Annotated in this window: 58 protein-coding genes and 1 riboswitch (1 of these 59 only partly in view); of the genes, 45 read left to right on the forward strand and 13 right to left on the reverse strand. The window is 48.5% G+C overall.

All coding sequences use genetic code 11. The annotated features are described in order from the left end of the window. From B5066_RS07275 to B5066_RS07305, 7 genes are all read left to right on the forward strand, one after another. On the forward strand, positions 1-959 hold the 3' portion of the coding sequence (locus tag B5066_RS07275) for a (Fe-S)-binding protein (protein ID WP_079475283.1). The gene continues 349 nt to the left of window position 1, outside the view; the window shows 959 of its 1,308 coding nt (coding positions 350-1,308); the start codon falls outside the window, past its left edge; the stop codon is at positions 957-959. A gap of 105 nt (positions 960-1,064) precedes the next feature. Then, entirely contained in the window at positions 1,065-1,625 is a 561-nt protein-coding gene (locus B5066_RS07280; protein ID WP_079475284.1) for a methyltransferase family protein, read from the forward strand. A gap of 18 nt (positions 1,626-1,643) precedes the next feature. Then, a complete protein-coding gene (locus B5066_RS07285) occupies positions 1,644-3,146 on the forward strand; it encodes a phytoene desaturase family protein (RefSeq protein WP_079475285.1) in 1,503 nt (500 codons plus the stop codon). A gap of 173 nt (positions 3,147-3,319) precedes the next feature. Continuing rightward, positions 3,320-4,306: a ketoacyl-ACP synthase III gene (locus tag B5066_RS07290; protein ID WP_079475286.1), complete on the forward strand. Its 987-nt coding sequence runs from the start codon at positions 3,320-3,322 to the stop codon at positions 4,304-4,306. Positions 4,307-4,427: 121 nt separating this feature from the next. Further along, positions 4,428-5,168 (forward strand): SDR family oxidoreductase, encoded by a 741-nt coding sequence (locus B5066_RS07295; RefSeq protein ID WP_079475287.1) that lies wholly within the window; start codon positions 4,428-4,430, stop codon positions 5,166-5,168. Between the two features lie 117 nt (positions 5,169-5,285). Then, positions 5,286-6,149 carry an alpha/beta fold hydrolase gene (locus tag B5066_RS07300; protein ID WP_079475288.1) on the forward strand — a complete coding sequence of 288 codons (864 nt, stop codon included), beginning with the start codon at positions 5,286-5,288 and terminating at the stop codon, positions 6,147-6,149. Between the two features lie 16 nt (positions 6,150-6,165). Further along, complete coding sequence (locus tag B5066_RS07305; protein WP_079475289.1) at positions 6,166-7,029, forward strand: alpha/beta fold hydrolase; 864 nt, start codon at positions 6,166-6,168, stop codon at positions 7,027-7,029. Between the two features lie 8 nt (positions 7,030-7,037). Here B5066_RS07305 and B5066_RS07310 read toward each other — a convergent pair whose 3' ends face one another. Together B5066_RS07310 and B5066_RS07315 are read right to left on the reverse strand one after the other, a co-directional pair. Next, on the reverse strand, positions 7,038-7,862 hold the full coding sequence (locus tag B5066_RS07310) for an ABC transporter permease (RefSeq protein ID WP_079475290.1): 825 nt from the start codon (positions 7,860-7,862) through the stop codon (positions 7,038-7,040). 17 nt (positions 7,863-7,879) lie between these two features. Then, a complete protein-coding gene (locus B5066_RS07315; protein WP_079475291.1) occupies positions 7,880-8,812 on the reverse strand; it encodes an ATP-binding cassette domain-containing protein in 933 nt (310 codons plus the stop codon). 155 nt (positions 8,813-8,967) lie between these two features. Between B5066_RS07315 and B5066_RS07320 the strand changes: the two genes are divergently transcribed. Beyond that, entirely contained in the window at positions 8,968-9,906 is a 939-nt protein-coding gene (locus tag B5066_RS07320) for an alpha/beta hydrolase (protein WP_079475292.1), read from the forward strand. A gap of 51 nt (positions 9,907-9,957) precedes the next feature. Here B5066_RS07320 and B5066_RS07325 read toward each other — a convergent pair whose 3' ends face one another. The 3 genes from B5066_RS07325 to B5066_RS07335 all read right to left on the reverse strand — a co-directional run bounded on the left by B5066_RS07325 (position 9,958) and on the right by B5066_RS07335 (position 12,636). Beyond that, on the reverse strand, positions 9,958-11,025 hold the full coding sequence (locus tag B5066_RS07325; RefSeq protein WP_079475293.1) for an SDR family oxidoreductase: 1,068 nt from the start codon (positions 11,023-11,025) through the stop codon (positions 9,958-9,960). Positions 11,026-11,140: 115 nt separating this feature from the next. Continuing rightward, complete coding sequence (locus B5066_RS07330; protein WP_244897359.1) at positions 11,141-11,683, reverse strand: M15 family metallopeptidase; 543 nt, start codon at positions 11,681-11,683, stop codon at positions 11,141-11,143. A gap of 71 nt (positions 11,684-11,754) precedes the next feature. Beyond that, complete coding sequence (locus B5066_RS07335) at positions 11,755-12,636, reverse strand: ROK family protein (RefSeq protein WP_079475294.1); 882 nt, start codon at positions 12,634-12,636, stop codon at positions 11,755-11,757. A 162-nt stretch (positions 12,637-12,798) separates the two neighbouring features. Here B5066_RS07335 and B5066_RS07340 point away from each other — a divergent pair, with 162 nt between their 5' ends. The 5 genes from B5066_RS07340 to B5066_RS07360 all read left to right on the forward strand — a co-directional run bounded on the left by B5066_RS07340 (position 12,799) and on the right by B5066_RS07360 (position 18,345). Then, positions 12,799-13,482, forward strand: coding sequence for a spermine/spermidine synthase domain-containing protein (locus tag B5066_RS07340; protein WP_079475295.1), 684 nt, complete (start codon positions 12,799-12,801; stop codon positions 13,480-13,482). 103 nt (positions 13,483-13,585) lie between these two features. Then, positions 13,586-14,521: a glycosyltransferase family 2 protein gene (locus tag B5066_RS07345; RefSeq protein WP_079475296.1), complete on the forward strand. Its 936-nt coding sequence runs from the start codon at positions 13,586-13,588 to the stop codon at positions 14,519-14,521. Then, on the forward strand, positions 14,518-14,892 hold the full coding sequence (locus B5066_RS07350; protein WP_079475297.1) for a GtrA family protein: 375 nt from the start codon (positions 14,518-14,520) through the stop codon (positions 14,890-14,892). The genes B5066_RS07345 and B5066_RS07350 overlap by 4 nt, the downstream gene beginning before the upstream one ends. Positions 14,893-14,907: 15 nt before the next feature. Then, entirely contained in the window at positions 14,908-17,496 is a 2,589-nt protein-coding gene (locus B5066_RS07355; protein ID WP_179124055.1) for a YfhO family protein, read from the forward strand. Between the two features lie 237 nt (positions 17,497-17,733). Beyond that, a complete protein-coding gene (locus B5066_RS07360; RefSeq protein ID WP_179124056.1) occupies positions 17,734-18,345 on the forward strand; it encodes a hypothetical protein in 612 nt (203 codons plus the stop codon). Positions 18,346-18,397: 52 nt separating this feature from the next. Here B5066_RS07360 and B5066_RS07365 read toward each other — a convergent pair whose 3' ends face one another. Beyond that, positions 18,398-18,691: a hypothetical protein gene (locus tag B5066_RS07365; protein ID WP_079475300.1), complete on the reverse strand. Its 294-nt coding sequence runs from the start codon at positions 18,689-18,691 to the stop codon at positions 18,398-18,400. 171 nt (positions 18,692-18,862) lie between these two features. On the opposite strand from B5066_RS07365, the gene B5066_RS07370 reads away from it, so the two are divergent. Beyond that, positions 18,863-19,549, forward strand: coding sequence for a YqjF family protein (locus B5066_RS07370; protein WP_079475301.1), 687 nt, complete (start codon positions 18,863-18,865; stop codon positions 19,547-19,549). A 46-nt stretch (positions 19,550-19,595) separates the two neighbouring features. Here B5066_RS07370 and B5066_RS07375 read toward each other — a convergent pair whose 3' ends face one another. Both B5066_RS07375 and B5066_RS07380 read right to left on the reverse strand, forming a co-directional pair. Then, the gene (locus B5066_RS07375) at positions 19,596-20,336 is read right to left on the reverse strand and encodes an SDR family oxidoreductase (RefSeq protein WP_079475302.1); all 741 of its coding nucleotides are present in this window, start codon (positions 20,334-20,336) and stop codon (positions 19,596-19,598) included. Positions 20,337-20,576: 240 nt separating this feature from the next. Continuing rightward, positions 20,577-20,960 carry a hypothetical protein gene (locus B5066_RS07380; protein ID WP_079475303.1) on the reverse strand — a complete coding sequence of 128 codons (384 nt, stop codon included), beginning with the start codon at positions 20,958-20,960 and terminating at the stop codon, positions 20,577-20,579. A 115-nt stretch (positions 20,961-21,075) separates the two neighbouring features. Here B5066_RS07380 and B5066_RS07385 point away from each other — a divergent pair, with 115 nt between their 5' ends. Both B5066_RS07385 and B5066_RS07390 read left to right on the forward strand, forming a co-directional pair. Next, positions 21,076-21,405 carry a tRNA-binding protein gene (locus B5066_RS07385; RefSeq protein ID WP_079475304.1) on the forward strand — a complete coding sequence of 110 codons (330 nt, stop codon included), beginning with the start codon at positions 21,076-21,078 and terminating at the stop codon, positions 21,403-21,405. A 12-nt stretch (positions 21,406-21,417) separates the two neighbouring features. Further along, a complete protein-coding gene (locus B5066_RS07390) occupies positions 21,418-22,272 on the forward strand; it encodes an NmrA family NAD(P)-binding protein (protein WP_079475305.1) in 855 nt (284 codons plus the stop codon). A 47-nt stretch (positions 22,273-22,319) separates the two neighbouring features. Here the strand turns inward: B5066_RS07390 and B5066_RS07395 are convergent, their stop codons facing one another. Continuing rightward, entirely contained in the window at positions 22,320-23,129 is an 810-nt protein-coding gene (locus tag B5066_RS07395) for an alpha/beta fold hydrolase (protein ID WP_079475306.1), read from the reverse strand. 189 nt (positions 23,130-23,318) lie between these two features. Between B5066_RS07395 and B5066_RS07400 the strand changes: the two genes are divergently transcribed. The 4 genes from B5066_RS07400 to B5066_RS07420 all read left to right on the forward strand — a co-directional run bounded on the left by B5066_RS07400 (position 23,319) and on the right by B5066_RS07420 (position 27,503). After that, complete coding sequence (locus B5066_RS07400; RefSeq protein ID WP_079475307.1) at positions 23,319-24,059, forward strand: alpha/beta hydrolase; 741 nt, start codon at positions 23,319-23,321, stop codon at positions 24,057-24,059. A gap of 339 nt (positions 24,060-24,398) precedes the next feature. Further along, the gene (locus tag B5066_RS07410; RefSeq protein WP_079475309.1) at positions 24,399-24,719 is read left to right on the forward strand and encodes a YrhK family protein; all 321 of its coding nucleotides are present in this window, start codon (positions 24,399-24,401) and stop codon (positions 24,717-24,719) included. Between the two features lie 68 nt (positions 24,720-24,787). After that, positions 24,788-26,773, forward strand: coding sequence for a penicillin-binding transpeptidase domain-containing protein (locus B5066_RS07415; protein ID WP_079475310.1), 1,986 nt, complete (start codon positions 24,788-24,790; stop codon positions 26,771-26,773). 121 nt (positions 26,774-26,894) lie between these two features. Then, entirely contained in the window at positions 26,895-27,503 is a 609-nt protein-coding gene (locus B5066_RS07420) for a VanZ family protein (protein WP_079475311.1), read from the forward strand. A 46-nt stretch (positions 27,504-27,549) separates the two neighbouring features. Here B5066_RS07420 and B5066_RS07425 read toward each other — a convergent pair whose 3' ends face one another. Further along, on the reverse strand, positions 27,550-27,921 hold the full coding sequence (locus B5066_RS07425; RefSeq protein ID WP_079475312.1) for a DoxX family protein: 372 nt from the start codon (positions 27,919-27,921) through the stop codon (positions 27,550-27,552). A gap of 19 nt (positions 27,922-27,940) precedes the next feature. Then, a complete protein-coding gene (locus B5066_RS07430; RefSeq protein ID WP_079475313.1) occupies positions 27,941-28,231 on the reverse strand; it encodes a hypothetical protein in 291 nt (96 codons plus the stop codon). A 71-nt stretch (positions 28,232-28,302) separates the two neighbouring features. Next, a riboswitch (Fluoride riboswitch) is annotated at positions 28,303-28,366 on the forward strand. 50 nt (positions 28,367-28,416) lie between these two features. Between B5066_RS07430 and crcB the strand changes: the two genes are divergently transcribed. Then, positions 28,417-28,791, forward strand: coding sequence for a fluoride efflux transporter CrcB (crcB, locus tag B5066_RS07435; protein ID WP_079475314.1), 375 nt, complete (start codon positions 28,417-28,419; stop codon positions 28,789-28,791). Then, on the forward strand, positions 28,791-29,141 hold the full coding sequence (locus B5066_RS07440; RefSeq protein WP_079475315.1) for a fluoride efflux transporter FluC: 351 nt from the start codon (positions 28,791-28,793) through the stop codon (positions 29,139-29,141). The genes crcB and B5066_RS07440 overlap by 1 nt, the downstream gene beginning before the upstream one ends. A 36-nt stretch (positions 29,142-29,177) precedes the next feature. On the opposite strand, the gene B5066_RS07445 is transcribed toward B5066_RS07440, so the two are convergent. Then, on the reverse strand, positions 29,178-30,365 hold the full coding sequence (locus tag B5066_RS07445) for an MFS transporter (RefSeq protein ID WP_179124057.1): 1,188 nt from the start codon (positions 30,363-30,365) through the stop codon (positions 29,178-29,180). A 249-nt stretch (positions 30,366-30,614) separates the two neighbouring features. On the opposite strand from B5066_RS07445, the gene B5066_RS07450 reads away from it, so the two are divergent. From B5066_RS07450 to B5066_RS07560, 23 genes are all read left to right on the forward strand, one after another. Continuing rightward, a complete protein-coding gene (locus tag B5066_RS07450) occupies positions 30,615-31,511 on the forward strand; it encodes an ABC transporter ATP-binding protein (protein WP_079475317.1) in 897 nt (298 codons plus the stop codon). Then, positions 31,504-32,730 carry an ABC transporter permease gene (locus B5066_RS07455; protein WP_079475318.1) on the forward strand — a complete coding sequence of 409 codons (1,227 nt, stop codon included), beginning with the start codon at positions 31,504-31,506 and terminating at the stop codon, positions 32,728-32,730. Before B5066_RS07450 ends, B5066_RS07455 begins: the two co-directional genes overlap by 8 nt. Before the next feature lie 61 nt (positions 32,731-32,791). Then, positions 32,792-33,166, forward strand: coding sequence for a PH domain-containing protein (locus B5066_RS07460; protein WP_079475319.1), 375 nt, complete (start codon positions 32,792-32,794; stop codon positions 33,164-33,166). Between the two features lie 132 nt (positions 33,167-33,298). Then, positions 33,299-34,120, forward strand: a complete 822-nt coding sequence (locus tag B5066_RS07465; protein WP_079475320.1) for an AraC family transcriptional regulator — start codon at positions 33,299-33,301, stop codon at positions 34,118-34,120. Positions 34,121-34,229: 109 nt separating this feature from the next. Continuing rightward, positions 34,230-35,381 carry a Gfo/Idh/MocA family protein gene (locus B5066_RS07470; RefSeq protein WP_079475321.1) on the forward strand — a complete coding sequence of 384 codons (1,152 nt, stop codon included), beginning with the start codon at positions 34,230-34,232 and terminating at the stop codon, positions 35,379-35,381. Positions 35,382-35,395: 14 nt separating this feature from the next. Further along, positions 35,396-36,580, forward strand: coding sequence for a dihydrodipicolinate synthase family protein (locus tag B5066_RS07475; protein WP_079475322.1), 1,185 nt, complete (start codon positions 35,396-35,398; stop codon positions 36,578-36,580). Continuing rightward, positions 36,580-37,398, forward strand: a complete 819-nt coding sequence (locus B5066_RS07480; RefSeq protein WP_079475323.1) for a sugar phosphate isomerase/epimerase family protein — start codon at positions 36,580-36,582, stop codon at positions 37,396-37,398. The genes B5066_RS07475 and B5066_RS07480 overlap by 1 nt, the downstream gene beginning before the upstream one ends. A 71-nt stretch (positions 37,399-37,469) precedes the next feature. Beyond that, positions 37,470-38,549 carry a Gfo/Idh/MocA family protein gene (locus tag B5066_RS07485; protein ID WP_079475324.1) on the forward strand — a complete coding sequence of 360 codons (1,080 nt, stop codon included), beginning with the start codon at positions 37,470-37,472 and terminating at the stop codon, positions 38,547-38,549. Positions 38,550-38,565: 16 nt separating this feature from the next. Continuing rightward, the gene (locus B5066_RS07490; protein WP_079475325.1) at positions 38,566-39,756 is read left to right on the forward strand and encodes a Gfo/Idh/MocA family protein; all 1,191 of its coding nucleotides are present in this window, start codon (positions 38,566-38,568) and stop codon (positions 39,754-39,756) included. 26 nt (positions 39,757-39,782) lie between these two features. Further along, positions 39,783-40,814 (forward strand): aldose epimerase family protein, encoded by a 1,032-nt coding sequence (locus B5066_RS07495; RefSeq protein WP_079475326.1) that lies wholly within the window; start codon positions 39,783-39,785, stop codon positions 40,812-40,814. A 188-nt stretch (positions 40,815-41,002) separates the two neighbouring features. Further along, a complete protein-coding gene (locus B5066_RS07500; protein WP_079475327.1) occupies positions 41,003-42,043 on the forward strand; it encodes a TRAP transporter substrate-binding protein in 1,041 nt (346 codons plus the stop codon). Between the two features lie 23 nt (positions 42,044-42,066). Continuing rightward, positions 42,067-42,573 carry a TRAP transporter small permease gene (locus B5066_RS07505; protein WP_079475328.1) on the forward strand — a complete coding sequence of 169 codons (507 nt, stop codon included), beginning with the start codon at positions 42,067-42,069 and terminating at the stop codon, positions 42,571-42,573. Beyond that, entirely contained in the window at positions 42,564-43,871 is a 1,308-nt protein-coding gene (locus B5066_RS07510; RefSeq protein ID WP_079475329.1) for a TRAP transporter large permease, read from the forward strand. Before B5066_RS07505 ends, B5066_RS07510 begins: the two co-directional genes overlap by 10 nt. Positions 43,872-44,084: 213 nt before the next feature. Then, positions 44,085-44,741, forward strand: coding sequence for a YesL family protein (locus B5066_RS07515; RefSeq protein ID WP_079475330.1), 657 nt, complete (start codon positions 44,085-44,087; stop codon positions 44,739-44,741). Then, positions 44,725-46,062, forward strand: a complete 1,338-nt coding sequence (locus B5066_RS07520) for an ABC transporter substrate-binding protein (RefSeq protein WP_079475331.1) — start codon at positions 44,725-44,727, stop codon at positions 46,060-46,062. Before B5066_RS07515 ends, B5066_RS07520 begins: the two co-directional genes overlap by 17 nt. Positions 46,063-46,080: 18 nt before the next feature. Continuing rightward, positions 46,081-47,031: a carbohydrate ABC transporter permease gene (locus B5066_RS07525; RefSeq protein WP_079475332.1), complete on the forward strand. Its 951-nt coding sequence runs from the start codon at positions 46,081-46,083 to the stop codon at positions 47,029-47,031. Further along, positions 47,028-47,852 carry a carbohydrate ABC transporter permease gene (locus B5066_RS07530; protein WP_179124058.1) on the forward strand — a complete coding sequence of 275 codons (825 nt, stop codon included), beginning with the start codon at positions 47,028-47,030 and terminating at the stop codon, positions 47,850-47,852. The genes B5066_RS07525 and B5066_RS07530 overlap by 4 nt, the downstream gene beginning before the upstream one ends. A gap of 18 nt (positions 47,853-47,870) precedes the next feature. Then, positions 47,871-49,907, forward strand: coding sequence for a beta-galactosidase (locus B5066_RS07535; RefSeq protein ID WP_079475333.1), 2,037 nt, complete (start codon positions 47,871-47,873; stop codon positions 49,905-49,907). Positions 49,908-50,037: 130 nt separating this feature from the next. After that, entirely contained in the window at positions 50,038-52,125 is a 2,088-nt protein-coding gene (locus tag B5066_RS07540; RefSeq protein WP_079475334.1) for a bifunctional aldolase/short-chain dehydrogenase, read from the forward strand. A 124-nt stretch (positions 52,126-52,249) separates the two neighbouring features. Further along, a complete protein-coding gene (rhaI, locus tag B5066_RS07545; protein WP_079475335.1) occupies positions 52,250-53,470 on the forward strand; it encodes an L-rhamnose isomerase in 1,221 nt (406 codons plus the stop codon). Beyond that, positions 53,467-54,957 carry a rhamnulokinase gene (locus B5066_RS07550; RefSeq protein ID WP_079475336.1) on the forward strand — a complete coding sequence of 497 codons (1,491 nt, stop codon included), beginning with the start codon at positions 53,467-53,469 and terminating at the stop codon, positions 54,955-54,957. The genes rhaI and B5066_RS07550 overlap by 4 nt, the downstream gene beginning before the upstream one ends. Before the next feature lie 103 nt (positions 54,958-55,060). Beyond that, the gene (locus B5066_RS07555; RefSeq protein ID WP_079475337.1) at positions 55,061-55,810 is read left to right on the forward strand and encodes a sugar phosphate isomerase/epimerase family protein; all 750 of its coding nucleotides are present in this window, start codon (positions 55,061-55,063) and stop codon (positions 55,808-55,810) included. A gap of 45 nt (positions 55,811-55,855) precedes the next feature. After that, positions 55,856-56,428, forward strand: a complete 573-nt coding sequence (locus tag B5066_RS07560; protein ID WP_079475338.1) for a thioredoxin family protein — start codon at positions 55,856-55,858, stop codon at positions 56,426-56,428. 27 nt (positions 56,429-56,455) lie between these two features. On the opposite strand, the gene B5066_RS07565 is transcribed toward B5066_RS07560, so the two are convergent. Beyond that, the gene (locus B5066_RS07565) at positions 56,456-56,917 is read right to left on the reverse strand and encodes an OsmC family protein (RefSeq protein ID WP_079475339.1); all 462 of its coding nucleotides are present in this window, start codon (positions 56,915-56,917) and stop codon (positions 56,456-56,458) included. Positions 56,918-56,993 lie beyond the last annotated feature (76 nt).

Below are 56,993 nucleotides of genomic sequence, written 5' to 3' on the forward strand. Positions count from 1 at the left end.
CTTCTACAGGATGGATGGACCAGCTTGGAAACGCGACTTGGCTGTACCAGGTGAGCGGTCTGCAAAAAGCAGCACGGGGGCTGAAATTAATGTCTGCGGCACCGCTTCATCTCGATAAGTTTGAACAGGTGCTGCCCCCGGCACCTTCGCCGAAAGAGAGGCATGCGAGAAAAAATCGCCTGCATCCGGATAGTCCGCCGAAAGTGGTAGTTGCTTTCTTTACTGGCTGTGTGATGGACAGCGTATTTTTTAAACAAAATGAAAAAACGATGGAGCTGCTCCGGCTTTCCGGAGCAGAGGTGCAGCTGCCAAAAACGCAGACCTGCTGCGGGGCGCTGCATGCTCATGCCGGCAAAGAGCCTGAAGCCATAACACTCGCCAAGAAAAATATACAGGCATTTGAAGAGAAGCCGGTGGACTACATTGTGAACAATGCTGGAGGATGCGGGGCCCAGTTGCATAAATATGGAGAGCTGTTTGCCGGAGATCCGGAGTGGGAGCCGCGGGCGAGAGCTTTCTCTGGTAAAGTCAGAGATATCACCGAAATACTGGTGGAGCTTGACGGCCTGGAGTTTACCGAAAGGGTGGAAGAAACTTATACGTATCAGCCTTCCTGTCATATGACAAATGTACAGAAGGTAAAAGAACCGCCGCTTCAGCTGATTCGCTCTGTGCCCGGAGTGACGCTTAAAGAGCTTGACCGGCCCGACTTCTGCTGTGGTTCAGCAGGTATTTACAATATTACACAGTATGAAGATGCCATGGATATTCTGGATGTGAAAATGGAAGACGTTAAGCGGCAGTGCCCGGAAGGTATTGTTACGACCAACCCGGGCTGTATGCTCCAAATGAAATTGGGCGTACAGCGGGAAGACCTCGAAGAAGAAATTGATACGGTGCATATTGTGGATCTTTTAATGAAAGCAAAGCCGGTGGCTAAAAAAGCGGTGGAGGCGTAAAAGATAATAAAAAACAGGGAGGGCTTTTGGTTTAGCGGCAGCATAGATAGGGGAATTGGTAACGAGTGTAAAAAGAAATGAGGCATGAAGGGAGAAGGTAAAACCATGGTGTTGATTGATACAATATTTGTGGTGGTTACCTTCTTCTGGATCGCTGAATTTTTTTTATTCAGGCAGAAAGCTCCCTCGAAGGAACCGGAGCGTATGGAGAGCCGCTCGTTCCGCTGGATACTGGCAGCTGTCATTCTGTCGATGGGAACCGCAGTGGTATTTGGCGAGACCGGTTTCCTCAGCCTCTCTTCAGCCCGGCTTCAGATCGCCGGTCTTTGTCTGTACGGAGCCGGTATTGGCTTGCGGTATTGGGGGATTCTTCATCTGCGGGACCAGTTCAGCAGGGACGTGTCTGTCCGGAACGGCGACCGCCTCGTAAGCAGCGGACCGTACCGTCGTTTGTGCCATCCGCTTTATACCGCTTTACTTTTTATTGTACTTGGCTTTTGCTTATTCATGAATAGCCCCGGAGCAGCAGTCATAAGTACAGGAGTTATGGTGCCGGCACTTCTTTACCGTATCCGTATTGAAGAAGAAATGCTGCGCCAGACACACGGAGAAACGTATCGTATATGGTGCCAGCGAAGAAACCGGCTAATCCCATTTTTGTACTAATTCACGGAGGTGTGCTATTTGAAGAAAAAAGCAATTGTCATTGGCGGAGGCCTTGGAGGCATGTCCGCAGCGATCCGGCTGCAGACGGATGGATATGAGGTAACGTTACTGGAGAAAAATGAAAATCTTGGCGGAAAATTGAACCGCCGCAGCGGGAAAGGGTTCACCTTCGACACCGGCCCATCTATTCTGACGATGCCATGGGTGCTTGAACAGCTGTTTCACAGCGCAAACCGCTACCTTGATGATTACATACAGGTAGAACGGGTGGAACCGCAGTGGAAAACATTTTTCGAGGACGGAACCTCGCTGAACGTGACGAGCGATCTGCCCGGCATGATTGAAGAAGCGGCGAAAGTTACGGATCAGCCGAGCCGTAAAATTACGGAGTTTTTATCCTATACAGAAGAAATGTATGAACTGTGCATGAAAAGCTTTTATAAATACAGCATCGAAGACCTAAAAGACTTAAAAAGCCACCATACGTTAGGCGATTTAATGAAGATGGATCCGTTGAACACAGTGGCGAAGGCGACCCATAAGCAGTTTGCCAATAAATACCTCGAGCAGATGTTCAACTTTTTCATTATGTACGTTGGATCCAATCCGTACGCCGCCCCGGCCATTTTAAACCAGCTCGTCTATGTACAGCTCGGGCTCGGTATTCATTACGTGAAGGGCGGCATGTACAAAATTGCCGAGGGCATGCAGCGGCTGATGGAGGAGCTTCGGGTCGACGTTCATCTGAACAGCCCCGTCAGCCGTCTGCTCGTAGAAAACGACCGGGTGACCGGAGTGGAAACAGAGAGTGGGGAAACGCACCAGGCAGATGTTATCGTATCGAACCTTGAGGCCATCCCGGCCTACAATACGATTGCCCCTTCGGAAACGAAGGCGAAAAAAGAAGCCAAGAAACTAAATAAAACGTTTATTCCGACAGTTTCGGGCGTCGTGCTGCTGCTTGGGGTGAATAAAAAATTCGAGGGGCTTCATCACCATAACTTCTTTTTCTCTGAGGATCCTGAGCTTGAGTTTAAGCAGGTATTCGAGGAAAAGGTTCCAGCCGACGACCCGACCGTGTATATTGGTATCTCGGCCCGGTCGGACGAAGCCCAGGCGCCGGCAGGTAAAGACAATTTATTCGTACTGACACACGTGCCGCCAATGGATACTAAACAGAAAAAATCTTTTGACTGGGATAAATACCAGGAGACGATTCTGGATAAATTAGAGAGAAACGGAATGGAGGGCCTGCGGGAGTCAATCGAGTTTGAGTACCGTTTTACTCCGGAAGGACTTGAGGAACTTTACGGCGCCAACGGAGGCTCGATTTACGGAGTGGCCTCCGACCAGAAAGTAAACGGAGGATTTAAAGTGCCGGCAAAAAGCCGAATATACGATAACCTTTATTTTGCCGGCGGTTCCACGCATCCTGGCGGTGGTGTGCCAATGGTTACACTGTCCGGCCAACTGACGGCAGATCTGATTCAAAAACACGAGCAGGCAGATATGAAAAAATAACTTAACAGCCCTTCCCGGCCCGGGAAGGGTTTTTGCCTGCTCCGGTACTTTTGATATGCGTAAAGCAAAGGAAGCATAACCCTTTATTTTGTGATAATATAAATAAGTATGAGATTAAACAAAAACCAAAGCGCAATAGCGATAATTATACATAAAACGGGGGTTACATACCGATGGTACAATCAAAAGCTTCAATTACAGCATTAGGGTCCTTTGTTCCGGAGAAGCGGCTGACAAATGATGATTTAGAAAAAATGGTGGAAACAAACGACGAGTGGATTACGTCCCGTACCGGCATTAAAGAACGACGGATTACAGCAGATGACGAATTCACCAGCACGATCTGCGTAAAAGCAGCGGAGGAGCTGCAGCAGGTAAGTGGAAAAACGCTTGAAGACGTGGACCTTATCATTGTGTGCACGCTGACGCCCGACCACAAAACACCAAGCGTCGCCTCTTTGGTGCAGGCCAGCCTTGGTATTTCCGGGGCTGGAGCTTTTGATTTAAACGCTGCTTGCGCCGGCTTTTCCTACGGGCTGCACGTGGCAGACGGCATGATCAGTTCCGGTCTTCATCGTAAAGTGCTTGTGATCGGCGCTGAAACGCTCTCTAAAATTACGGATTATACAGACCGGGCGACATGTATTTTGTTCGGGGACGGCGCAGGCGCAGCTCTAGTAGAAGCAGACGAAAGCAATCCATCTTTTCTGGCCGCTCTCACGGATTCAGACGGGAAAAAGGGTGAATACCTTTACTGCACCGATCTGTCCAACCAAATTGGCGGACAGGAAGTGGATTCAGACGGCTATGTTGTGCAAAACGGCCGGGAAGTTTACAAATGGGCAGTCAAAACAGTTCCTCAGGGGATCGACAAGCTTTTGGATGATGCAGGAGTGGCAATTGAGGACATCGATTGGTTTGCCCCGCACAGTGCGAACATGAGAATGATCGAATCGATCTGCGAGCGTACCGGCATTCCAGTGGAAAAAACGCTGACGAGTCTCGAATATTACGGCAACACATCATCCGCTACAATTCCGTTATCTCTCCGGGAAGCGCAGAAGGACGGCCGTTTAAGCAACGGCGACCTCGTGCTTATTTACGGATTTGGCGGCGGTCTGGCGCAGTCTGCGTTATTAGTCCGCTGGCATGCAGAATAATTGAATTGAAAGAGCTCCCGGAGCAGGGGGCTCTTTTTTGATGAGCAGCAAAGGTTATGATTATAGTGCGGCGGGTATAGAGAGTACGTAATCAATTCAGAACAGCATTGGAGGATATAACATGGCAGAAGTTGAAGGAAAAGTAGTTATACTGACTGGTGCTTCAAGTGGTATTGGTGAAGCAGCAGCTAAAGAATTAGCTGGCAAAGGGGCTAAAGTAGTGCTGGCCGCCCGCCGGGAGGAGCGTCTGCAGCAGCTTCAAAAAGACATTGAACAGGTCGGCGGTACGGCTGCCTATAAAGTAGTGGATGTCACCTCCCAGGAGCAGATGGACGAACTCGCCCAGTTTGCCAATGAAACGTACGGCCAAATTGACGTTATAGTAAACAATGCCGGATTGATGCCGCTCTCGATGCTGCGGAACCGGCAGTTCGAAGACTGGAACCAGATGATCGATGTGAACATTAAAGGCGTGCTTTATGGTATTGGTTCCGTTCTCCCCTACATGAGGGAAAGAAAAGAAGGGCACATTATTAATGTTTCCTCGGTGGCAGGCCATCAGGTATCTCCGGGCGGCGCTGTCTACAGCGGAACGAAATATGCGGTGCGCGCGATCTCGGAAGGGCTCCGCAAAGAAGAGTCACCGGAAAACAACATTCGATCAACGATTATATCGCCGGGGGCTGTTGAATCGGAGCTTACCGAGACTATATCGGACGATCAGGTGAAAGAACGCGTGGATGAGCTGTATCAAAACGCAATTTCTTCAGAAAGTATTGCCCGCACGATCCGTTACGCGATTGAAGAACCGGCGGAAGTATCGGTTAATGAAATCGTCGTTCGTCCGACAGCACAAATGTAAAAGAAACGGCACCTATCCACATGGATAGGTGCTGTTATTTTTAGCTGCTGTGGAAATTCATCATTGAAGCAGGCCATTTCCGGGTAAAAGAAACTAACAGAACCAAGGAGGTTTTCGATGGCAGAACTATCATTTAAATATGTGCACGTGAATGGCCTCCGCCTTCATGTGGCCACCGCAGGACCAAAGGAAGGGGAGATGGTCATACTCCTGCATGGCTTTCCGGAATTTTGGCGTGCCTGGGAGAAGCAGATGCATGCCCTTGCGGAGGAAGGCTATTTTGTAGTAGCGCCTGACCAACGGGGGTATCATCTGAGCTCGAAGCCTCCTGAAAAAGCATCTTATTCCATGGATGCTCTCCGGGATGATATCACCGGGCTGATTTTTCACTTTAAAAGAGAGAAGGCTGTAGTTGCCGGCCATGACTGGGGCGGGGCTATAGGCTGGTATCTGGCACTTACGCGGCCGGAATACGTTTCTTTGTTTATCCCGGTGAATATGCCGCACTTAACCGCCATGCCAAAGACGATGCTCATGCATCCTATGGACATAATAAAAGGATATTATATGGCGGCTTTTCAGCTCCCCGGCCTTCCGGATAAAGCGGCTGCGATGTTCCAGTACGCCGCATTAAAGGCCCATCTGTCTGTAACGAGCTGCCCAGGCACGTTTACAAAGTCAGAGCTGGAGCAGTACCGGTTTGCCTGGTCACAGCCCGGCAGCGTAACGGCTATGTTCAATTGGTTTCGGGCCATCCCATTCGGGCCGGCGGAAGCGATGAGCACGGAAACAATCAATGTGCCTGTACGCATGATCTGGGGGATGCATGACTGGTTTTTAGGCAGGGCAGCCGCTAAGGAAAGTCTGAAATACTGCAGCGACGGAGACGGAATTTTTATTGAAGAAGCGACGCATTGGGTGCATCATGAGCAGCCGGAGCTTGTCACACAGTCCATTAGAAATTTCATTCAGGAAAAATAACTAGGAGGCACCAGATATGCAGGATATCAGCTTTGAAACGATAACAGTCAACGGAATTTCTTTACACACCGCATTGGCTGGTCCGGAGAACGGGCCACTGGTCATACTGTTACACGGTTTTCCGGAATTTTGGTACGAGTGGAGGCATTTGATCGGCCCGCTTGCAGCGCGGGGCTACCGGGTGGCGGCTCCGGACCAGCGCGGCTACAATCAAAGCAGCAAGCCGCCTGAGATTGAAGCATACGCTCTGGATGAACTGCGTAATGATGTAACGGAGCTGATCAAAGCGATGGGACGGGAAAAAGCAGTAATCATTGGTCATGACTGGGGCGGAGCAGTAGGGTGGTACACGGCAGCTTCGAGGCCTGAATACGTGGAAAAATTTGTTGCCATTAATATTCCGCATCTGCCGGCTATGCCGGCAAGCATGAAAAAAGATCCGACCCAGCTTCTAAGAAGCTCATACATGCTGTTTTTTCAGCTTCCCGGACTTCCGGAAAAACTGCTTGCCTATAATGACTTTGAAGAGTTTGCCAATGGTCTCGTAAAAACAAGCAAACCTGGAACGTTTACTGAAGAAGATGTAGAAAGATACAAAGAAGCATGGTCTCAGCCGAATGCGGTCACGACCATGATTAATTGGTACAGAGGAATGAGAAAAGGGCCGAAGGATATTGTGGAATCAAGCTATGTGACTCCGCCGGTACGGATCATCTGGGGTGTTGGGGACGCCTTTCTGTCGAAGGCTTCCGCCCGGACGAGCCTTGGATACTGCCGCGATGGAGAATTGATTTTTGTGTCTGATGCGACGCATTGGGTCGTTCATGAGCAGCCGGATATTGTGGAGCGGCTGGTCACAGAATTTATGGAAAAAACGTGACCCGTTGCTTAGGCGTTGGCTCTTCGGAAGCTCACGGTGGCAAGGGCGATCAAAATGGAAGTAAAAATAATTAAAAACAGCAGCTCCTCTGCCACCGTCACTGTACGCCCGAACAGCTGCAGGTTGAGCCCGAGCGCGTTCTGGGCAGCGACGGGCAGGTCTCCGGCGCCGGTCATTACTTTTTTCATAGCGTCTACGCCGTAGGTGACAGGATTAACTTTAACAAGGATATCCATCCAGGCTGGCATGTTTGTTACTGGAAACAGAGCTCCTGAAAGAAAGACCATGGGGAACACGAGAACCTGCACAATCAGCTGGAATCCCTGTGTCGACCGAAGCAGGCTTGCTATTAGCAGGCCAAGGGAAGCAAGGGTGCACGAAAGCAGAAACATAATCGGCAGCACGGCCAGGACGTTGCTCCATTCGTAGGTTACGCCGAGGACCGGAATAAGGATAAACATCAGTACTCCCTGCATAAAAGCAACTGTGGAGGCCCCGAGCATTTTGCCGATCGCAATATTCACCCGGGACACCGGCGAAACGAGGATTTCTTTCATATAGCCGAATTCTTTGTCCTGGATGACTGACAAGGATGAAAAAATTGAAGTCATTAAAAGGGTCATGGCTACAATGCCCGGGAAAATGAAAGTAAGATAATTAAAATTCTCGATTTCAGAGGTTTGATTCATTACCAGGTTTTCCATCGTGCCGCTGAACCCGCCGCCAAAAATAATTAAAAATAAAATAGGCATCGCAAATGAGCCGAGAAGCCGGGCGCGGTCCCGGATGAATTTCATTAAATCCCGCTGCCAGATAGCAAAAATACCTTCCATATGTGTGTTCTCCTTTCTTAAGCGGGGCCGGCTTTAATATTGCGTCCTGTATAGGATAAAAACACGTCATTAAGCGTCGGCCGGCGTATGTTGAGGCTCGTAATAGGTATGCGGATCTGTTGCAGAAACGTAGAAATAAACTGGTCGCTGCTTGGTACCTTAATGCGCAGAACACCTGCTTCCTCCTGTATTTCTGCCTCCGGCATATCATGCTGCAGCTGCGTGGCTACTGCATTATTATCCTCGGTGCCGAGTTCAATCACGTCCCCGCCAACCTGCTGCTTCAGCCGTTTGGGTGTATCGAGGGCAATAATGCTGCCTTTATCCATAATGGCAATGCGGTGGCTGATTTCCGCCTCGTCCAGGTAATGCGTAGTTAGAAAAATGGTTATATTTTCTTTTTCCTTCAGACGGAGAATATATTCCCAAATATGCGCGCGGGTCTGAGGATCAAGGCCGACTGTCGGTTCATCCAGAAACAGTACCTTCGGATAGTGAAGGAGCCCCCGGGCGATTTCAAGCCTTCGTTTCATCCCGCCGGAGAATTCTTCCACTTTTTTCTTTTGGTTGTCGGTTAAGTCTACGATTTCAAGAACCTCTTGAATGCGCTCCGTTCGTTTATGTTTAGGGACCCGGTAAAATCGGCAGTGAAGCTTCAAGTTTTCAAGGGCGCTTAATTTTTCATCGAGCGTATTTTCCTGAAAAATGATACCAATGCTCTCCCGGACTTTTGCTTTCTGCTTAAACGCATCATAGCCGTTAATGGTAACGCTTCCGGAAGTGGGCGCGAGCATCGTGCAGATCATGTTGATAGTTGTGCTTTTTCCTGCCCCGTTCGGGCCGAGAAAGCCGAATATTTCTCCCTGGGCGACGTCAAAATGAATGCCTTTGACCGCTTCCATATCTTTAAACGATTTTCGCAGTTTGTGCACTTGAATGATAGATTCCATATGTTTACCCCTACTTTAGCCATAGTCGTTATGTTAGCGTAACTATATAACTTCAGAGAGTTAACGTCAATGTATACGAAGCAGGTCAGAGTGGAATGAAGGGTAACCGGGCAAAATTGAGGGTATGGATTAATAGATAGAAGGGGGAAGGAACAATGGAACTTCGAGACCATGTAAAGGAATACCTAAACCAAAATATATCCTTCGAAGTGGAAACGGTGGAGGAAGTAGTCGATGAGCGGAGACGAAGAAACGAAATGGCGCCGGAGCCTTCAGCTCGCCCGGCAGTAGCTGAAGTGTTGGATAAAGATATCGATTTAGATGGACGCACGTTAACTGTTCGACGATATAAGCCTATATCCGAAGAGCCGCTTCCCACCGTGATTTTCTTTCACGGAGGCGGGTTTGCCGTTGGCAGCCTTGAAACCCACGATGCTTTCTGCCGGGTGCTGGCCAATGAACTGGAGGCATACGTTGTAGCAGTGGATTACCGGCTTGCCCCGAAATATCCGTTTCCATCCGGGGTATACGATTGCCTGGATGCTGTGCGCTGGGTGCTTTCTGAATACCGGGACTGGGCAAACACAGAGGACCGGTTTTATCTATGCGGGGACAGCGCCGGCGCAAATATTGTATACGCAGCTTCTACTCTGCTTCGAAAGGAACAGACATACCTTGAGGGGCAGATGCTTTTGTACCCTGTTGCTGATTTTTATAACCGGGACGAAGACCCCGCCTACGTATCCTATCATCGTTTTAGTGAAGGCTATGGACTGACGGCTAAAAACGTAGGTGACTTCTGGGCGCATTATTTGTCTTCATGGGATGAACGCAGGGATCCACTGGCTGTGCCGATGCGGGATACGGATAAACGGGAAAATCCTCCGACCCTTATTATTACAGCGGAATATGATGTACTGCATGATGAAGGCGAGGAGCTGGCAAGACAGATGAAAGAAGCAAATGCAGACGTTCATCATCATCAGGTGGATGGGACAATTCACGGGTTTATCAACCAGTTTCCGCTTGAAGAGGACGGCCAGGAAGCGATGCACTACATGCGGGCATTTGTACACAAGCATATTGGAAAATAACAAAACACCCATCCGGCAGAAGCTGAATGGGTGTTTCGGATGTGTGCGGAATCAGCCTGAGAATTTTGGAATCAACCGCTGTTCCTGAAATTCGCGAAGCAGCTGCCGAAACATGTCATCACTGTTTACCACTTCAGTAAAACCAAACTGTTTTACCTTATTAGTGTCAGACATCACATCGTATTCTACATTAAAAATAAAGTCACCGAACGGCCAGGCAGCTAATTTATCGAAAGGGATAGCCTGGAGGCTGTATTTTTCCTGCATTTCCTCCCAGAGCCCCTTCTGCAGCGGCATAAAATCAGAAAGTGTGATCGTCTGCACCGGCCCGGTGTCCATTTGGAATTCCTCGGCGATAACCGGCCACATGTGCTCCCAGCGAAAGAAATCTCCGTTAGTAATATTGAACGTTTCAAATGCACATGGCTCATGCAGGGCAGCCCAGACCGAACAGCGGGCGAGCAGGCCGGCATCGGTAACCTGGGCGAGCGACCGGTAGGTTACTTCTTTTCCCGGGAAACGAAGTGGAAGGCCGAGTTCTTTAGAGATAGAGGCATAGACAGCAATGACCATGCTCAAATTCATCGGAGTGCCTACCGAATAGCCGCACACGACATCAGGGCGCAAAATGGTCCAAGACCAGTTTTTCCCCGCCTGGTGGTTACGAAGGTAATCCTCCTGGTTGTAATAAAAGTTTGGTGGCATATGGCGCGGATCGCTTTCCCGTGCCGGTGTTTTAAAGGCGCTGATATGGGCTCCGTACACTTTAGCCCCCTGCATCAACACCACGCGCTGGAGCTGGCTGGACGTCGCTTCCACAGCCTGAACAGCGCTTTGAAGCATGGTAGTATTAACCGTAATTTGTTCCTTGGAAAGGGGATCATAATCCTGATAGGCGGCATAAAAGATATGCGTGACTGCGGGCACGTCATGGAGGGCTTTAGTGATTTCTTCCTCGTTTAAGAGGTCTGCCTCTACGTAATAATCAGCTCCGTGGGTGTCTTCCGGCTGGTGCCGAGAAATGCCCACAGCCTCCCAATCCTCCAGAGATGCAATATGTTTTAGAATGCTGCTGCCTATAATACCGGTAGCTCCTACCACCAGGGCTGTTTTAGTCATTAAAGAGGACTCCTTTCACAATAGAGGGTACTACAGCTGTATACCACAAACTGCCAGAAGCTTAACCTCGCCGTGGGAAAGAAAAACGTCCGGATAACTAGCCGGACGCTGGTAGTTAGGTATTCTGCTGTTCCGCAGCTTGGAGCTCTTCAAGGCTGAGGCCAAAGGTCATCTCGAGATGGGGATAGTCTTTAAAACCGGGCCAGTCCCCGCCCCAGTTGAAACCGAGTTCTTTAGCGATCTCTACGGCCTCCGTCCAATCTGCTTTACCGTTCCCATTGTCATCGCGTTCCATATCCCAGACGAGCTCTCCGTCCGGTGTGCGTAAAGCAAAGTCAATAGCAAGGCCGTAATTATGATACGATTCGCCGCCTCTTGCCTGCGTTACAATTTCTCCCTGCGTGGTCCGTCCCTGGGCGTATAAAGCATTCTGCTCCTCCACAGAACGGTATCCATCCGTTACAACAACCTGGATTCCCTGCTGTTCTGCACGTTGGATCCATTCATTTTTTCGTTCTTCTACGACAGGGTGGAGGGCGTTTTGTGCGACGACCTCGCTTGCTTCCACCTGGGGGAGCGGATTTTGCCTGCTGTTCCACCCCAGTACAACGAGAATGAGAAGTAAACCGGTCATCAGTAACAAGACATGTCTTTTCACTCAGCTGATTTCCTTTCTTTTTTGCGCCCAGGAGTTGTAAACGAGTAGGTGTTTTGAGGCTGCGCCTGCTTTTAGTTGGGGGTATCCTCGAGAGTCCGGGCAGCGAGAACAAAGCCTCCGGTGATGCCGGCATCATCATAAAGACCCGGGGTGGTGATATACTGGTCAATGTGTTGAGTGATCATTGAGTCCTGCACGTACCCCTGCAGAAGCTGCTGTGTTTTTTCGTGTACTTTTGCGAGCAGGGAAGGCTGTTTGCTGACGCCGCCACCGATAATAATCCGCTCGGGAGTGAGAATTAGAATGTAATTCATCATGGCCTGAGCGAGGTAATAGGATTCAAGCTCCCATACCTCAGGGCGGGCAGTCAGCTCGCTGCCTTTTTCTCCCCAGCGCTTTTCCACAGCCGGCCCTGAAGCAAGTCCCTCGAGGCAGTCGCTATGGTAAGGGCATGTGCCTTTAAAATCATCCTCGGGATGCCGGCGGACAATAATATGTCCGGCTTCGGGATGGTTCAGCCCCTCGAGAATATGATTATTAATCACGGCTCCCACGCCGATACCAGTGCCAACTGTCATGTACAGGCAGCTCGTTTTTCCGGCGCCGGCACCGTGTTTCCATTCTCCTAGCGCTGCTGCATTGACGTCGGTTGTAAAGCCTGCCGGCACCCCCAGATGTTTTTGCACATCGCCAAGAATGTTAAAGTTTTGCCATGCTGTTTTTGGCGTGGTAGTGATGTAGCCGTATGTATCATTTTTTGTATTAATATCAATCGGTCCAAAAGAGCCAATGCCCACGGCTTCGATAGAAAAAGAACGGAAAAAATCGTACACCTGCTGCATGGTTTCTGCGGGCGTCGTAGTTAGAATAGAAACGCGTTCTTTAATATCACGGCCGTTTTCACTGACCGCGCAGACAAATTTGGTCCCTCCTGCTTCAATGGCGCCGAGCATATAAACAACCTCCTGGTCTTTTCTAAAATAGTTAACAAAATATTATAAAATAAATAAACATACTCATGTTGATAAAATTCTGCATACTTTTTAATCGTACCTTTTTTTTCTGGTTTTGCAAATATGAAATATACTTGCCGTACAGGAAAGGAGTGGTCTTGAATGAACAGTGACAGGGAAGTAATAAAAAAGGTTCAGGGAAAAAGCGGGGAGCTGCAGCTTCAGCGGCGCGGCGGGCATTATGAAGTTATTAGTAATGGAACGTTTTTAATGGCTACCCATAATGGAGATTCAGAGCGGCGAATGGTAAAGACTGCGCTGCAACATGCTTTTTCAGCAGAGTCGGTGCTGATTGGAGGTCTTGGTGTCGGTTTTTCACTCGATGAAGCGGTAAATCATGCAGATACAGTGCACGTAACTGTTGTAGAATTAGAGAAGCATATTATTGAGTGGAACCGTTCCTATTTTAAGGAATGGAACCGACGGGCTCCCGAGAATGAGAAAGCACGAATCATTGAGGCGGATCTTCTAGCATTTTTAGAGAAAGAAACAAGCGCACGCTGGGATGCTGTATGTATGGATACCGATAACGGGCCTGATTGGCTCGTCCGGGAAGGGAATTCCCATATGTATAAAACGGGAGGTCTGCAGGTGGTTTATAACGTACTCCGCAGCGGAGGTGTGGCTGCTTTCTGGAGTGCTTCTTATTCTGCGGCTTTCAAAAGCAGCCTCGAAGCGGTATTCGATGCTGTATGGACCGAGGAAGTGGAGGTTGGACGAGGCGGCCCGGACGTTATTTTTTATGCCCGGAAAGCGGGAGGCACGCATCCATCCCACAATTTTTGAGAATTTTTCACCTCTGTACAGTGATACAAATGATATAGAGAAGGGTACGATATGAAAGTACTGTGTAAACAATGGGAGATAAAGGGGCCAGGGGGGAAATAAAATGAAAAAGATAACAATCGTCATCCCTTCGTTCAATGAAGAGGACAACATTGTCTCTGTATATGAATCACTGCATAATCATTTAGGGCATCTGCCCTATGAAATAGAAGCACTGTATATAGATGACGGAAGCTCGGACCAGACGCTTGCGAAGATGAGAGAGCTTGCCCGGATGCATGAAAATGTGAGCTATGTATCGTTTACCCGTAACTTCGGAAAAGAAGCAGCACTCATTGCTGGGCTGCACCATGCGGACGGTGATGCTGTAGTGATTATTGATGCTGATCTGCAGCACCCCTCCGAAGTCATTTTAGAATTAATTGAAGGCTACGAAGAAGGCTACGACCAGGTTATCGCGAAGAGGAACCGGGAAGGGGATTCAAAATTCCGTTCGGGTATGGCGACAATGTATTATAAATTTATTAATAAAATGGTGGATGTAAAGCTTGAAGACGGTGTCGGCGATTTCCGCCTGTTAAGCCGGAGGGCGCTCGATGCCCTGCTGTCGTTAAGTGAAGCCAACCGATTCTCGAAGGGGCTTTTTTCATGGATCGGCTTTCCTTCCAAAACGGTTTACTATGAAAATGTGCAGCGTCAAGAAGGCGAAACCAAGTGGTCGTTTTCGAGCTTGTTGAATTACGGCGTGGACGGCATGATTTCTTTTAATAACCGTCCGCTGCGTGTTTGTCTGTATACCGGCCTTGCTGTTATGCTGCTTGCGCTGATTTACATTGGTATTACATTTGTCCAGATTCTGCGGATGGGAATAGAAGTGCCGGGCTACTTTACGACAATTTCTGCTATCCTGTTTTTAGGAGGCGTGCAGTTGTTAAGCCTCGGCGTGCTTGGGGAATATATTGGCCGCATCTACTATGAAACGAAAAGGCGCCCGCATTATTTAGTGCAGGAATCTAATACGAAAAGGCGAGATGCATGAAACAGTTGGATAATGAGTTTACTAGATTTGTTTTAGTAGGCGGTATGAACACGTTGAACTACTATGCCGCCTACTTACTGCTTCACGTTGTACTTTCGGTGCCCTATATGGTTGCCCATATCACCGGTTTTTTTATCAGCTTTGTCATTTCTTTCTTTTTAAATACATACTTTACCTACCAGGTGCGGCCGACATGGAAAAAATTCTTCCAATTTCCGTTGACCCAGGTGGTAAACGTAGGGGCTTCATCTGTTTTTGCTTATATATTTGTGGAATGGCTGGACATTAACAGCACTATCGCCCCTCTGGGAGCGGTGATTTTTACCATACCGATCACATTCATTGTCACTGGGAAAATATTAAAAAGATAGCGTGGGGAGAGAATATTGAAACACAAGCATATATGGGGAATTGCGGCAGCAATCATTCTGTCTGTCATTGCAGCACACGCATTTTTCTTCTACCAATGGACCAATGATACGTATATGGCAGGTCCGAATGACGGATTGAACCAGATGGGGCCGTTTAAGCAGCTGCTGTACGATCATTATACGAGCGGAGAATTTTTTTATTCCTTTCAACTGGGGCTTGGCGGCAGTATGTTTACCCAGCTCGGGTACTATTACTCGACAAACCTGTTCTTCTACCTTCAGATGTTAGTCGTTTATATACTGGAGCTTGTGGGGCTGGTTCGTGAACCCGACGCAGCCTTTTGGACCGAGGCTGTCATTTTTATCAGCATGGCCCGTATGACGCTCGTTTCCTTTTTGACGTACGCCTGCTTCCGCTACATGAAGCTAGACCGTTTGCCTGCTCTGACCGGGGCACTTTTATATGCCACGTGTGTAATGTATTTTCGTCACGCGGCATTTTGGGAATTTTTCGCAGACGCTTTCATTTGGCTTCCGCTGCTCGTGTACGGAGTAGAAAAAATTATCCGGGAGAAAAAACCGCTGCTGTTTATTTTTGCGCTTGCAGCAACCGTATTTTCGAACTTCTACTTTTCTTATATCGTGCTTATTTTTATCGGTATTTATATATTAGCCAGATGGCTGATCCGTCTTGTGCCTCAGGAAACAAAAATAGGAAAGCAGATACTTTATTTTGGGGGCAGCTCCCTGCTCGGGTTCGGCATCGGCCTGACCGGCTTTTTCGCTGGCGTGTACGGCTACTTTAACAATTACCGGCCAGACTTTGAACAGGAAATCGTGTTATTTGATAGTACAAGCAATATCCTGCTCGACAGCCGCTTTCTCATTGTGCCGACCATCTTTTTAGTGTTTGCAGCCTGGAAGCAGCTGTACAGGGATCCGCGGTTTGTGCTTTTTACGATTCTGTCACTTTTATTCATTGTATTTCATTATAGCCCGTTGGTAGGAAGCGCATTTAACGGCTTTTCTGCGCCAAGGAACCGTTTTGAGTACATCGCTGCTTTTCTACTCGCCGGCGCAGTGGCAGCGGGCATTCAGCATATCCGAAAGCTCGACTGGCGGGAACTGGTGCCTTCACTTGTTTTTGCAACAGGCATGTACATCCTGTTTTACCTATTAGATGACGATTTTTCCATTGATCACTGGAGCGGCTGGCTGACGCCGGGCATGATTGTTATTTCCCTGGGAGCCTTTGTCATCACCACGCTTACAGATGTACGCGGCAAAAGGATCATCACTGCCGTTTTTGCCATTATGACGAGCGTGGTGGTCGCCAATCAGTACCAGTATGAAAAGCTGTTTGAACGTGGGAGTATGAACGAAACGACGCAGGAATTTCTCATGAGCGAGGATTACATGGATGCAGATCAGATCGAACTGCTTGATGAAGCTGCGCAGGAGGATCCCGACGCGCTGTCCCGCACTACTTGGATCAAAGACCCTCAGCGTACAAATACGCCGCTGTATTTGGATTTTTACGGGGCAGGGGCATACTCAAGTATTTTGAATGAAGAACTGCTCATGTTTTATTACAATGACCTTCAGATCGATCTCGGACGGGAAAGTATCAGCCGGTATTCCGATTTCGGGCGAAGGGCAAATATATACAGCCTGCTGCGCGGGGAATACGCCATGTTTGAAAAAGACGGGGATGAAAACGTGCCGTACGGGTTTACTCCATTTGTAGAAAATGATAATTATATTATTTATCAAAATGAAAACGTGCTGCCGTTTGTACGGACCACCAATCAAATATACGCCTATGAAGATGCTGAAGAAGCCGCGCCGCTCGCGAAGGAGCATGCGATGCTAAACGGTGTAATCCTCGAAAATCCAGAGACAGCGGCCGATTTTCCACAGGAAAATTCGGTCACTACCGGAGAGGATGTTGAAGCCGTAAACGGGACTTACGACAACGGGATGCTTACGGTTACCGGAGAAGAGGGCGGACTCAATATTACAGTGCCCGGGGATGAAGACGTGGAGGACTATTACGTAGACTTTCTCCTCCGCCAGGAGCCCGGTGTCGGCTATTTCCGGATGAACGTGAACGAATTTGAGACAACGCGAAAAGCGAGAGACTCACTGTACCGCACGAACGAAAATGATTTAACGATCCGGGTGGAAAATCCGGCGGATAATGTTATAGAAATCCGGCTGCCTGAAGGAGAGTACCATCTTGAGGATCTGGCTGTATACGGGGAAACGTATGAACAATTAAATGAAGCCAGCGAACAGGCAAAGGATATTACCCGGAATGTAGAAGTGGACGGCAATGAAGTCGATACTGTCGTTGAAAACGACGCAGGAGACGCATACGCTGTCATGCCTGTTCCATATGAAAAAGGGTGGAGAGCCAAGGTGAATGGTGAACGGGTGCCAATAGAGAAAGCAAACGGAGCGTTTACCGCTGTGCCGCTTGAGAATGGGGAAAACAACCTTTCTCTTACGTACTATCCTCCGTATTTCTGGTGGATGACTGGGATTTCGGTGCTCTCGCTGCTGGCAGCAGTGTTATGGGGCGTTAAAAGAAGAAAAAAATAGTGACAGAGCCTGTTCCGTTCGTCGGGACAGGCTTTTTATATGGATTGACAATGGAAATAATGGAATGGAAAAATAAGGATGAAAGGAGAGCCTATGTCTTTGTCCAAACAAGCAGAAGATTATTTTCAGGAGGTCGGGGATTATCTTTATTTACATGGCAGAAAGAAAAGAGAAACGGAGTTTTACATCCAGGGGGATAAAGAAAAGGTAGAGGCCCGGGAAAAAGCTGGAGGATCTATGTATGAAATTATGCCGAAGGATCCGAAGGTATATAGTGGAGCAATCAAACACAAGGTACCTCCTGCTATAGGAGGGCATCTATCATTTTTATTGCTGGTCGCCTGGGTTCTATTTTTAGCTTTATGGTTGTGGGATTTGCTGCGGGGTGTGACAAATTTTTCTTTCTGGTATTTTGGCATTTTAGGTCCAGGGGCCTTAATAGTCAGTTTTTTAATGATTTACGGCAAACCCCTTCAGGCCTTTCGTTCAAGTTGGATAAAGCAGAACCTGAAGTATCTTCCTCAAGCGGCAATGTTTGTTCTGGTCATTCCCGTTCGTGATCTCATAACAAATGTTCCCGAGGGGAGCCTGATTTTTTCCTCAGCATTTAAGTGGTGGTTTGTGCCTGTAGCAATCATGGCCACTGCCCTGGCGGTTTGGGTTTTCCAGAAGGACTTTTTACCAGCGTACGCAGCAATTATTGGTTTATTGATTGCGGTATGGCTGGTGATTTCTGCGGTGGATCTTTTGCCATTTCCATACAATCTTATTGCCGGTGTCCTGCTTGTAGGCAGTGCATTTGCCTACGGTATTATCCTGAGTTTAAAGCCGGATGATAGACCGGATTAGCTGTTCGTACATTTCCCGGGAAATAAAAGAAGGCCGTGCGTACGGCCTTCTTTTAGGATGAAAATTCTACTGCCGGCCCGGTTAAAATGCCGCTGAACAAGTTGATCAAAAGAAGTACTGTTAAAATAAAAAAGATAATAAAGCTTATCCGGCTCTGGGCTTTAAAATGAGCTGCCAGCCCGACACCCCATAGAGCGGTAATTACAAGACCGGCATAGACGTATAATGAAATACCGCCGCCCACTACGATGGCTGTCACAATCAGAAGAATATCAGTGGTAATGACGAGTAACAGGGAGATGGCTAAAAGCATACTGCTGAACATTTTCATTCTGGCGTCTTCCATATATATGAGCTCCTTTGCGAAGAATAACCTTTCTTCAATGTATCACAAACCTTATTGAAGAGGAAAATAAGAAGCAGGAAAAAATAGTATATTCGAAGCCATTTAAGTTTAAAGCAGTTGAAAATCGTAGTATATTGGTTGGGATAAAACACTGAGGAAGAGGGAGCAGAGATGAGAGAGCGGCAGCTGATACGCATGAAATGGAGAAACGCGTTGTTTGCACATTGGGAAAAAACTCCTGGGGAAGTAGCTCGCAGCCTGCCGGAGCATATGGAGGTAGATACGTTTCAGGGGAGAGCGTATGTAGGAGTAGTTTCGTTTTCAATGCACGACATCCGTCCGTCTTTTTTTCCAAAACAGACAGGCCTGCATTTTCCGGAATTGAATCTGCGTACGTATGTCTGCGTGGACGGGGAACCGGGGATTTATTTTTATAATTTAGATGCTTCTTCTCCGCTTGGTGTCTGGATTGCGCGACGGAATTTTGCTATTCCGTATTATCAGGCACGCTTTTCGATCCGCCATTATCAAAGCTGGACGTATTGGAATCACCACCGGAGGTCCGGAAACGTTCGTTTTCGTGCAAAGTACCGGACGACAGGAGAACAGCTGCCGGCTGCAGAAGGATCGCTCGAAAACTGGCTTGCAGAAAGATACCGTTTTTACACAGCCAAAGATAGACAGATATGGTACGGAGATGTCGTACATAAGCCGTGGAAGCTGTATCGCGGTGAGTATGCAGAGGAAGAAAACGGACTACTCGCAGCAGGCGGTTTCAACCATTCAGACGGACGCCCCGTTCATGTTATGGTCAGCCCGGGCGTGGATGTGGGGGCTGTAAGACTACGAAAAAAATAAGCCTCTGCTCCCGGATACGGAGCAGAGGCTTAAATACGTTCGGCATTTATGGCTGATCCACCGGACGAACAACAATTTCATTGACGTCCACGTGTGCCGGCTGGGTAAGTGCATAGTATACTGCTTCTGCAATATCTTCTGAATTCAGCTGCTGCACATTCAATACGGAATCGAATTGTTCCATTACTTCTTTATCCGTAATGGTTTCAGTCAGCTCTGTATTCACCACGCCTGGAGAAATGGCAGTCGTACGAATGTTAGTCTGGGCTACTTCTTGTTCGAGGCCCATCATAATTGCCTTTACGGCAAATTTCGTACCACTGTATACGGAACTGCCAGGGAAGATTTGGTGGGCAGCAACAGAGGAAGTGGAAATAATATGGCCATCATTATTTTCGATCATATGCGGAAGGATGGCATTGATGCCGTACAGAACACCTTTAATGTTCACATCCACCATCTGGTCCCACTCATCGACCTTTTGATTTTTCAGTAATGATAGCGGCATTAAGCCGGCGTTGTTAAAAAGGCCGTATACTTTGCCAAAGTGATTGACTGCTTCGCGTCCGAGTTCTTCCATCTGTTCACGGGAAGTAACGTCGGTCTCTTTGAGGATAATTTCGCCAGGCTGATCGGAAAGCTCTTCTTTAATTTCGTTCAGGCGTTCGAGACGGCGGGCGGCAAGTGCTACGTTAGCGCCGTTTTCGACGAGTTTTTTAGCGGTGGCTCTCCCAATGCCGCTGCTTGCTCCTGTAATAATAAACGTTTTGCCTTGAAGTTCTGTCATGACGTGTATCGCTCCTTTTTCTGTAAGCTATTTATGCCATAACGTTAGTTACTTTAAAATAATAAGTGGCATCGGGGTGTATGATACCCGTTGTGACTTAATTCAATCATCCAATTTTTGCTAAAAGGGAAGAATTTAATAGAAATGCTTATATGGCGGGGATAGCGCGTGGGCCCGCGAACAAAATTTTTTAAGCTGGTTGTCCGGAAACTAAAAAACTCCCGGATTCACGCCGGAAGTTTATGATTTTACATGTGGGGGACGTTTTTTAGGAGTGAGAATAATCTGCACCAGAAGGCAGAGAGAAGCGGCCATAATGATACCGATTTCTATATAATACCAGAACAGTTCGCCGCTGTTTAACTGAAACATAGTAACTACCCCGATCATCAGCAGGCCAATGCCGATACGGTTCATCCATCTCCAGCGCACAGCAAATGCGGCAAACCATTGAATGAATGGAAGGTTAAATACAAGCCAAAACACAAGCGGGGCCCCGATGCCGATTAACCAGTACCCCTGCCCAATAAATAACTCGGCAGAAAAGCGGGCAATGCTGATAATAGGTATATTCATGGCGGCACCTAAAATAATTCCGAGCAAAAATGTTAGAAAACGCCGCACGTCAATTCACCTCAAATGAGTTTCCCGGCCAAAAAGGTACCAGGATATTACAAATAATATAAGCGCTTATGATACGATGATACATAATCAAAGTAGAGAAAGGAAGGGTATTTCGATGGCTTCTATTGAAAACTTTCACAACCTGGATATTAGAGTAGGAAAGATTGTACAGATACAAGAGTTTCCGGAGGCAAAAAAGCCTGCGTATCAGGCGTGGGTGGATTTTGGAGAAGAAGTGGGAGTAAAGCAGTCCAGCGCCCAGATTACTGAGTTGTATGAAAAAGGTGAGTTGGAGGGTAAAACAGTGATTGGCATTGTGAACCTTCCTCCAATGAAAATTGCATCGTTCACTTCAGAATGCTTGATTTTAGGCGTATATACTGATGAAGGAGTGACTCTTCTGCAAACAGACCACGAAACGAAAATCGGGGAAAGAATCGGCTGAGAGGGTGAATATATGAAATACGTTATTACGGGAGCTACAGGCCATCTTGGAAAAAAAGTAACAGAGGAACTGCTTGAACTCGTCCCCAAAGAACAGGTGACCCTTGGCGTGCGCAGCCCTGAAAAAGCGGCGGTGTTCAAAGAGCAGAATGTTCACATAGAAAAAATGGATTACTATTCGTTTGATGAGCAGACGGCAGTCTTTCGGGGAGCAGACGTGGTGCTTTACATTCCAAGCATTACGCACCCATCTGAACAGCGAATCACGGAATTTAGAACCTCAGTTGAAGCGGCAGAGGGGGTTGGCGTCAAACATTTTATTTTTATCGGTTTTACGGCGGACCATTGGAACAACCCCTTTCATATGAGCCCGTTTTTCGGCTACGCTGTCCGGCGTATTGCAATGAGTTCGATGTCTGGCACTATTATTCGCAACGGAGTATATGCGGACCCGCTGATTCCTTATACGGAGGAGCTGGTCCGGACTAAAAGGCTGCCTTACCCGGCAGGAAGAGGCGCTGCTTCTTTTATTACGCGAAGAGACCTGGCTAAGGCCATAGCCGCTGTGGCTGCTGGGCCTGACAGGCACGGGGGTCTCTATACGCTGACAGGGATGCAGGCTTATACGATGGAGGAATTGGGTGAGTTGCTTTCCAATATTACGGGAGAGCGCATTCGTTATGAACCGATGGAAGTCCAGGAATTTGCCCGGGCCTACGATGATGGCTCCGGCTTCGGCAGGGTGAATGCATCTTTGTATGAAGCAGTCTCCATGGGACTGATGGGCGAGGTCACTACAGACGTGGAAAAACTTACAGGAAAACCGCCGGAAATGCTGCGGTCATACCTCGAACGGCATCTATTATAGAAAAAAGGACACGCTGGCATGCGTGTCCTTTAATCGTTATTGCCTCATTACTCTCCGAGAAAACGTAGAAGTTCCTGGTTGAACTTTTCTTTTTCATCAACAAACAGGCCATGGCCGCTGTTTTCAAAAGGAACGACCTTTAAGCCGTTGATTCCTTTTTGAAGCTCCCCGGAAAATTCGTATGGGCAGATCTGATCGTTTTTCCCGTGAAAGCTTTCTACCGGAACTGTAATAGAGGAGAGGTCTTCAAAGGAGTCCTCGTCCCGGAGCGCTTCCGCTGAATGGATGGTCGAATAGCTTCCGGCTTCCATGCCGAGGCCATGGAACCACGTTTTAAATACATCGGAAACATCATCACTGCCAAAAAACATGCCACCGAAATCCTCGAGCATTTTAGGGCGATCGGTATTCAGGTTGTCAATAATTCCGTCGACGTCTTTTTTCTCCATGCCGTATGGGAAGTTTTCCCGTTGCGTGAAGCTTGGAGCTGCCGGTGCGAGCAAAAGTAATTTAGAAACTCCCTGCTGCTTATGACGGGCCATATACCGAAGAGCGATCGGGCCTCCCATGGAAAAACCGGCGAGGACAAAATTGTCCAGCTCCATGGCGTCAACGACTCCTTTAACATCGTCTGCCATTTGATTATAATCATATCCGCTCCATGGCTTGTCGGACTGTCCGTAGCCGCGGAGGTCGATGCCGATAAACCGGTACCCGTGCTTTGGAAGCTCATTGAATTGGTACTCGTACATTTTGTGGTTTACCGGCCAGCCGTGTATGAATACAACTGGCTTTCCTTCACCGATATCCTCCACGTAGAGATGCACATCTTCTTCTACAGCAACATAATGCCCCATATAGGTAAATCCTCCCCACTAATAAATATAGTATTTAGAATATTTAATTTACCCTTGTTTGCTTTGCGATAAACTCTGGGCGCTTTATTTGACAATGATAATCTTTTTCAATTAATCTGTTGCTGATGGGACTAAAGACATTGAAGAAAAAGAAATAATTGAGACAATGCAGTAAAAAGGAGCCAGGCTATGAAAGGCACAATCATCCATCACCAGATTATGGACCGGGACGTATATGTATACCTGCCTCCAAATTACAGCCGGAGCACTCAGAAACGCTATCCTGTTATTTATGTCCAGGACGGAGCTTATTTGTTCCGGGATTCGAGCAGTGTGTGGGAGGGTTTGATGGAAGCCGGATATATGCAGCCGGTAGTGATGGTCGGAGTGGAGCCCAAAAGCCGTATTCATGAGTACACCCCGTGGCCGTCAAAAGCAATTTCTTTGCACTTGCCGGATTTTAAAGGCCTTGGCACAGAGTATGCATATATACTGACCAACGGCATCCGTCCCTATATTAATGAAAAATACCGGGTAAGAACAGAGGCCTCCCATACCGGATTGATTGGTGCGTCACTTGGAGGGCTTGTTTCCATTTATATTGCTGATCTGTATCCCCATGTGTTTCATAAAATTGGCTTGCTTTCTGCTTCGCTGTGGTATAAAGGAATGGACACTTTTATTAAAGACCGGCTCTCGCTTACCCTGCGCCATTACGTATATTTGTATGTAGGAGAATGGGAAGGGAACGGCCAGCCGTTTATCGAACCCTACATGGTGCCAAGAACACAGTTAATGTATGATATGCTTCGAAAGCAGCTCGAAAACCAGGTGGCACTTCATATAAAACCAAAGGCGATGCATGAGAGAAAGTATTTCGTTTCTCAGTTCCCTGCCGCCTGCACGTGGTTGTTTCCGCCCCTGCATTAGCGGTATAGTAATAGATATGGCACATACAGAGGAGTATAGAATGGAAGCAGAGTTTTTCTTTCGGTCCGTACTTATGCCGGCAGTAATTATTTTCTGCCTGATTTTTTATTTGATGCTTCTTTGGATGCATCAAAGAGGAAAGTTCAGCCGAAGTGAAAATAAAAATGCACGGCAGGCAAAAATAATTCGTAATGGGTTTGTGTTAACAGGTTTTCTTGCTTTTATATGGTTTCTCTCGCTCTATATTTAATCACCTGCAAGACTGCAGGTGATTTTTATGTCGTCTAAGCGGATTAAAGATGAGTATCAGATAAAGTGAGACAAAGGAGAGGATAAAAGTTGGGGAAAAATATCGATCTCGTATTTGGGGGCTATGAACTGCGCATCACAAAGGTTTACCAATTGATTTACCATATAAATGATCTGCTGCTAGCCCTTATATTTTTAATTGGCAGTTTTTTATTTTTTTCGGAAACTACTACGTTTTACGGTACGTGGCTGTTTGTGATCGGAAGCCTGCAGATGTTCATCCGTCCCATAATAGCAATGACGCATCAGATTCACGTGGGCAAAGTAAGAAAGCAGAGAAAGGAAAATGCCAGAAAGCGGGGTGCCCGGGCTGTCCGTGTCCGGAAAGGGAGCCAGTCCTATAAGCTGTAGCGAGACCCGGCGCGCGAAACGTACTTATGTTAAAATATGGCTGAAGAAATGGAGAACGGAGGGGAAGCATGAAAAAAACGGCTGCAGCAGCAGGAGCTATAGCACTGATCGGGGGGCTCAGCGCCTGCAACAACCGGGAAAGCGCGGAAGACAAAATGCAGGAATTTACGGAGGCATGGAACAACCAAAACTTTGAAGAAATGTACGGGTATTTAAGCTCCGATACACGAGCGCAGATCAACAAGGAAACATTTATCAACCGGCACGAAACAATTTATGAAGACACAAATGCTGAAGACCTGACGATTCAAACAGGCGAAACCGATGAAAATAATGAGGGTGAAGAAGAAACGGCGCTTCCGTTCTCAGTAAGCATGACCACGAGCGCCGGCGATGTTTCTTTTGAGCAGGAAGCTGCCTGGGTGCTCGAAGAGACAGAGGATGGGGAGGAATGGCAGCTGGACTGGTCTCCTTCATACATATTTGAAGAATTGGGCTGGGAAGAGACTATAAACGTCGAACGGACGAAGCCGGCACGTGGAGAAATTCTGGCAGAGGGGGGCGAGCCGCTTGCGACGAATATGGAAACAACGAGGGTGAGCCTCGTGCCCGGCAGTTTGGGGGAAGAGAGGGAGGACACAATTTCCACAATCGCAGATGAGTTGAATATACCGGAAGAGGATATTGATGAAGCGCTCGACCAGGACTGGGTTACAGACGAAAGTGCGGTGCCGGTGAAAACACTCTCTCCTGACGAAGAAGCAGCAGCTTCAGAGGTAGAGGATCTACCAGGCGTACAGCTTTCTGAAGTCGGAAACCAGCGGTATTACCCGGAACAAGAGGCCGCTGCTCATTTAACGGGATATATCGGAAATATTTCTGGGGAGGAGCTTGAAGAACGGGGCGGCACATATACGCAGTCCTCCCAAATCGGCAAAGCGGGACTTGAATATGTTTATGAAGAGAGGCTGCGCGGTGAGCCCGGCATGCTGATCTCCACGTCAGAGGATGATGTGGTTGCAGAACAAGAAGCGGTTGCTGGTGAAGATGTGCAGACGACGATCGATATTTCGCTGCAGGGGCGTGCCTATGAGCAAATACAGGAGGACACAGGAGCAACCGTGGCGCTGAATCCGCAGAACGGGAACACGCTGGCACTGGTAAGCGCTCCGTCCTATGACCCGAATAATTATATTTACGGCTGGCCGGAAGACGAATTGAATGAATTTAATGAAAGCGACAATCGTCCGCGCGCTGCTAAATTTAACAGCACCTATGCCCCGGGTTCGACAGTGAAGCCTATCACTGCTTCGATCGGGCTGAGCAACGAAGCGATCACCCCGGATGAGGAAATGACGATCGAAGGCCTCGAGTGGCAGCCCGACAGCTCCTGGGGCGGTTATTCGGTAACCCGGGTAGATGATGAGTTAAGCGAGGTTAATCTGCGCGAGGCGTTAATTACGTCGGATAATATTTACTTTGCACGGACGGCGCTAAACACCGGTGCGGAAGACTTCACAGCTGGTTTGGAAAGCTTCGGCTTCAATCAGGAAATGCCGTATGATTTTCCTATAGAGAATTCCTCCATCGCCTCGGACGGCCTGGACTCCGAGGTGCTGCTTGCTGATACCGGCTATGGACAGGGGCAGATGCAAATGTCTCCGGTTCATCTGGCCTCAGCTTTTACAGCCTTTGTAAATGAAGGAGATATGCTGGCTCCGCAGCTTCTCGCTTCTTCTGACCGGGAGGTGTGGGAGGAAAATGTCGTGCCGGAAAGCGGAATCTCAGCAATTGAGGCAGGCCTTGAAGGGGTCGTGGAGGACGAACGTGGTTCGGCATATGAGCCAGTGAACGAAAACATCTCGATTTCAGGCAAAACCGGGACGGCTGAACTGAAGCAGGCCGGAGAAGAAGAAGGTACAGAAAACGGTTGGTTTGTGGCTTATGATAATGAAGACGAGGATTTACTGATCGCGTCGATGATCCAGAACGTCGAAGAGCGTGGCGGCAGCAGCTACGTGGTAGAACAGACAAAGCCGCTGTTTGAAGAGTAACCTTTTCACTGAATTGTCATCGGAGTGCAAAGAAAAAATTTAGTTGTTTTCTCATACATCCGGTGAATTACGGGTATGTATAGAAAAGGATTCTTTGTATGTCAGATGAGGGGGTGAGAGAATGACAGGACTGTTTATTGATCCGTTTTTATGGATCACGATTGGTTTAATTTTGATTGTAATAACATTTTTGTTTTTCTGGTTCCGGCGCAGTCATGACCCACTTGGACGGAAAATACTTGCCGCGGTATTTATGATCTACCTGGCGACGATCGTTCGTTTCACGTTGATTCCGGCACCTTATGAAGGTTCGCTTGGTCCAGGTCTTCAGCTTGGGGAGTACTATCAATTTCTTCCTTTCTACACGATTGTAGAATCGTTCCAGGAGGGCACATGGCTCAGCGTGGTAGTAGGACAGATTGGACTATACCTGCTGTTGCCGATCTTTTTTGGCATATTGGTCAGTGACGATATTCACTTTATCTGGGCTTTTGCTATCGGTACGCTTTTATCCTTTTCCATACAGCTGATGGAGTTTGGGATTAACTTAATTATTGGCTACCCGACGAGAGTGGCCGACATTGATTCAATTATTTTGAATACGATCGGCGCGATGATCGGCTATGCCATCTTTAAGTATTACCGCAAGTCACGGCGCAAGCAGAATAAACCAGTGCTGCCGGCTGCTATTGCTCCGAGAGACCGCTCAGCAACGGCTACAAAATTGTAAATAAAGCCGCCGTCTCCTATAAGGAGACGGCGGCTTCTTCTATATATCAGCGTGCATTTGCTGAATTTCTGCTGCATTCAAGCGCCCATTGAATGAGCGGCAGCTGCAACGGGAGGCGCAGCCAGTATAAAAGCGGATAGGCCCGGCCGTTTGGGCGTAAAGGGATCTTTTTGACAGCCATGTAAATGTTAGCCGGGAAAACAAGTACGAAAAAGGCGGCTGCCGGCTTACCGGCATAGCTGCTCCATTGACGTACGGCAAACGCAATACCTAAAAGCAGTTCTGCTGCTCCGGAAATATATACGGCGGCCCGTCTCCACGGAGCCCAGGGCGGCAGGATTCGTTCAAATTTAGCCGGAGAAATAAAATGCAGGATCCCGGCAGAAAAAAGGATTGCCGCGAGAAGCCATCGTTTCATGATAAGTGTCCTTTCTGTATTAAAATAAAATGAAATATATACATGCTGCACAAAGAAGAGCGAATAAAAGAAAAACGAGGCGGCGAAGGATATTCTGCCATATAGGCGACAGGCTGCTTGTCCAACGGTGCACCTGTTTTTCAAACTTATGAAAGACAAACATGATGCCGGAAGTGTCTTCTTCTACCTGCTGCCTGGTAAAGGTTAGCGTATGAACGTCTTCTTTCAGGCTGATCATTAATGCTACAAACAAAAGCAGCAGAAAAGGAAAAACTAAAATGAGCTGAAAAACAATAAACATAGCCACCACGCTCCTCCCTCCTGTGTTCCCTGTTCATAAAAAAGTCAATCCTGGGTGTAAGATTATGGTATACTGGGCGAAGAATAGCTGGCGATGGAGTTCGCCGGAACCGCTCTAAATAGAGCTGATGACTCCTGTCTGTTCACGGGATACGTGTGCAGACAGGATTTTTGCGTTCAACAAGGAGGAAAAAAATGAAACTATATGTATGGATGGCAGTCGGCGGAGCGCTCGGCAGCCTGCTGCGTTACCTTGTCGACCGGGCGTTTGCAGCAGCTCCCGGAGTGTTTCCATGGGGAACGATGACGGCAAACATTGCTGGATGTTTTTTACTTGGATGGTTTACCTCGAGGGTTATACAGCGTAAAGCGTGGCCGTCCATGTGGGAGGCCGTAGTAGGCACGGGGGTTATTGGTGCTTTCACCACCTTTTCCACTTTTAGTATGGAAACCATTCAGTTAATCGAAAACGGTGCTCTGCCTGCAGCAGGGATATATGTTTTAGTCAGTGCTGCCGGCGGACTTGTAACTGCGGGCATTGGTTACCGTGCAGGAAGGAGGAAAAACTGATGACATGGCTGCTTGTCGCTCTTGGCGGTGCCTTCGGGGCTGCTGCCCGTGCGGCGCTGGTGTCATGGTCCAAAGAGAATGGCTGGCACCGGGTGCTGCCTTTTGGCACGCTGTTTGTAAATGTATTGGGATCGTTTATGCTCGGCCTGGTCGTGGCGCGGGGGGCCGGCATGACAGAAACAGTGGGCATTGGCATCGGCTTTTTAGGTGCCTTCACCACCTTTTCGACCTTTAATATGGAAATCATTCAAAAAATTGAAGCCGGCGAAGGAAGACATGCTTTATTGTACGGGGGCGGAAGCTATACCCTGGGAATTTTAGCAGCAGCAGCCGGGTATTTTTGGGGGTAAAAAGCCGTTTCCCGGGATTAGGAAACAGCTTTTTATTTACCCCGGAGAATTCTCTCCGTCAGTCTGAACATGAAAACGAATCAGCCAAGTAATCAAAAGCCCGGTGAGGGAAAGCAGTGCACCGAAATAAAAAACACTGGGGAGGGAAACCTGTTCGGCGACAGAGCCGGCGACGACCGGGCCGAGCAGGATCCCTGCAGCATAAAACGACTGATAAAATCCCATTGCGCTTGCCTTCAGCGGCCCGGGGCTCACCTGCACAACCATTCCTAAAAGCAGCGGAAGCACAATGCCAAGAGCGAGTCCGAGTACCGCCTGGTTCAGGCTCAGCTCCCATAAAGAAGCAGTCGACGGCATCCATACAAGCGCTGCTGCTCCGGTAAGAAAGGAACCGTAAAGAAGAGGTTTGTGCAGACGGGCCGGTACGGTATAAAACGATAAAAACAAAGAGGCCAGAAGGTGCGGAACAAAAAAGGCAATGAAAATGACGACTAATGTCCGCTCGGTAGCGCCGATTGAAGATGCGTACAGCGGGGTGAATCCGAAAATGGTCATGAAAATAATAGAATGGCCGATAAAGCTAGCACACGTAAGCCAGCGCAGGTCATGCAGCCGTAAAGTGCGTGTGATTAACGAACGAATTTTCAATGGCTCTGCTTTCGTCTGTACCGGTATTTCTTTTGTGAAGAGCGTAAACCCAATGCCTATGAGAGAAAAGGCGGCGGCGATCCAGAACAGCGCTTCAAACCCGAACAGGTCAGCGAGATAGCCGCTGAACATCATACTGATAAACTGAGTGAAAACTGTTAATAACTGCAGGATGCCCATTGCTCTCGAGGATTGGTCGGCAGCAAAGTAGCGGGAATACATAATCGTCGCCATTACCCACATCGAGGCGGTTACCCCGGCAAGCAGCCGGGCAGTAAAAACCGCCGCAAAAGAATCTGAGAAGACGAGCAGCACACCACTGATGAATCCGCTAACAAATCCCGCAATTAGCAGTTTTTTCAACAGGCCCTTTAAAGCATCAGAAAGAATGCCGAGCGGATAACGCAGAAGCACCTGCGTAGCCCCGTAGGCACCGAGAATAACGCCGATCGCGGTATAGGTGAAGCTGCTGTTTTCCAAATACAGGCTAAATACCGGCACGTACACGTAGGTGGCGAACCAAAAACAAAAAACAGCGGTTAAAAACAGGGCATGATCACGTTTTGTAATTTTCATAGCTATCATCCTTATGTAGAAAATCAATTATTAAGATAAAAAGCAGATGTATCCATCATAAACTAATTCTTTCCAAAAGATAAGCGCTTACCTTTAATTCCGTCAAATGCGGAAAAGGGTTTGGGCTTTTGTTTTCGATTATTTTAAGGCCGGTGGCTTCCATTAAAATAAGAGGGGTTTATGGTATAAAATGGATGCTATAATGTTTATCATGGAAGAGGATTTTTATTTTTTGGGAGGAGGCTGTATATGCTTGAAGTAGATCATTTGTCAAAGTGTTTTTTAGAAAAGCAGGCTGTCGATGAGCTTTCATTTTCGATTCAGCCCGGAGAAAGTCTCGGTTTGATCGGCCAGAATGGGGCTGGGAAAACGACCACATTCCGCATGCTGCTCGGCCTAATGGAGCGTACAGACGGAACGATAGAATGGCAGGGGCGAAAAGCCCATCATCTGCCGCTTGACCGGGTAGGCTACCTGCCGGAAGAGCGGGGCTTATTTGCAGAAGAGCAGGTGGAACAGCAGCTGCTGTTTCTTGCAGGGCTGAAAAACATGAATAAAAAAGAAGCTAAAGCTTCGATGGCTTACTGGCTCGACGTGTTTGAGCTTGAAAAGGAAAAAAAGCAGAAATTAAACACACTTTCCAAGGGCAATCAGCAAAAAATCCAATTGATTGCGGCGCTCGTTCACCGTCCGGATTTTCTTATTCTTGACGAGCCATTCAGCGGGCTTGATCCGGTGAATACGGACATTTTGAAGGAAGCTATCCAAAATCTGCGCAGGGAAGGAGTGACCATTATTTTTTCAAGTCATCGCATGGAGCACGTGGAAGAAATCTGCGACAAGCTCGTTATGCTTAAAAACGGCAAAAACATTTTGAGCGGACGTCTCGGGGAAATCAAGACACGCATGGATCGCAACCGGATTGTTGCCGAAGCTTCCTGCCCGCCGGAAGATATCAGAACATGGGAGGGAGTGCAGGAAGTACGCGAGGCTGGAGAACGACTACATATCTATACGGATACAAAAGCAAGGTCCAGGGACATTTTGCAGCAGCTTTTTACATATGGAGATGTCCGTATATTTCGAATGGAACCTCCGTCACTCGAAGAAATTTTCAAAGAGAAAATAGGTGAGGCCCATGCGTAATATGTGGAGAATTTTTGCCCATACATTCCGGGTACGTGCGGGGGCAAAATCATTTATTGTGTCGACGGCTATCATGCTAATAGTTGTGCTTGTTGCGCTCAGCCTGCCTAGAATTATTGACTTTTTTGGAAGCGGTGAAGCTGATATCAACAGCCTGGCTGTCGTCAATCAGAGTGAATCACTGCAGCTTCCGGAAGAGGCAGCCGGTATAGAGCTTCATACGTATGCCCAGGAGGATCAGGCAGAAAAAGCCTGGAATAGCGGAGAAACAGATGGTTATCTGCTATTTGAAAACAACGGGAGTGAATACCTCGGAAGTTTATATACCGATGATGAAGCGGGAGAGACGGTTCAGGCCCTTTCAACTGGTATTCAGCAGACCCATGTTTCTCAATACGCAGAAGAGCTTGGGATCAGCGGGGAAGAAGTGCAAAACATTACCGCTCCTGTACAAATAGCGGAAAGCACAGAAGAAGCTGAAGGGAGCGGGGGTTCTTCCACTGAAGAAGGATTTAATCTTCTTTCCTATGCAGTTGTCTTTGTGATTTATATTTATTCGCTGATGTGCGGAATTATGATTGCCATGCAAATTGCCAAGGACAAGGAGCAGCGGGTAATGGAAATTCTGATTTCGAGCGCCTCTCCTGTCCAGCATTTGTTTGGCCGGGCGTTTGGAGTGTCCGCCATCTGGCTTTTCCAAATGGCTCTGGTAGCAGTAACAGCGGTAATATACGTGAATGTTACCGGGCTGGATAATATTACTTCGCTTATCAGTGCGACTGGCGGGGCCGCTGTCTCCACCTGGATATATGCTGTAGTGTTTCTGCTCCTGGGAATTGTGCTTTACGGCACGCTATATGCCATGGTCGGATCGATGGCAGCCAAAACGGAGGAAGTCCAGAACTTCAGCCAGCCGCTTACGTTTCTGCTGGTGGGGGCGTTTATTTTGTCGAACTTCGGCCTGGCAGCGCCGGGAAATATTTTTGTAACTGCAAGTTCTTTTATTCCATTCTTCACTCCTTTTACGATGTTTGTACGAACGAACGCCCTCGACGTGCCGTGGTGGCAGATAGGTATAAGCATTGGCCTGACTCTGGCCTTGGTGGCAGCAGCAGCCTGGTTCAGCGTCCGTCTTTACCGGGGCAGTGTCCTCGTTTACAGCGGTGATTCATTTAGCAGAAGGGTCAAGCAGGCACGGGAACTTGCCCGCAAAAAATGATAAACTAAAGCTGAACCATCTATTTAGCTTATGCTCATAAGCAGAAGGAGACGATCGCACTATGGGACTGTTTGATTCATTGATGGGGAACGCTTCAGAAGCAGATCCAAAAAAAGTAGAAGAAGAGATGCGGGAATGGTTAACGGCAGGAGAACAGGTGGAAAGTGCATTTAAGCTGTACCGGGATTTAATGGTATTTACGAACAAACGGCTGATTATGCTCGACAAGCAGGGCGTGACTGGAAAGAAAGTGGAATATCATACGGTTCCGTACCGAAGCATCACTCATTACAGCGTAGAAACCGCCGGTACGTTTGATTTGGACAGCGAATTAAAAATATGGGTCAGCAGCACGGCAGAGCCTGTTTCCAAAACCTTTCGCAACGATGACAACATTTTTGACGTACAGCGCGCGCTAAGCAAGTATGTGCTTTGATAAAATTTTCCGGATACCGTTTCAGGTATCCGGATTCTTTTTAAAACAGAAGAATACATATGCTATGATGAACAAAAGTAAATCCACATGAGTCGAACAATACCAAAAATTTCACAGGGGTGGAAGGCTACGATGCAGAATAAGGAACACTCGGCAGTTATCTCTTTGTATGAAAGCAAGCATAAAGAAAAGGATACCGTTGCCACGCATGCTCATGAAACCCATCAACTGTTATACGTCCTTGACGGTGACGGCGCCTGCGAACTTGCTGAAAGTGTGTATGATATTACAACAGATTCTTTTCTTATTGTGCCTCCACAGACCAGGCATTCGATTCGTGCGGATTCGCACATGACAGTCCTGGTGCTCGAATTCGATGCCGGGAAACTGAGCCAGGACGTGCGTACACAGCTGATCCCAAATGTTTTCGGTGCCGCCCGTGTGCAGTCCTTCAGTGCTATTGACAGCAGTGAACTCCGACAGATTATGCGGAAGATGCTTTACGAGCAGTCGCATGGCGATCAGCTGTGGCGGATGGCGCTTAAGATTCATATTGCTGAACTCCTGTGTACGCTAGCCCGTTCAAATCAGGAAATTGGCCCGGGAGATACAAACAAACTACGGGTCGATCGCCTTCGGCAATACATCGAGACACGTTATTATGACATTGAGAGTGCAGAGGATATTGCAGTGCGTATGGGCATGAGTAAACGATACATGCAGACAATTTTCAAAGAATACTATGAGCGTACACCGATGCAGTATTTGACCGAAGTCCGTCTTGGGCTCGTTAAACAGCTGCTTGTAGAAAGCGATAAAGACATCGTCTCCATCTGCTTTGAGGTAGGGTTTGAATCATTATCCACGTTTTACCGTTTGTTTAAAAAACACGTTGGGGTGCCGCCAAATATGTACCGGACGACACAAAGAAATCGAGACGGGGCATCAGAATAACCACTAAATCATTTCCGAATATGAGAATAAACGACTGTAACTAATAAGACAGCGCATACATTTCTCTCTAGACTTGGGAGTAATCAGTTTAGAGAGGAGCAGGATAAAGGTGGCAGAACATACTATTGGAATTATTATGAACGGGGTAACTGGAAGAATGGGAACGAGGCAGCACCTTATCCGCTCGATTGCAGCTATCCGTGCGCAGGGAGGCGTCGAGATCGACAAGGGTGAATACATTATGCCAGATCCTATTTTAGTAGGCAGAAATGAAGAAAAATTGAAAGCGCTTGCGAATGACCATGATATTTCCCGTTGGACAACCAGTCTTGAAGAAGCTCTCGCGGACAAACATAATGTGATTTATTTTGATTCCCAGACAACATCAAGGCGCGCCGAAGGCATAAAACGAGCAATAGAAGCAGGCAAGCATATCTATTGTGAAAAGCCGACAGCCACATCGATGGAAGGAGCGCTTGAATTAGCACGTCTTGCTAAAGAAGCAGGGGTTAAAAACGGGGTCGTACAGGACAAACTGTTTCTTCCAGGGGTGTTGAAGCTGAAAAGACTGATCAACGCCGGATTTTTCGGGGAAATACTTTCGGTCCGCATGGAGTTTGGCTATTGGGTGTTTGAAGGCGGCTGGCAGGAGTCCCAGCGCCCGTCCTGGAACTATAAAAAAGAAGAAGACGGCGGTATTGTTGTGGATATGTTCCCGCACTGGCGCTATGTGCTTGATGAATTGTTCGGTTCTGTGCAATCGGTCTCGGCTTCGGTGAAAACGCATATTCCAGAGCGTGTGGACGAGGCAGGGAACACGTATAAAGCAACGGCAGATGATGCTGCATATGCGACGATGGAGCTTGAAGGAGGCATTACAGCCCAAATTAACTCTTCCTGGGCGGTACGGGTGGACCGCGATGATCTGCTGACGATCCAGGTCGATGGAACAGAGGGAAGTGCTGTAGCCGGCCTTAGAAACTGCAAGACCCAGCACCGGGTGAATACGCCAAAGCCTGTGTGGAATCCGGACCTTGAAAACACGATTGACTTTCAGAACCAATGGGAGGAAGTGCCGGACAATCAGCTGTTTGAAAATGCATTCAAAATCCAGTGGGAAATGTTTTTAAAGCACGTGCATCAGGACGAAGCTTTCCCGTGGGATCTGCTCGAAGGAGCAAAAGGCATGCAGCTGGCTGATCTTGGCCTGCAGTCATCCCAAGAACGCCGCTGGCTGGACGTGCCGGAACTGAATATATAAGGAGGGCGCAGCTGATGACAAACTTTATTTATTTACCGAACGCAGACGGAAGTATGTACAGGTATGAATTGACGCAGACAGAAGCGCTCCCGGCTCCTTCGAAAAGCGAATTTACCTCAAGGGTAGCTTATTCTGCCGTTCACGTGACAGCGGACCCATTTGGCAGCAGTGATCCCGTCCGCCGTCCCGCTATTGACTGGGACAAAACGATGGAGTACCGCCATTACCTGTGGTCTCTCGGCCTGTCGGTTGCAGAGGCAATGGACACTGCCCAGAGGGGCATGGGTCTGGTATGGGAGGATGCGAAAGAGCTGATCACCCGTTCAGTCCGGGAAGCCAAAAGCGTTAACGGCAATATCGCGAGCGGCGCCGGAACCGATCATCTGGAACCTGGACCGGAGGTAACCATTGAAGACGTTGTGCAGGCGTACGAGGAGCAGTGCTCCTTCGTGGAGCAGGCCGGAAGTAAAATCATTATGATGGCAAGCCGGGCCCTTGCCAAAGCTGCATCCTCGGCAGAGGATTATGAATATGTGTACGGTAAAATTCTGAACCAGGTGAAGGAACCGGTCATACTGCACTGGCTGGGAGATATGTTTGACCCGAACCTTGCCGGCTATTGGGGCTCAAACGACGTCGATGAGGCGATGGAAGTCTGCCTGCGTGTTCTTCATAAGCACGCTGATAAAATTGAAGGCATCAAAATTTCGCTTTTGGATGACCAAAAAGAAATCGAGATGCGGCGCAGATTGCCGGAAAGCGTTAGAATGTATACAGGTGACGATTTTAACTACCCAGATTTGATTGAAGGGGATGAGCAGGGGTACAGCCACGCGCTTCTGGGCATCTTTGATGCGATCGCTCCGGCGGCTGCCGCTGGCCTAAAAGAATTGGATGCAGGCAATATGCAGAAGTACCATGACATTATGGACCCGACGGTGCCGCTTGCCCGTCATATTTTCCAGCCCCCGACGTTTGCGTATAAAACCGGTGTAGTGTTTCTCGCCTATTTGAACGGCCATCAGCCGCATTTCCGCATGATTGCAGGCGCCGAAAGCGCCCGCTCCGTGCTCCATTTCAGCGAATTATTCCGTCTGGCCGATGAAGCCAACGTATTCCGGGACCCCGAGCTTGCTGCAGCACGCATGAAGCCGATGCTTGAACTTGCCGGCCTGCAGGCAAAGGAGGTTTATAAATAATGGCTTCTCCTGATATGAACCTTCTAAGCCTGAATCAGATCACTACCGAAAACTGGTCTCTTAAGGAGGCTGCCGAGGGGTGCTCAGCGCAGGACATTCCATGGATCTCTGTATGGCGGCATAAAATTGAAGAAATTGGCTTAAAGGAAAGTAAAAAAATCATCGACGCCAACGGGCTGAAGGTTTCGAGTGTTTGCCGGGGCGGCATGTTTCCGGCCGTCGATAAAGAAGAACGCCTCCGGCGCATCGATGATAACAAACGGGCAGTAGAAGAAGCTGCAGAACTAGGCACAGACGTACTTGTACTCGTATGCGGCCCATCACCTGATAAGGATCTTATTCGTAGCAGGGAATGGGTGCGCGAAGGCATTGAAGCAGTACTCCCATTTGCAGAGCAGCACGGAGTAAAGCTTGGTATTGAACCGCTCCATCCCATGTATGCAGCAGACCGTTCGGTGATTACCACCCTTGGAGAAGCCAATCAGCTGCAGCAGCAGGTGGGGAGCAGCCATCTTGGCGTCGTCGTGGATGTGTTTCACGTCTGGTGGGACCCATTTTTGTACAGGGAAATTGAACACGCTGGAGACACCATTCTGGGCTTTCACGTATCAGACTGGAGTGTGCCGCTGCCGGATATGTTTAAAGGCCGCAGTATGATGGGAGAAGGCGTGATTGATATTCCGCGTATCCGCGGCGCAGTCGAGAAACAGGGCTACAATGGCCCGATAGAGGTGGAGATTATCAACCAGGCTATTTGGGACCAGCCTGGGGACCAGACCTTAAAGCAAATGAAAGAAGCTTATCATATACACGTTTAAACAGATAATAGCGGGGCCGGAAGGCTTGCCGCTATTGTCGTATGTTAAGAAACAAAAGGAGCGATGTTTTAATGCCGAAGCCGTCCGAACACACAAATTTTGAACCGGTGCACCACGAAGAGTCTGCCGTAGAAAAAGGAACACTCACAATGGCAGCCGTTGGTCTCGAACACGGACATATTTACGCTATGTGCCACGGGATGAAAAGCGCCGGTGCTACAGTGAAATGGGTATGGGACAGCGATCCGGAAAAGGTGCGCGTGTTTCAGCAGAACTTTCCGGAGGCAAAGGCCGCAGGTTCGCTTTCGCAGGTGCTGCGGGACGAAGAGGTTCAGCTCGTGGCTAGTGCCGCCATCCCGGTGGAGCGAGGTCCGCTTGGGCTTGAAGTGATGGATCATGGGAAACATTACTTTTCCGCCAAGGCCCCGTTTACTACCCTTGAGCAACTGCAGAAAGCGGAAGAGAAAGCAGCAGCCACCGGGCTGCATTGGGCTGTTTTTTACAGCGAACGGCTGCAGGTGGAGTGCGCCGGCTTCGCAGAACAGTTGATCGAACAGGGAGCGATTGGCGAAGTGATTCAGGTGCTTGGCACCGGGCCGCATCGATTGAATATAGATTCGCGTCCGGAATGGTTTTTTCAACAGGAGCCGACCGGGGGCATTGTGTGCGACATCGGGAGCCACCAGATTGAACAGTTTCTCTGGTTCAGCGGAGCGCAGGATGCCGAGGTGCTCAGCAGTACCGCGGCGAATATGGCGCACCCGGAGCATCCGGAATTTGAAGACTACGGCGACGCCCACTTCCGGGGAGACAACGGAGCGGTACACTATTTTCGCGTGGACTGGTTTACGCCGGACGGACTAAGTAATTGGGGGGACGGCCGGACAATAATCCTGGGCACGGAAGGGTATATAGAGCTCAGAAAATATGTGGATCTTACAGACAGCTCGCGCGGCGAGCGGCTTTACCTGGTTAACCAGGGAGGCGAAAGAAAATACGATGTAGAAGGCAAGGTAGGCTTCCCCTACTTTTTCCGGCTGGCAAAGGACGTAGTGCACGGCACAGCGACAGCCATGCCGCAAAGACATGCATTTAAAGCAGCGGAATTAAGCCTGAAAGCACAAGACCAGGCAGTGAATATTAAACGGTAGCAGGAGGTTGGCAGTAATGGAACAGTCATGCCGGATAGTTTTGGCAGGAACAGCAGGCTATGGAGAACTATATTTGCAGACATTAAAAGAACAAAATCGTCTTTCCTGGCTTGAGGGCGTAATCGACATTTTCCCGGAAAAAAGCTCTTTTTACCAGGATATTCAGGCAGCAGGCGTTCCGGTATACGAATCGATGGAGGCTTTTTATGCTGAAAGGGAAGCGGAGCTGGCAGTTATTGCTACTCCTATCCATCTGCACGCCGGGCAGGCGGTAACAGCGATGAAAGCGGGAAGCAACGTGCTCTGCGAAAAACCAGCGTCAGCATCGTGGGAGGAAGCGGAAGAAATGCGCCGGGTTCGCGATGAAACCAGAAAATTTTTAGCGATAGGCTTTAACTGGTCGTTTAGTAACGCCGTGCTCGAGTTCAAGGAGGATATCCAGGCAGGAAGATTCGGCCGGCCGCTTCACGGCAGTGCCCTGGTGCTCTGGCCCCGGAACGATGCTTATTATGCCCGCTCCAGCTGGGCAGGTAAAAAGCTTGGCGCAGGCGGCGCACCGATTTTTGACAGCGTAGCAAATAACGCGACGGCTCACTTTATGCATAATTTGTTTTACGTGCTCGGGGACACGAAAAACGAAAGCGCAAAAATAGACACTCTGGAAATGGAAGTGTACCGTGCCAATCCGATTGAAACATTTGATACGTGTGCACTACGGGCAATAACCGACAGAGGAGTGGATCTGGCATTTTTTGCTTCACATGCGGTTGAAAAAGAAGTAAATCCTTCTTTTTATATGGAATTTGAAGAGGCAGTGATTTCCTACGAATGGGGGAAGCCGATGAAAGCAGTGTGGCACAACGGGACCGAAAAAAGCTATAATGATCCTGAGAGCGAACATATGCATAAACTCAACGTGTGTATCGATGCGGTGCTCGGGCATTCCCAGGATATCCGCTGCGGTATCGAAGCGTCTTACTCCCATTTATTAACCATCGAAAGCGTGCATCAGATGTTTCCGGAAAGCTATGTGTTTGGGGAAGAAGAAAAGCAGGTGGACGCTTCCCTTGGCTTAACATACATTCCCGGGCTCGCAGAGGTGCTTGAAACCTGTTATGCTGAGCGGAAGCTTCCCGGGGAAACGACAGCCTCCTGGGCACGGGAGACGAAAAGGACGAGTATTGACGACAGCCGCTATCCGTATTGATCACAAGTAGTGTGAGGAGGAGAAGCATGCTTCAGGAAGAAAAACTAAAGCACGAAAAGATGCAAAAATGGATAATTCAAAAAGGAGAAAGCCCGCGGGTGGAACTGTTAAACTTCGGGGCAAGAATACAGCGGATATGGGCAAAGGACCGTAACGGCATCGAAGAAAATATTCTGCTTAGCTACGCAGGGCCGGAGCAGTACGAGCGCGACAGAATTTTTCTCGGTGCAGTCGTCGGCCCGGTAGCCGGCCGTATTCCCCGGGGACGCCTGACAGCAGCCGGTACAGAGTATTCCTTGACTGCAAATGAAGGCAGGCATCATTTGCACGGGGGAAGCGGCGGTTTTAGCAATGTGTACTGGGAAGCAGCTGCCGGCGAAAATGACCAGCAGGCCTGGGTGCGGTTTTCTACTCATAGAAAGAACGGTACTGACGGCTATCCTGGAGAAGTGGAGGCGTCTGTCACGTACATAGTAGAAGCCGGGGGTGATTTCACGGTTGAATACAGAGGGCAGTCAGACACCGATACCTGGTTCAGTCCGACCCAGCATATGTACATAAACCTGAGCGGAAACAACCAACGCCCAATCACTGAACAGTATGCCAAAGTCCAGGCGGAGCAAGTTCTGGAGCTCGATAGGGAGCTGATTCCGACAGGAAAGCTGATCCCAACAGCAGGAACGCCTTTTGAACTAAACGGAAGCAAGTCGCTCGGCAGCCATATCGACAGTTCGCATGAGCAGGTGCTTGAGGTGGCAGGCGGCATTGACCACTTCTTTATTCTCAAAGAAGCTGAAGGGCCACAGGCAAGGGTGTGGGACGAGGCTTCCGGACGAAGCCTTGATATCATCACGAGCGCCCCCGGTGCTGTCGTGTACACATCGAACAACATTCCTGAGCAGGATTTCGAAGCAGGACCTAAAGAAAAGCACCGTGGTATCTGCATCGAAACCCAGCAGCTGCCGGTTGACTTTTCCCATTTAGGAAAGACGACAGCATATTTAAATGCAGAAACACATTTCCAAAGTTCTACTACTTTTCGTTTGAACACCCAATAACCAAGTAAAAAACAACTCTCCTGGAGTTGTTTTTTACTGAATTTAAGCATAGTATTTTTGGTTTATTCTGAAATTGAGAGTGAATTTCTTAATTTAATAAGACTTACAATTTGAAAGCGCTTAAAATAGTAACAAAGCAGTAGAGATCAGATGTTTCATTGCTGAAAAAATAGAAAGGGGTTTCTTATATGAAAAAGTGGAAATGGGCCCGGGCCGGAACGGTAGCAGTAACTTCTTCGGTACTATTAACACTTGCCGGCTGTGGTGGAAACGAAAGTTCTTCACCGGAAACAACAGAAGCAAGCGCAGAGGAAACGCAGACACTTACCCTCGCACATATTCACAATGATGCGAGTCCTGTATATCAAAGTCTTGAAGACTTCGCTGATAAAGTCGAAGAAAAAACCGATGGAAGCGTTCAGGTTGATATTTACGCTGAAGGGGTGCTTGGTGGGGAAACAAAAGTAATGGAGCTTGTGCAGAACGGGGTTATTGATTTCGCCAAAGTGAACGGCGGGGTCGTGGAAAGCTTTGATCAGCAGTTCTCTGTCTTCAGCCTGCCGTATATATTTTCGAGCAACGAACAATTCCGGTCATTTATGGAAACGGATACAATTGATAATATGTATAACGATTTATCAGAGGCTCAGCTCCGCGGCATTACTTATTACGATGCCGGGGCACGGAGCTTCTATACACGAAATACAAAAATAGAAAGCCCGGAAGATCTCCAGGGAATGAAAATCCGGACAATGACCAACGTAACTTCGATTGAGACAATGGAAATGCTCGGTGCCTCGCCAACACCGCTTTCAGCAACTGAAGTTTACACCTCTCTGCAACAGGGAGTCATTGACGGGGCGGAAAGCAGCCCAATTGCCTTAACAGACGCCAATCATGGTGAAGTGGCAAAGCAGTTTTCCTTTGACGAGCATACGCGTATACCGGACTTTCTTATTATGAGTGACAACACGTGGCAGGAGTTAAGTGAAGAAGAACAAGCTGCAGTTCAGGAAGCTGGGGCAGAGACAACAGAAACGCACAACGAACGCTGGGACGAAATGATTGAAGAAAGTATGCAGCAGGCAGAAGAGGAAATGGGCGTAGAGTTTTCTTATCCTGATCAGGAACCATTCCGGGAAAAAGTAGAGCCTCTTATCGAAGAACGACGGTCGGAAAACCCGGATGTTGATAAGGTAATCAGCGAAATTGAAGCAATGGAAGAATAAGTGGACAGGTGAGGGGTGAGAACATGCAGGCAGTAAAAAAGAGTATCGATATGGTGCTTTTAGTTATTACGAGCGCGCTGGTTATATTTTTGACTGTAGCAGCGATATGGCAGGTATTTACGAGGTTTGTGCTTGGAGATCCGAGTATTATTACAGAAGAAGTACTCCGTTTTTCATTGATATGGATTGCCTTTTTAGGCGGCGCCTATGCGTTTGGCCAGGACGAGCATCTGGCCATTGCCTTTTTAAGGGACAAACTTACTGGAAAAGCCCACCTCGGGCTCCGGTGGTTGATTGACCTGATCGTCATCGGTTTTGCATTATTTGTTCTTGTGATTGGCGGCTATACGATCGCAAGCGCAACGATGGCTGAACTCTCGCCTATTTTAAGAATTCCAATGGGATTGATTTACGGCATACTTCCGGTCAGCGGTGTTATCGTTATTTTCTATCAGATTTATAATATGATGCACCGCCGGGAAGTGGAAACGCCCCGTGTTGAAGAAAAGGGGGATCATAAATGGATGTAGCAGTTTGGACAGGCATAATATTATTTGGGTTGTTTTTCTTATTCTTATTTATCGGCGTGCCGATCGCGGTAAGTATCGCGGCAGCGACATTTGCCGCTGCGCTGCTGGTTTTATCAGTTGACGCTTCGCTTCTGGCAGTATCACAGCAGCTGCTTACAGGCGTGGACAGCACTGTGCTTCTGGCACTCGTTTTCTTTATGCTTGCGGGAAGCATTATGAATAATGGGGGAATTGCTCTCCGGCTGATTAACCTGGCAAAGCTGATCGGCGGACGAATGTCCGGAGCGCTTGCTCATACAAATATTATCGGTAACACAATGTTTGGGGCCATTTCGGGCTCGGCAATTGCCGCTGCGGCTTCGATGGGAAGAATCATGCATCCCCAACAGGAAAAAGAAGGCTACTCTTCTTCTTATTCCGCCGCGGTTAATATTGCTTCGGCACCGACTGGGTTGATTATCCCGCCAAGCGGTATGCCAATTATTTACTCCCTGTTAACAGGAGGCACATCTATCGGTGCTTTATTTATCGCCGGGTATCTGCCGGGACTTCTGATGGTCGGACTGCTGATAATTGTGGCTTATATTCTTGCCAAACGGGCGAAGTATCCTGTCGCTGATAAAACCGGAGGCGGCGAAGCGGTGAAAATCGTCTGGCAGGCTATTCCGAGTTTGTTTTTAATTGTAGTCGTCATCGGCGGTATTGCCGGGGGAATATTTACAGCCACAGAAGGTGCTGCAGTAGCAGTATTCTATGCGCTTTTGCTTTGCTTAATTTACCGTAGTCTTTCACTTTCTGATTTTCCAAAGATTTTAAAGGAAACTGTCTCCTATTCGGGCATTATTCTGCTGTTGATTGGGGCGTCGACGGCGATGAGCTGGGTGCTTGCCTATGCGGAGATTCCGCAGTCAATCACTAATGCGATGCTGTCCGTGACCAATAACACTATTATTTTATTACTTATAATGCTTTTGATTCTGTTAGTCGTCGGCACGTTTATGGATGTCGCGCCGGCCCTGCTGATTTTCACGCCTATCATGTTCCCGGTGGCTACAGAAATGGGGATCCATCCGGTACATTTTGGGATGATTATGGCCATGGCGCTTGCCATCGGGGTCACGACGCCTCCAATCGGGACTGTGCTATTTATCGGCAGCAGTGTCAGCAAAGTATCAATTGAAAAGATTATACCAAAGCTGATGATGTTTTATGTGCCGCTTGTCGCAGCACTGGTATTAGTGGCATTTATTCCGGAAATCAGCTTGTTTCTGCCAAGGCTGTTTGGCCTGGTGGAATAACAGCGTGTAAAGCAGTTCTGCGTAAAGCAGAGCTGCTTTTTTACGCTCAATAGAAACGCCGTAAACAAAATGAGAATGAGATGGATTCTTTGTTCCAAATGTAGTAAGAGAGTTCTGCTTTTGATAAGACGTTGAAAGGAAAACAGCCTAAGATAAAATGAAAACGTTAACATTTTACTTAAATTTTTACTTCAATTAAAAGGAGGCAAAAAGATGAAAGTGCTCCGATTGATGGAGTGGGTAGTGAGGGCGGCCAGGTTAAACCTTTATTGGCTGGCAGGCACGGTGGCGGGAGGGGTCATATTTGGATGGGCGCCGGCCACCGCAGCCGTTTCAGAAATATGGAAAAAGGAGCTGGCCCAGGAGTGTACTTCGCTGCGTATGTACTTTAAATTTTATAAACAATTTTTCTGGAAAATGAACCTGAGGGCCACTGGCATATTAGTTTTTATGACAGCAGCAGGCATGCAGCCGTTAATGCTGCAAAGCCTTGGAGACGGTTTCCAGACTCTGATTATTGGCCTGGCGGGAACAGCGGCATTTGTAATGACAGTCATGCTCATATACTTATTGATATTCAGCGAAGCTCTTCCGCGTCCGCTCTCGCGTGAACTTGGACAGGCATTCCTGCTTAGTATTGGCAGACTTCCTTTGTCAATCGGGTTTATTGCTGGAGGCGGGGGTTGGCTGTACTTAGTATGGCTCGTACCAGGACTTACATTGTTTTTCGGGGCGAGTGTACCAATCTTCTACTTTGTCTGGCTGGCCCATTGGTATCAGCGCCTGCACCAGGGGGTGCAGGATAATATAAAAATAAATAAAACAGTCCAAAACAGAAAGGACGGGGGCATATATGAAAAGAATCCTTAAAGCTTCAGCTGCGCTTCTGCTTGGCAGTTCATTAATTCTTTCCGCATGCGGCGGAAATACAGCTTCCACAGACCAAGTACAAAAGCCGGAAGACCCGGAGAGTGTTTCAGGTTCAATCACCGTATGGGCCTGGGCACTTGAAGCAGATTTTTTGGAAACAATGGTGCCTGTTTTTAATGAGAAATACCCGAATATAGAGGTAAACATTAATAAACAAGGCCCGGATCAGGTATATCAAAGGCTGATTACAGGCCTTGCAGCTGGGGAGGGCGGGCAGCTTCCGGACCTGGTACAGGTAGAGGACCAAAGGCTTCCGTCATTTCAAAATGATTTTCCAAATACATTTGTGAACCTTTCGGAATCGGGCTTTGAAGAACATATGGGCTCCTTTACTCCGACCAAGGAAGAATCCATCAAAGATGAAGACGGTAATGTAATTGCTTTTCCAAGGGACGTTGGCCCGGTGGGCGTATTTTACCGAAAAGATATCTTTGAAGAAGCAGGTGTAGAGGCAGAGTCCATTGAAACCTGGAGCGATTACGTAGAAGCTGGGGAGACTATTAAAGATGAAACCGGAGCCGATATGCTCGGCCTGACCTTGAACGAGTCTGTTCCGTTAAACCGCTTTATGATTCATCAACAGGATGCCTTTTATTTTAACAGTGACGGGGAGCTGACTGTTGGATCGGAAGAAACCAGACGGGCTGCAGATTTGATGAAGGAATTTGAAGATAAAGATATTATGTCGAATGTTACGAACTGGGATGGCCGGGTGGCTGGCCTGAAAAATGGTGAAGTGGCTACGCTTCCGAATGCGGTCTGGTGGTACGGAACAATGGTGGACCAGATGCCGGAGCTGTCAGGGTCATGGGGAATGTTCCCACTTCCAAAGTTTGAAGAGCAGGGCGTCCGTGCAGCAAACAGCGGTGGTTCAAGCTATGCAATCCCTCAAGTTTCCGACCAGAAAGAAGCAGCTTATTTATTTGGTGAGTTTGTTTCAACAAACCTGGAGGCCCAACTGGATGGATTGGAAAGCCAGGGGCTGTTTCCGTCGCTGACTGAAGCATATGATGCCCCTATTTTTCAGGAAGGCCAGGAATACTTCGATGGCCAGTCAGTTTATGCCGACTTTGCTGATATTGCTACACAAATACCGGAAGTAACGTATACGAGTGACTATGCTAGAGCCGACAACACTTTTAACGAAGAGATTGTTTCCATGTATTTGTACGATGAAGACCCCGAAAACGTTGTAGACAGAATTGAACAACGGCTGAAGGCAGGTACAGGAAGAGATGTGGCAGAGACAGAGAAAGAATAAACAAAGGGGGCGGTAAATATGAGTTATCCATCCGAAGAAACGAACTGGGAGACAGAAACGGAGGAAAAAGGGTCTTCACCGGACCCTGGAGGGAGACCGGTGAAAAGAACATGGTTTACAGTAAAAACAGCTCCATACGTGCTTTTACTCCCAGCTGTGCTTTTGTTTTTAATTTTTACGGCTTATCCGATTATTGCTTCATTCTGGCTGAGCTTTCAAACAACGGAGGCCGGGGAGCGCGTATTTGTCGGCCTGAACAACTATGTACGTTTATTTCAGGACCCAATTTTCTACCAGGCTTTAGGAAACACGCTGTTGTTACTTGTGCTGCAGGTGCCGATTATGATTTTTTTGGCAGTTATTTTAGCGGTGTTGATGAATTCAGCGTTTTTGAAAATGAAAGGGTTTTTCCGGGTGGCTTTCTTCACGCCGGCAGTTACTTCCCTGGTAGCAGCATCTGTAATTTTTCTGCTGCTGTTGAATCCGGATTATGGGCTTATCAACTACTTGCTGACGACGGTAGGACTTGAACCCGTAGGATGGCTGAACAATCCGTTTTGGGCTAAGGTATCGTTAGTACTCGTGATGCTGTGGCGGTGGACCGGCTACAACATGATCATTCTCCTCGCCGGACTGCAGAATATTTCCAACGATTTATACGAAGCGGCACGTATCGATGGCGCAGGAAAGGTACGACAGTTTTTTTCCATTACTATACCGCAGCTTCGTCCGGTGATTTTATTTGCAGCCATCATTTCTACAATTGGTACGCTGCAGCTGTTTGACGAGCCGTACACCCTGACAGGCGGAGGGCCGGTGAATGCGACAACTACTATTACCATGTACTTGTATGAAAACGGGTTTGAGTATTTTGACTTTGAATACGCTTCTGCGATTGCCTACGTAGTCGTAGTTATCATAGCAATTCTTTCATTCCTGCAGTTCAGATTGGGCGGTGAACGAAAATGACAGAAGTGAAACTGCAAAAAATAGCTTTCTATATTGTACTCACGTTCGGGGTCATCTTAACCGTAGGGCCGTTTTATTGGATGATTGTCGGCGCCACTAACCCGTCGGGAGAGACACTGAGTATTCCCCCTAACTTCATTCCGGGTGGACACTTGATTGAAAATATTCAAAGCTTATTAAGCCAGATTGACATATGGCAGGCATTGTTTAATTCAGCATTTATTACGATCGTTTACACAGTACTTGGCGGAGTTATCAGTGCGGCTGCCGGATTTGCTTTCGCAAAATATCAATTCAAGGGAAAAGAGCTCATTTTCGGCATTTTTCTTCTGTCGATGATGGTGCCTTACCAGGCTCTCGTCATTCCGCAGTTTGAACTGTTTGCTTCATTTAGCCTGCTCGATACGTACGCGGCGATTATACTGCCCCAGCTGGCCTATCCATTTGCGATTTTCCTTATGCGGCAGAACATGCAGTCGATACCGGATTCTCTGATTGAAGCATCAAGAGTAGATGGGGCGGGCGAGTTGTATATTTTCTTCCGGATCGCTCTTCCGACCATGATACCGGCCATTGCAGCAGTGTCCATCTTTTTATTCACGCACCAGTGGAACAACTTTTTATGGCCGTTGATTGCTTTGATTTCTGAAGACATGTACACACTGCCGGTGGCTCTCGCTACAATTGCCGGCCAGCGTTCGATTGACTACGGGGTGTTAATGACGGGAGCCGCTATTTCGATTCTGCCTATATTTATTATTTTCTTATTTTTACAAAGATACTTTATTTCCGGAATTATTGGTGGTTCCGTAAAAGAATAACCGAACGGGGGAATTAAGATGATTCATGAAAGTTTACCGAAAATTTGGTACGGCGGGGATTACAATCCGGAACAGTGGCCGGATGAGACGATAGAGGAAGATATTCGGATGTTTCAGCTGGCGGGCATTGATGTGGTGACCTTAAACGTCTTTTCCTGGGAAAAAATTCAGGTCGATGATCACAGCTATGAAGCAGAGTGGCTGGATCGTTTGATTGACCGTTTATATGAAGCCGGCATTTATACGTGCTTGGCAACAGGGACCGGGGCGCACCCGGCGTGGATGGCCAAAAAGTACCCGGAAGTACTGCGGGTGGACTTTTACGGACGGAAACGAAAATTCGGCGGCCGCCATAATTCTTGTCCGAGCAGTCCGGTCTACCGGGAATACGCGGGGCGTATGGCTGCCTTTCTGGCGGATCGGTACCAGGGCCACCCGGCAGTGCTTGCCTGGCATGTGTCTAATGAATACGGGGGGCGATGCTACTGCAGCCTTTGTGAACAGGCCTTTCGTGAATGGCTGCAGCAAAAATACGGCACGTTGAATGCCCTCAACCATGCATGGAACACTGCATTCTGGGGCCATACGTTTTATGAGTGGGACGAAATCGTGGTCCCGAATGCGCTGAGCGAAGAGCGGGAAGGAGGAGAAACGGACAATCAGGGGATTTCGCTGGATTACCGACGGTTCATGAGTGATCAGCTGCTGGCCTGCTACTATAAGGAATACGAAGCGATTAAAACCTATACACCGAATCTTCCGGTCACCACTAATTTCATGGGGACATACGAAGGGATTGATTATTTTCAGTGGGCGCCTTACCTGGATGTGGTGTCCTGGGATAACTATCCCGGGATGGAAACACCTCCGAGCGAAACCGCCATGACCCATGACCTGATGCGGGGCTTGAAGCAGGGGCAGCCGTTTATGCTGATGGAGCAGACCCCGAGCCAGCAAAACTGGCAGCCGTATAATTCTTTAAAACGTCCGGGCGTAATGCGGATGTGGAGCTACCAGGCCGTGGCCCACGGGGCAGATACAGTACAGTTCTTTCAGCTGCGGCGTTCGCCTGGAGCGACTGAAAAGTTTCACGGCGCTATTATTGAGCACGCCGGCCATGAACATACACGTGTCTTTCGGGAGTCAGCTGCGCTCGGAGAGGAGCTTCAAAAGCTCGGGGACGTGTTGACAGACAGCACGAGCCGCGCCCGTGCTGCAATTCTTTATGACTGGGAAACCCGGTGGGCGGCTGAACTTTCCAGTGGGCCGTCGGTGGAGATTGATTATGTGCGGGAAGTTCATGCCTATTACCGGGCCTTCTTTGACCAGCATATTCCGGTGGATATAGTGCACCCGGAGCAGGACTGGAGCGGCTACGACATTGTCATTGCCCCAATGATGTATATGGTTAAAGAAGCATGGGCCAAACGGGTGGAAAGCTTCACGGCTCAGGGAGGCGCCTTTGTGACCACGTATTTCAGCGGCGTCGCGGACGAATCGGATCGGGTGCACCTGGGAGGCTACCCGGGTCCGCTTCGAAAGGTGCTCGGGATATGGGTGGAAGAAATCGACGCACTGCCGCCAGCTTATACGAACACAGCGGCTGTTACGCTCCCTGTCGGCCAGCTGAAAGGGGCGTATGAATGCCGGTATTTGTTTGATCTGCTTCATTCTGAAGGGGCGGAAGTGGTAGCGGTCTACGAAAATGATTTTTACGCCGGCATGCCTGTGATAACGAAAAACCAATTCGGTAAAGGCGAGGCCTGGTACATCGCTTCCCATATGGAATCCCAGGCTCTGCATGATTTAATTGCAACAATCACAGAGGGAAAAAATATTTCCCCTTTGGTCCCGTGGGCTTCTGAGGGTGTGGAAGCAGCCGAAAGAGTTAAAAACGGAGAGCAGTACTTATTTTTGCTGAATCACTCCAGGGTGCCGGCGCAGGCGGAACTGAACGGAAGATATACGGATCTGCTAACAGATGAATTGCTTGCTTTCCATTGTAATTTAGAAAAAAATGACGCTCGTATTCTCCGCAAAGAGCACAAAGAGTAAAGCCGAAGGCGGCAAGGAAAATAATAGTGAATTTCATTTGTTTTATTTTGTTTTATGTTTGTTTTTGCTGTTATTTATGATAGGATAGGTGTATGAAAACGCTTAAAGAAGATTAAATGGAGGGTGAATAATGATTACAAACGTTAAAAAGGTGAAAAACCTCTGGAATGAGAACGAAGCATCCAAGTTCAAAACCGGCGTAGAGCAGCTTCGCTATCGTTCCAACCTGCTGGGGCAGGACCGCTCCGTATGCAACTGGGGCGGTGGGAATACGTCATTAAAGACCACAGAAAAAGACTTCCGGGGCAGGGACATCGAAGTAATGTGGGTGAAAGGAAGCGGTTCGGACCTTGCGACTATGGAAGAAAAACACTTTACTGCTTTGAGCATGGAGGATATTCGTCCGTTAATGGAACGTGAAGAGATGCCGGATGAGGAAATGGTGGCATACCTGCGTCACTGCATGATCGACCCGGGTCATCCACGTTCGTCCATTGAAACACTTCTGCACGCTTTTCTGCCTTTTAAACATGTAGATCATACCCACCCGGATGCCATTATTAGTATCTGCTGCGCAGACAACGGTAAAGATATTGCCCGGGAAATATTCGGGGACCGTTTTGTCTGGGTACCGTACGTCCGCCCTGGATTCACTCTTTCGAAAATGATTGCTGAAGGTGTACAGGAGAATCCAAAAGCAGAAATGGTGTTGATGGAAAAACACGGCCTGGTTACATGGGGAGAAACATCGAAAGAAAGCTATGACCAGACCATTGAGGTAATTCAGGAAGCAGAAGACTATATTGTAAAAACACAGGAAAGCCAACAAACCGTTTTTGGAGGGGAAGATACAAAGGCGCTGCCGGAAGAAGAACGCAAGGAACTGCTTGCCGAAGTTATGCCGGTTATCCGGGGAGCGGTGAGTGATCATAAAAAAATGATTCTCTCTTATTCCGATGACGAAGCGGTGCTTGAATTTGTGAACAGTAAAGACGCACCTGAACTGTCCCAGGTGGGCGCTGCCTGCCCTGACCACCTTGTGCACACGAAAAGAACGCCTCTGTTTGTTGATTGGAAACCATCGGAAGGTAAAGACGCCCTGATTGAAAAAATAAAAACAGGGGTGGAGACATACAAGCAGGAATATACCCAGTACTTTGAACGAAACAAGAATGAAGGCGACACGATGTTTGAGCCGGCGCCCCGCGTTATTTTGATTCCAGGTGTAGGCATGGTCAATACCGGTAAGGACAAACGGATGGCCAACGTAAGTGGAGCGCTTTATCACCGTGCGATTGCTGTCATGAAAGGAAGCACGGCTCTTGGATCATTTGTTTCCCTGTCAGAGAACGAATCGTACAATGTGGAGTACTGGCCGCTCGAGCTGTATAAGCTTTCTCTTGCTCCGCCGGAAGCAGAATTCTCGAGACAGGTTGCATTTATTACCGGAGGAGCCGGCGGGATCGGTTCGGCGGCCTGCCGTGAATTGCTCGGGGACGGCGCTCATGTCGTAATTGCCGACTTAAACGCCGACGGAGCAAAAGAAAAAGCCGACGAATATACGCAAGCCTACGGAGAAGAACGGGCATATGACGTGGCAATGGATGTCACTTCTGAAGAAGCTGTCGCAGCTGCTTTCAAGGAAGCAGCGCTGCAGTACGGAGGCGTGGACATCATCGTGAATAACGCCGGCCTGGCTTCTTCAAGCCCGCTCGACGAAACGACGCTGAAGCAGTGGCAGCTGAACATGGACGTACTTGGTACCGGCTACTTCCTGGTGGCGCGTGAAGCATTCACGCAGATGAAAGCACAGGGAACGGGAGGAAACATGGTTTTTGTGGGATCTAAAAACTCGGTATATGCCGGAAAAAATGCAGCGGCCTACAGCTCGGCAAAGGCGCTTGAAACCCATCTTGCACGCTGCATCGCAGCAGAAGGCGGCGAGTACGGCATCCGTGTGAACTCTGTTCTGCCGGACGCCGTGCTGCAGGGATCGAAAATCTGGTCATCTTCGTGGAAGGAAGAACGGGCGGCAGCCTACGGAATTGACCCCGACGAGCTGGATGAGCACTACCGTAAGCGTACAACGCTTCTCGTTAATATTTATCCGGAGGATATTGCGGAAGCGATCGCTTTCTTCGCTTCAACGAAATCAGAAAAAACGACCGGATGCATGCTGACCGTAGACGGTGGTGTACCAGCGGCCTTTACACGCTAAGTAAATAAACAAGGAGCTGCCTGCCGGTAGGTACCGGCGGGCCTGCCCCTCCTGAACAAAGCAGAGAGCCAGCGGAACTGCCTTGGTGCGGACCGCGTTGGAAATAGAGATAGGAGGATGACACATGAGCGACCGTCATTATACATTATTCGAAGAACAGCAGCAGGCAAGGGGTATTGACCTTGAAGCGGTAAAAAAGAAATTGCAGAAGCTGCAGGTTGAAACACCTTCCTGGGGCTTTGGCGATTCCGGCACCCGTTTTAAAGTATTCCAGCAAGAAGGCATACCGCGGGATCCCTTTGAAAAGCTGGAGGATGCGGCCCAGGTGCACAAGCATACGGGTTCAAGTCCAGCAGTGGCGATTCACATCCCGTGGGATAAAGTTGATAATTACAACGATTTGAAAGCGCATGCGGAAAGTCTCGGAGTGAGTATAGGAGCAGTGAATCCGAACCTGTTTCAGGATGATGATTATAAATTTGGCAGCTTAACCAATACGGACCCGGCGATCCGCCGGAAGGCGCTTGACCACCTGCTTGAATGCATTGATATTGCGAGGAAAGTTGACTCCAATGTATTAAGCCTCTGGTTTGCCGATGGCACCAATTACCCGGGACAGGCAGACTTTCGAAAACGGAAAAACTGGATGTTTGAAGGGCTGAAAAGCATGTATGACGCGTTGGACGATTCGATGCGCATGCTGATTGAATACAAGTTTTTTGAACCAGGATTTTATCACACTGATTTTGCAGACTGGGGGATGGCTTTTAACGCAGCCAACAAGCTCGGCAGTCAAGCGGAAGTACTGGTAGATACCGGCCATCATCCACAGGCGACTAACATCGAGCATATTGTGGCGTATCTGCTTGATGAACAGAAGCTCGGCGGGTTTCACTTTAACAGCCGCAAGTATGCAGACGATGACCTTATTGTCGGCGCCCACGACCCTTATGAAGTATTTTTGATTCTTCAGCAGATTGTACAGGCTGAAGAAGATCCGGATCCGGCGGTTCGCAAAAACGCTGAAAATATTGCTTATATGCTCGACCAGTGCCACAACCTGGAGCCGAAAATTCCAGCTATGATCCGCTCGATTGAAAACGTTCAGACAATGTATGCTAAAGCGTGCCTGGTGAATTTGGAAGAGCTTCGGACTGCTCAGGAAAAACAGGATGTTCTCGGAGCAGAGCGTGCAATCCGTTCCGCTTTTGAGGCGGACGTTACGCCGCTTCTTGAAGCTTTCCGGGAAGAAACGGGCGCTTCCGTGAAGCCGATGGACGCTTACTATTCCAGCGGCTATGGAGAGAAAATTCTTTCCCGCGGCAAAGGCGGTGCCAGCTGGTGAGTGTACTCGCGTTCGATTTAGGGGCAGGCAGCGGAAGAGCCGTGCTTGGCTGGATCGAAGCCGGGAGGCTCGAAACGATGGACGTGCACCGCTTTAAAAATGAACCAGTACGGGTGAACGGACGATTTCACTGGGATATCTACCGCATTTTTCATGAGTTGAAGGAAGGCATTCGTGCAGCTTACGAAGAGCGCCAGGACATTGAAAGCATCGCCATCGACAGCTGGGCAGTCGATTTCGGCTGTGTGGGCCAGGACGGGGAACTGCTGCGTCATCCGTACCATTACCGTGATGCTCACACAGATGGAGTAATGGAGCAGGTAACGGAGCGTATCGGCAAAAAATTTATTTTTGAACGCACAGGTATCCAGTTTCTGCCGTTTAACACAATCTATCAGCTAGAAGCTATGGTAAAAGCTGATTCCCCGGTTTTAAAGGAAACACGGACACTTTTAATGATTCCCGATCTGCTGCGCTATTTTTTAACGGGAGAAATGAAAAGCGAATTTACAAATGCGACTACCACTCAGCTGTTTAATCCACGCACGATGGATTGGGACGAAGAATTGTTGAAGGCCATTGGAGTGCCACGGGAGTGGATGGCTGATGTCGTGATGCCGGGCACCCGGGTGGGAGAGCTGCGTCAGGATCTGCAACAGGAGTTGCAGGTGCCGGCGATTCCTGTCTACACCAGCGCCGAGCATGATACAGGAGCAGCAGTGGCCGGTGTCCCGGCAGCATCTTCTTCTTTTGCCTATTTGAGCTGTGGCACGTGGTCACTGATGGGGACGGAAATTGAAGAACCCAATACCACTCCAGAAGCGTTTGAATGGAATTTCACGAACGAAGGCGGTGTAGAACGGACCTTCCGACTGCTGAAAAACATTATGGGGCTTTGGATTTTCGAGGAGTGCCGACGTGCCTGGCGCGGCGATAATGTCTCCCATGAAGCGCTGCTTGCGCAAATGGAAGAAGCGCCGGCTTTTCAGTCATATATTGATCCGGACGACCTCCAGTTCCTGCACCCGGTGGATATGCCTGCCCAAATTCAGCAGTATTGCCGGGAGAGCGGACAGAAGGTTCCTGAAACAAAAGGGGAGATTGTGCGGTGTATCATGGAAAGTCTGGCCATGAAATACCGGCACGTTCTCGAGCGTACGGAACAGCTTTCCGGCCAGTCTTTTTCCGGATTGTATATGGTCGGGGGCGGTATTAAAAATACGTACCTTTCCCAGTTTACGGCAAATGCCCTTGGGCGTAACGTATGGACAGGGCCGAAGGAAGCGAGTGCTCTTGGCAATATTACAGTACAGCTGACCGCTGCCGGGAAAATCAAAGACCGGCACGAAGCACGCAGGTATATTCGCGAAGCAGTAGAAGTAAGCGCCTTTTCTCCAGAAGAACATACCTCCTGGAACACGGAGTATGAGTCATTCTGTGAAAAGACAGGGCTTGGAAACGGTTTGTCCAAAGCTAAAAGAGCATAGTGAAACAAATGGCCTCCGGGTGCTCACCCCGGGGGTCATTTTTGTATAGAGCAGTAAAAACGTTTATACTATATGTAAACGTTTACCAAAAGGGGATGAAGCTATGAATATTGCGCTGCAGCTTTACACGCTTCGAAACGAGCTTGAAGAGGATTTTATTGGCACGCTCCAGCAGGTGAGGACCATGGGGTACAAAGCGGTGGAGCTGGCCGGCCAGAACGGCGGCTTCGGTACGGAGGAGCTCGCAGGGACTATGAAGAATATTGGCCTTCAGGCAGTATCGAGCCATGTGCCGTTGGAGGAGCTGCAGGATGACCTGGGCGGGGTAATAGAAAAGCATCTGGCACTTGGATGCCGCCACATTGTCTGCCCCTACCTCGATGAAGAGAGACGTTCGAGTCTGAAGGCCTATAAGCAGACGGCAAAGGAACTAAACAGGATTGGAAAAACGTGCCGGAAGGAAGGCATCACATTTTCGTATCATAACCATGATTTTGAACTGCTCCCGCTCGAAGGGCGACTGCCGTTTGAAGTGATGCTTGAGGAAATGAAACCGGAGCACGTGCAGGTGGAGCTTGATACATACTGGGTACAGAAGGCGGGGGAAGACCCTTTTGCCTGGATGGACCGGCTCAGGGACCGGCTTTCACTTGTGCATATTAAAGATATGACTGCAGACGGCGAGGAATTTTTTGCAGAACTCGGTGAAGGAAAAATGGATATTAAGGCGATTATGAAAAAAGCAGAGGAGTCCGGGGCTTCCTGGCAGATTGTGGAGCAGGATGCTTCGCGGCGGAAGCCGCTGGAAAGCGTCCGTATAAGCATGGATTACATTCAGAATACGTTTGTTTAAAGAAACGGCAGCTGAGGAAGAGAACTATCAAGGAGGACGATAATTATGCCATCCGCTTTTGATATTTCAGATAAAACAGGCCAGGGTCTGGCCGTAGACGATTTTGTTGAACGCATGCGCCCAACGTACCGGGAGAAAATGGAGCCGTGGCAGGCCGCTTTCTCCTGGAACCATCACCCGGAAGACAAGCTGCTCGCCCTGCAGTCGCGGGAGGATCTGCACTGCTCTATCCTCGCATCCGACTGGTGCGGGGATGTGCACCGAAATTTCCCGGTGATCGTGGAAGTAATGCGAAAAGCCGGTATTCCGGTGGAAGTGTTTATTCAGGAAGACCATCCCGATTTTATCGATCAATTCCGCACCCTTGGCGGCACTTCAGTGCCGAAAGTGATCGTTTCTGATGAACACGGAAAGGTTTATTTCAGCTGGGGACCAAGGCCTGCTTTTGTGCAGGAGCCAATGAAGCATTTTAAAAGCCTTGGGCTCACAGAAAATGATGAATCGTATGCAGATGAACGCTCGGCAGCATATGAAAATATTTTTTCCAGATACGGAGACGATGCAGACTATCAGCGGCTGGTCGTTTATGAACTGACTAATCTGCTGGAGCAGAGCTGACGGCTATCAAAAAAGCCCGCGCCTTTTTCAGGTGCGGGCTTTCTCTGCGCGGCGGAGTGTTGGCTCCAGGGTAAGAGCCACATTCCCCTGGATGGCCCGGGAAATCATGCAGGCCGTTTCCGCTTTTTCGATCAGCTTTTGTGCTTTTTCTATTTGCTTTTCAGATGCGTCCTTCTCCAGGGTGATTACCGGACGATGAATAATTTCTTTGTACGTAAACACGCCGTTTGTGACATCTACACGGCCTTCGCTTGTATGCTCCATGGAGGCAACGGGAAGCTCCGCCCGCTCAAGCATGGCACCGAGCGTAATAATATAGCACGTGGCTGCGGCACCGAGAAGCATTTCATCAGGATTTGTGCCAATGCCCGGGCCGTCCATTTCTTGCGGAATTGAAATATTTGTTTTCAGCTGTCCGGCATCAATAGAGCCGACGGCATTGCGGCCACCGGGCCATTCTGCCGTTAAATGAAAATGTTCAATAGCCATAAGGGATCCCCTCTTTATATAAAGTCTTTCCCTGAGGATAAAAAATAAAGGAACGAAAAGCAAAAAAAGTGCCTGC

It is taken from the genome of Marinococcus halophilus, from assembly GCF_900166605.1.
In the GTDB taxonomy this organism is placed as follows: Bacteria; Bacillota; Bacilli; order Bacillales; family Marinococcaceae; genus Marinococcus; species Marinococcus halophilus.

What these genes read in the sequence shown, in the direction of transcription:
- B5066_RS07425 (WP_079475312.1), bottom strand. Translation starts at nt 27,921, where the DNA reads ATGAAACGATGGCTTCTCGCGGCAATCCTTTTTTCTGCCGGGATCCTG.
- B5066_RS07310 (WP_079475290.1), bottom strand. Translation starts at nt 7,862, where the DNA reads ATGGAAGGTATTTTTGCTATCTGGCAGCGGGATTTAATGAAATTCATC.
- B5066_RS07370 (WP_079475301.1), top strand. Translation starts at nt 18,863, where the DNA reads ATGAGAGAGCGGCAGCTGATACGCATGAAATGGAGAAACGCGTTGTTT.
- B5066_RS07305 (WP_079475289.1), top strand. Translation starts at nt 6,166, where the DNA reads ATGCAGGATATCAGCTTTGAAACGATAACAGTCAACGGAATTTCTTTA.
- B5066_RS07460 (WP_079475319.1), top strand. Translation starts at nt 32,792, where the DNA reads ATGGGACTGTTTGATTCATTGATGGGGAACGCTTCAGAAGCAGATCCA.
- B5066_RS07465 (WP_079475320.1), top strand. Translation starts at nt 33,299, where the DNA reads ATGCAGAATAAGGAACACTCGGCAGTTATCTCTTTGTATGAAAGCAAG.
- B5066_RS07325 (WP_079475293.1), bottom strand. Translation starts at nt 11,025, where the DNA reads ATGACTAAAACAGCCCTGGTGGTAGGAGCTACCGGTATTATAGGCAGC.
- B5066_RS07495 (WP_079475326.1), top strand. Translation starts at nt 39,783, where the DNA reads ATGCTTCAGGAAGAAAAACTAAAGCACGAAAAGATGCAAAAATGGATA.
- B5066_RS07510 (WP_079475329.1), top strand. Translation starts at nt 42,564, where the DNA reads ATGGATGTAGCAGTTTGGACAGGCATAATATTATTTGGGTTGTTTTTC.
- B5066_RS07350 (WP_079475297.1), top strand. Translation starts at nt 14,518, where the DNA reads ATGAAACAGTTGGATAATGAGTTTACTAGATTTGTTTTAGTAGGCGGT.
- B5066_RS07485 (WP_079475324.1), top strand. Translation starts at nt 37,470, where the DNA reads ATGCCGAAGCCGTCCGAACACACAAATTTTGAACCGGTGCACCACGAA.
- B5066_RS07560 (WP_079475338.1), top strand. Translation starts at nt 55,856, where the DNA reads ATGCCATCCGCTTTTGATATTTCAGATAAAACAGGCCAGGGTCTGGCC.
- B5066_RS07365 (WP_079475300.1), bottom strand. Translation starts at nt 18,691, where the DNA reads ATGGAAGACGCCAGAATGAAAATGTTCAGCAGTATGCTTTTAGCCATC.
- rhaI (WP_079475335.1), top strand. Translation starts at nt 52,250, where the DNA reads ATGAGCGACCGTCATTATACATTATTCGAAGAACAGCAGCAGGCAAGG.
- B5066_RS07400 (WP_079475307.1), top strand. Translation starts at nt 23,319, where the DNA reads ATGAAAGGCACAATCATCCATCACCAGATTATGGACCGGGACGTATAT.
- B5066_RS07445 (WP_179124057.1), bottom strand. Translation starts at nt 30,365, where the DNA reads ATGAAAATTACAAAACGTGATCATGCCCTGTTTTTAACCGCTGTTTTT.
- B5066_RS07455 (WP_079475318.1), top strand. Translation starts at nt 31,504, where the DNA reads ATGCGTAATATGTGGAGAATTTTTGCCCATACATTCCGGGTACGTGCG.
- B5066_RS07505 (WP_079475328.1), top strand. Translation starts at nt 42,067, where the DNA reads ATGCAGGCAGTAAAAAAGAGTATCGATATGGTGCTTTTAGTTATTACG.
- B5066_RS07530 (WP_179124058.1), top strand. Translation starts at nt 47,028, where the DNA reads ATGACAGAAGTGAAACTGCAAAAAATAGCTTTCTATATTGTACTCACG.
- B5066_RS07500 (WP_079475327.1), top strand. Translation starts at nt 41,003, where the DNA reads ATGAAAAAGTGGAAATGGGCCCGGGCCGGAACGGTAGCAGTAACTTCT.
- B5066_RS07345 (WP_079475296.1), top strand. Translation starts at nt 13,586, where the DNA reads ATGAAAAAGATAACAATCGTCATCCCTTCGTTCAATGAAGAGGACAAC.
- B5066_RS07515 (WP_079475330.1), top strand. Translation starts at nt 44,085, where the DNA reads ATGAAAGTGCTCCGATTGATGGAGTGGGTAGTGAGGGCGGCCAGGTTA.
- B5066_RS07295 (WP_079475287.1), top strand. Translation starts at nt 4,428, where the DNA reads ATGGCAGAAGTTGAAGGAAAAGTAGTTATACTGACTGGTGCTTCAAGT.
- B5066_RS07540 (WP_079475334.1), top strand. Translation starts at nt 50,038, where the DNA reads ATGATTACAAACGTTAAAAAGGTGAAAAACCTCTGGAATGAGAACGAA.
- B5066_RS07440 (WP_079475315.1), top strand. Translation starts at nt 28,791, where the DNA reads ATGACATGGCTGCTTGTCGCTCTTGGCGGTGCCTTCGGGGCTGCTGCC.
- B5066_RS07390 (WP_079475305.1), top strand. Translation starts at nt 21,418, where the DNA reads ATGAAATACGTTATTACGGGAGCTACAGGCCATCTTGGAAAAAAAGTA.
- B5066_RS07300 (WP_079475288.1), top strand. Translation starts at nt 5,286, where the DNA reads ATGGCAGAACTATCATTTAAATATGTGCACGTGAATGGCCTCCGCCTT.
- B5066_RS07480 (WP_079475323.1), top strand. Translation starts at nt 36,580, where the DNA reads ATGGCTTCTCCTGATATGAACCTTCTAAGCCTGAATCAGATCACTACC.
- B5066_RS07520 (WP_079475331.1), top strand. Translation starts at nt 44,725, where the DNA reads ATGAAAAGAATCCTTAAAGCTTCAGCTGCGCTTCTGCTTGGCAGTTCA.
- B5066_RS07320 (WP_079475292.1), top strand. Translation starts at nt 8,968, where the DNA reads ATGGAACTTCGAGACCATGTAAAGGAATACCTAAACCAAAATATATCC.
- B5066_RS07450 (WP_079475317.1), top strand. Translation starts at nt 30,615, where the DNA reads ATGCTTGAAGTAGATCATTTGTCAAAGTGTTTTTTAGAAAAGCAGGCT.
- B5066_RS07565 (WP_079475339.1), bottom strand. Translation starts at nt 56,917, where the DNA reads ATGGCTATTGAACATTTTCATTTAACGGCAGAATGGCCCGGTGGCCGC.
- B5066_RS07290 (WP_079475286.1), top strand. Translation starts at nt 3,320, where the DNA reads ATGGTACAATCAAAAGCTTCAATTACAGCATTAGGGTCCTTTGTTCCG.
- B5066_RS07525 (WP_079475332.1), top strand. Translation starts at nt 46,081, where the DNA reads ATGAGTTATCCATCCGAAGAAACGAACTGGGAGACAGAAACGGAGGAA.
- B5066_RS07535 (WP_079475333.1), top strand. Translation starts at nt 47,871, where the DNA reads ATGATTCATGAAAGTTTACCGAAAATTTGGTACGGCGGGGATTACAAT.
- B5066_RS07315 (WP_079475291.1), bottom strand. Translation starts at nt 8,812, where the DNA reads ATGGAATCTATCATTCAAGTGCACAAACTGCGAAAATCGTTTAAAGAT.
- B5066_RS07335 (WP_079475294.1), bottom strand. Translation starts at nt 12,636, where the DNA reads ATGCTCGGCGCCATTGAAGCAGGAGGGACCAAATTTGTCTGCGCGGTC.
- B5066_RS07490 (WP_079475325.1), top strand. Translation starts at nt 38,566, where the DNA reads ATGGAACAGTCATGCCGGATAGTTTTGGCAGGAACAGCAGGCTATGGA.
- B5066_RS07415 (WP_079475310.1), top strand. Translation starts at nt 24,788, where the DNA reads ATGAAAAAAACGGCTGCAGCAGCAGGAGCTATAGCACTGATCGGGGGG.
- B5066_RS07375 (WP_079475302.1), bottom strand. Translation starts at nt 20,336, where the DNA reads ATGACAGAACTTCAAGGCAAAACGTTTATTATTACAGGAGCAAGCAGC.
- B5066_RS07340 (WP_079475295.1), top strand. Translation starts at nt 12,799, where the DNA reads ATGAACAGTGACAGGGAAGTAATAAAAAAGGTTCAGGGAAAAAGCGGG.
- B5066_RS07395 (WP_079475306.1), bottom strand. Translation starts at nt 23,129, where the DNA reads ATGGGGCATTATGTTGCTGTAGAAGAAGATGTGCATCTCTACGTGGAG.
- B5066_RS07555 (WP_079475337.1), top strand. Translation starts at nt 55,061, where the DNA reads ATGAATATTGCGCTGCAGCTTTACACGCTTCGAAACGAGCTTGAAGAG.
- B5066_RS07475 (WP_079475322.1), top strand. Translation starts at nt 35,396, where the DNA reads ATGACAAACTTTATTTATTTACCGAACGCAGACGGAAGTATGTACAGG.
- B5066_RS07280 (WP_079475284.1), top strand. Translation starts at nt 1,065, where the DNA reads ATGGTGTTGATTGATACAATATTTGTGGTGGTTACCTTCTTCTGGATC.
- B5066_RS07420 (WP_079475311.1), top strand. Translation starts at nt 26,895, where the DNA reads ATGACAGGACTGTTTATTGATCCGTTTTTATGGATCACGATTGGTTTA.
- B5066_RS07385 (WP_079475304.1), top strand. Translation starts at nt 21,076, where the DNA reads ATGGCTTCTATTGAAAACTTTCACAACCTGGATATTAGAGTAGGAAAG.
- crcB (WP_079475314.1), top strand. Translation starts at nt 28,417, where the DNA reads ATGAAACTATATGTATGGATGGCAGTCGGCGGAGCGCTCGGCAGCCTG.
- B5066_RS07360 (WP_179124056.1), top strand. Translation starts at nt 17,734, where the DNA reads ATGTATGAAATTATGCCGAAGGATCCGAAGGTATATAGTGGAGCAATC.